At 40.0% G+C, this 57,671-nt stretch carries 58 protein-coding genes and 1 riboswitch (2 of these 59 cut by a window edge); of the genes, 16 read left to right on the top strand and 42 right to left on the bottom strand.

Annotated elements, in window-relative coordinates:
- A protein-coding gene (locus tag ACQKKO_RS02510; protein WP_498644003.1) for a GNAT family N-acetyltransferase crosses the window boundary here: on the bottom strand, positions 1–349 show its 5' portion. Its footprint begins 188 nt before the window's first position; the window shows 349 of its 537 coding nt (coding positions 1–349); its start codon is at positions 347–349; its stop codon lies off the left edge, out of view.
- Entirely contained in the window at positions 346–1,161 is an 816-nt protein-coding gene (locus ACQKKO_RS02505) for an ABC transporter ATP-binding protein (RefSeq protein WP_498644001.1), read from the bottom strand. Before ACQKKO_RS02505 ends, ACQKKO_RS02510 begins: the two co-directional genes overlap by 4 nt.
- Before the next feature lie 119 nt (positions 1,162–1,280).
- Between ACQKKO_RS02505 and ACQKKO_RS02500 the strand changes: the two genes are divergently transcribed.
- Both ACQKKO_RS02500 and ACQKKO_RS02495 read left to right on the top strand, forming a co-directional pair.
- The gene (locus tag ACQKKO_RS02500) at positions 1,281–1,556 is read left to right on the top strand and encodes a hypothetical protein (protein ID WP_498643999.1); all 276 of its coding nucleotides are present in this window, start codon (positions 1,281–1,283) and stop codon (positions 1,554–1,556) included.
- A gap of 116 nt (positions 1,557–1,672) precedes the next feature.
- Positions 1,673–3,007 (top strand): alkaline phosphatase, encoded by a 1,335-nt coding sequence (locus ACQKKO_RS02495; RefSeq protein ID WP_498643998.1) that lies wholly within the window; start codon positions 1,673–1,675, stop codon positions 3,005–3,007.
- A 123-nt stretch (positions 3,008–3,130) separates the two neighbouring features.
- Here ACQKKO_RS02495 and ACQKKO_RS02490 read toward each other — a convergent pair whose 3' ends face one another.
- From ACQKKO_RS02490 to ACQKKO_RS02475, 4 genes are all read right to left on the bottom strand, one after another.
- Entirely contained in the window at positions 3,131–3,838 is a 708-nt protein-coding gene (locus ACQKKO_RS02490) for a molybdopterin-binding domain-containing protein (RefSeq protein ID WP_498643996.1), read from the bottom strand.
- A 219-nt stretch (positions 3,839–4,057) separates the two neighbouring features.
- The gene (locus tag ACQKKO_RS02485; protein WP_498643994.1) at positions 4,058–4,675 is read right to left on the bottom strand and encodes an alpha/beta hydrolase; all 618 of its coding nucleotides are present in this window, start codon (positions 4,673–4,675) and stop codon (positions 4,058–4,060) included.
- A 20-nt stretch (positions 4,676–4,695) separates the two neighbouring features.
- Positions 4,696–5,673 (bottom strand): ring-cleaving dioxygenase, encoded by a 978-nt coding sequence (locus ACQKKO_RS02480; RefSeq protein ID WP_498643993.1) that lies wholly within the window; start codon positions 5,671–5,673, stop codon positions 4,696–4,698.
- Between the two features lie 11 nt (positions 5,674–5,684).
- A complete protein-coding gene (locus ACQKKO_RS02475) occupies positions 5,685–6,125 on the bottom strand; it encodes a MarR family winged helix-turn-helix transcriptional regulator (protein ID WP_498643991.1) in 441 nt (146 codons plus the stop codon).
- A 107-nt stretch (positions 6,126–6,232) separates the two neighbouring features.
- On the opposite strand from ACQKKO_RS02475, the gene ACQKKO_RS02470 reads away from it, so the two are divergent.
- Positions 6,233–6,427, top strand: a complete 195-nt coding sequence (locus tag ACQKKO_RS02470) for a hypothetical protein (protein WP_498643990.1) — start codon at positions 6,233–6,235, stop codon at positions 6,425–6,427.
- Positions 6,428–6,614: 187 nt separating this feature from the next.
- A complete protein-coding gene (locus ACQKKO_RS02465) occupies positions 6,615–6,815 on the top strand; it encodes a cold-shock protein (RefSeq protein ID WP_203086826.1) in 201 nt (66 codons plus the stop codon).
- A gap of 97 nt (positions 6,816–6,912) precedes the next feature.
- On the opposite strand, the gene xylB is transcribed toward ACQKKO_RS02465, so the two are convergent.
- A complete protein-coding gene (gene xylB / locus ACQKKO_RS02460) occupies positions 6,913–8,409 on the bottom strand; it encodes a xylulokinase (protein ID WP_498643988.1) in 1,497 nt (498 codons plus the stop codon).
- Positions 8,410–8,439: 30 nt separating this feature from the next.
- A complete protein-coding gene (gene xylA, locus ACQKKO_RS02455) occupies positions 8,440–9,774 on the bottom strand; it encodes a xylose isomerase (RefSeq protein WP_498643986.1) in 1,335 nt (444 codons plus the stop codon).
- Between the two features lie 126 nt (positions 9,775–9,900).
- Between xylA and ACQKKO_RS02450 the strand changes: the two genes are divergently transcribed.
- The gene (locus tag ACQKKO_RS02450; protein WP_498643984.1) at positions 9,901–11,064 is read left to right on the top strand and encodes an ROK family protein; all 1,164 of its coding nucleotides are present in this window, start codon (positions 9,901–9,903) and stop codon (positions 11,062–11,064) included.
- Positions 11,065–11,087: 23 nt separating this feature from the next.
- Here ACQKKO_RS02450 and ACQKKO_RS02445 read toward each other — a convergent pair whose 3' ends face one another.
- The 5 genes from ACQKKO_RS02445 to ACQKKO_RS02425 all read right to left on the bottom strand — a co-directional run bounded on the left by ACQKKO_RS02445 (position 11,088) and on the right by ACQKKO_RS02425 (position 15,767).
- Positions 11,088–12,059: an aldose 1-epimerase gene (locus ACQKKO_RS02445; protein WP_498643982.1), complete on the bottom strand. Its 972-nt coding sequence runs from the start codon at positions 12,057–12,059 to the stop codon at positions 11,088–11,090.
- Between the two features lie 29 nt (positions 12,060–12,088).
- Positions 12,089–13,243, bottom strand: coding sequence for a Gfo/Idh/MocA family protein (locus tag ACQKKO_RS02440; protein ID WP_498643980.1), 1,155 nt, complete (start codon positions 13,241–13,243; stop codon positions 12,089–12,091).
- 39 nt (positions 13,244–13,282) lie between these two features.
- Positions 13,283–13,936, bottom strand: a complete 654-nt coding sequence (locus tag ACQKKO_RS02435) for a ThuA domain-containing protein (RefSeq protein ID WP_498643978.1) — start codon at positions 13,934–13,936, stop codon at positions 13,283–13,285.
- Between the two features lie 176 nt (positions 13,937–14,112).
- Positions 14,113–14,265 carry a hypothetical protein gene (locus ACQKKO_RS02430; RefSeq protein WP_498643976.1) on the bottom strand — a complete coding sequence of 51 codons (153 nt, stop codon included), beginning with the start codon at positions 14,263–14,265 and terminating at the stop codon, positions 14,113–14,115.
- A 629-nt stretch (positions 14,266–14,894) separates the two neighbouring features.
- Positions 14,895–15,767, bottom strand: coding sequence for an HAD family hydrolase (locus ACQKKO_RS02425; RefSeq protein ID WP_498643974.1), 873 nt, complete (start codon positions 15,765–15,767; stop codon positions 14,895–14,897).
- A gap of 213 nt (positions 15,768–15,980) precedes the next feature.
- On the opposite strand from ACQKKO_RS02425, the gene ACQKKO_RS02420 reads away from it, so the two are divergent.
- Both ACQKKO_RS02420 and dapA read left to right on the top strand, forming a co-directional pair.
- On the top strand, positions 15,981–16,145 hold the full coding sequence (locus ACQKKO_RS02420; RefSeq protein WP_498643972.1) for an aspartyl-phosphate phosphatase Spo0E family protein: 165 nt from the start codon (positions 15,981–15,983) through the stop codon (positions 16,143–16,145).
- A 70-nt stretch (positions 16,146–16,215) separates the two neighbouring features.
- A riboswitch (Lysine riboswitch) is annotated at positions 16,216–16,397 on the top strand.
- A 119-nt stretch (positions 16,398–16,516) separates the two neighbouring features.
- Positions 16,517–17,407, top strand: coding sequence for a 4-hydroxy-tetrahydrodipicolinate synthase (gene dapA, locus ACQKKO_RS02415; protein ID WP_498643970.1), 891 nt, complete (start codon positions 16,517–16,519; stop codon positions 17,405–17,407).
- A gap of 71 nt (positions 17,408–17,478) precedes the next feature.
- Here the strand turns inward: dapA and ACQKKO_RS02410 are convergent, their stop codons facing one another.
- The 6 genes from ACQKKO_RS02410 to gltB form a co-directional block, all read right to left on the bottom strand.
- Positions 17,479–18,408 (bottom strand): DMT family transporter, encoded by a 930-nt coding sequence (locus ACQKKO_RS02410; protein ID WP_498643968.1) that lies wholly within the window; start codon positions 18,406–18,408, stop codon positions 17,479–17,481.
- Positions 18,409–18,440: 32 nt separating this feature from the next.
- On the bottom strand, positions 18,441–18,812 hold the full coding sequence (gene kapB, locus ACQKKO_RS02405) for a sporulation phosphorelay system protein KapB (RefSeq protein WP_498643966.1): 372 nt from the start codon (positions 18,810–18,812) through the stop codon (positions 18,441–18,443).
- Positions 18,813–18,843: 31 nt separating this feature from the next.
- Positions 18,844–19,113, bottom strand: a complete 270-nt coding sequence (locus ACQKKO_RS02400) for a hypothetical protein (RefSeq protein WP_343130420.1) — start codon at positions 19,111–19,113, stop codon at positions 18,844–18,846.
- Positions 19,114–19,251: 138 nt separating this feature from the next.
- Positions 19,252–19,890, bottom strand: a complete 639-nt coding sequence (locus ACQKKO_RS02395) for a YpjP family protein (RefSeq protein WP_498643964.1) — start codon at positions 19,888–19,890, stop codon at positions 19,252–19,254.
- A gap of 42 nt (positions 19,891–19,932) precedes the next feature.
- On the bottom strand, positions 19,933–21,420 hold the full coding sequence (locus ACQKKO_RS02390) for a glutamate synthase subunit beta (protein ID WP_498643963.1): 1,488 nt from the start codon (positions 21,418–21,420) through the stop codon (positions 19,933–19,935).
- Between the two features lie 69 nt (positions 21,421–21,489).
- A complete protein-coding gene (gene gltB / locus ACQKKO_RS02385) occupies positions 21,490–26,085 on the bottom strand; it encodes a glutamate synthase large subunit (protein WP_498643962.1) in 4,596 nt (1,531 codons plus the stop codon).
- Positions 26,086–26,657: 572 nt separating this feature from the next.
- Here gltB and ACQKKO_RS02380 point away from each other — a divergent pair.
- From ACQKKO_RS02380 to ACQKKO_RS02370, 3 genes are all read left to right on the top strand, one after another.
- Entirely contained in the window at positions 26,658–27,671 is a 1,014-nt protein-coding gene (locus ACQKKO_RS02380) for a toxic anion resistance protein (protein WP_498643961.1), read from the top strand.
- 41 nt (positions 27,672–27,712) lie between these two features.
- Positions 27,713–28,627, top strand: a complete 915-nt coding sequence (locus tag ACQKKO_RS02375; protein ID WP_498643960.1) for a hypothetical protein — start codon at positions 27,713–27,715, stop codon at positions 28,625–28,627.
- A 144-nt stretch (positions 28,628–28,771) separates the two neighbouring features.
- Positions 28,772–29,770 carry a DUF2777 family protein gene (locus ACQKKO_RS02370; RefSeq protein ID WP_498643959.1) on the top strand — a complete coding sequence of 333 codons (999 nt, stop codon included), beginning with the start codon at positions 28,772–28,774 and terminating at the stop codon, positions 29,768–29,770.
- Positions 29,771–29,794: 24 nt separating this feature from the next.
- Here ACQKKO_RS02370 and ACQKKO_RS02365 read toward each other — a convergent pair whose 3' ends face one another.
- Genes ACQKKO_RS02365 through ACQKKO_RS02350 form a run of 4 tightly spaced genes read right to left on the bottom strand, consistent with a single transcriptional unit; the run spans position 29,795 to position 33,096 of the window.
- The gene (locus tag ACQKKO_RS02365; protein ID WP_498643958.1) at positions 29,795–31,270 is read right to left on the bottom strand and encodes a PH domain-containing protein; all 1,476 of its coding nucleotides are present in this window, start codon (positions 31,268–31,270) and stop codon (positions 29,795–29,797) included.
- On the bottom strand, positions 31,263–31,739 hold the full coding sequence (locus ACQKKO_RS02360) for a PH domain-containing protein (RefSeq protein WP_498643957.1): 477 nt from the start codon (positions 31,737–31,739) through the stop codon (positions 31,263–31,265). The genes ACQKKO_RS02365 and ACQKKO_RS02360 overlap by 8 nt, the downstream gene beginning before the upstream one ends.
- The gene (locus ACQKKO_RS02355) at positions 31,739–31,963 is read right to left on the bottom strand and encodes a hypothetical protein (protein WP_498643956.1); all 225 of its coding nucleotides are present in this window, start codon (positions 31,961–31,963) and stop codon (positions 31,739–31,741) included. Before ACQKKO_RS02355 ends, ACQKKO_RS02360 begins: the two co-directional genes overlap by 1 nt.
- A gap of 11 nt (positions 31,964–31,974) precedes the next feature.
- Positions 31,975–33,096, bottom strand: coding sequence for a conserved virulence factor C family protein (locus ACQKKO_RS02350; RefSeq protein ID WP_498643954.1), 1,122 nt, complete (start codon positions 33,094–33,096; stop codon positions 31,975–31,977).
- Between the two features lie 143 nt (positions 33,097–33,239).
- Between ACQKKO_RS02350 and ACQKKO_RS02345 the strand changes: the two genes are divergently transcribed.
- Positions 33,240–33,962 carry a metallophosphoesterase family protein gene (locus ACQKKO_RS02345; RefSeq protein WP_498643952.1) on the top strand — a complete coding sequence of 241 codons (723 nt, stop codon included), beginning with the start codon at positions 33,240–33,242 and terminating at the stop codon, positions 33,960–33,962.
- A 149-nt stretch (positions 33,963–34,111) separates the two neighbouring features.
- On the opposite strand, the gene ACQKKO_RS02340 is transcribed toward ACQKKO_RS02345, so the two are convergent.
- From ACQKKO_RS02340 to ilvA, 6 genes are all read right to left on the bottom strand, one after another.
- On the bottom strand, positions 34,112–34,531 hold the full coding sequence (locus ACQKKO_RS02340; RefSeq protein ID WP_498643950.1) for a TlpA family protein disulfide reductase: 420 nt from the start codon (positions 34,529–34,531) through the stop codon (positions 34,112–34,114).
- Positions 34,532–34,533: 2 nt separating this feature from the next.
- Positions 34,534–34,974 carry a BrxA/BrxB family bacilliredoxin gene (locus ACQKKO_RS02335; RefSeq protein ID WP_498643948.1) on the bottom strand — a complete coding sequence of 147 codons (441 nt, stop codon included), beginning with the start codon at positions 34,972–34,974 and terminating at the stop codon, positions 34,534–34,536.
- Positions 34,975–34,978: 4 nt separating this feature from the next.
- Positions 34,979–35,320: a thioredoxin family protein gene (locus ACQKKO_RS02330; RefSeq protein ID WP_498643946.1), complete on the bottom strand. Its 342-nt coding sequence runs from the start codon at positions 35,318–35,320 to the stop codon at positions 34,979–34,981.
- A gap of 28 nt (positions 35,321–35,348) precedes the next feature.
- On the bottom strand, positions 35,349–36,275 hold the full coding sequence (gene rnz / locus ACQKKO_RS02325) for a ribonuclease Z (protein WP_498643944.1): 927 nt from the start codon (positions 36,273–36,275) through the stop codon (positions 35,349–35,351).
- A gap of 25 nt (positions 36,276–36,300) precedes the next feature.
- A complete protein-coding gene (locus ACQKKO_RS02320; protein ID WP_498643942.1) occupies positions 36,301–36,825 on the bottom strand; it encodes a type 1 glutamine amidotransferase domain-containing protein in 525 nt (174 codons plus the stop codon).
- A gap of 127 nt (positions 36,826–36,952) precedes the next feature.
- Positions 36,953–38,200: a threonine ammonia-lyase IlvA gene (gene ilvA / locus ACQKKO_RS02315; RefSeq protein WP_498643940.1), complete on the bottom strand. Its 1,248-nt coding sequence runs from the start codon at positions 38,198–38,200 to the stop codon at positions 36,953–36,955.
- 221 nt (positions 38,201–38,421) lie between these two features.
- Between ilvA and ACQKKO_RS02310 the strand changes: the two genes are divergently transcribed.
- Positions 38,422–38,613 (top strand): hypothetical protein, encoded by a 192-nt coding sequence (locus ACQKKO_RS02310; protein WP_498643938.1) that lies wholly within the window; start codon positions 38,422–38,424, stop codon positions 38,611–38,613.
- Between the two features lie 50 nt (positions 38,614–38,663).
- Here ACQKKO_RS02310 and ACQKKO_RS02305 read toward each other — a convergent pair whose 3' ends face one another.
- On the bottom strand, positions 38,664–39,035 hold the full coding sequence (locus tag ACQKKO_RS02305) for a YppE family protein (RefSeq protein ID WP_498643936.1): 372 nt from the start codon (positions 39,033–39,035) through the stop codon (positions 38,664–38,666).
- A 36-nt stretch (positions 39,036–39,071) separates the two neighbouring features.
- Positions 39,072–39,608 carry a chromosome-anchoring protein RacA gene (gene racA / locus ACQKKO_RS02300; protein WP_498643934.1) on the bottom strand — a complete coding sequence of 179 codons (537 nt, stop codon included), beginning with the start codon at positions 39,606–39,608 and terminating at the stop codon, positions 39,072–39,074.
- Positions 39,609–39,817: 209 nt separating this feature from the next.
- On the opposite strand from racA, the gene ACQKKO_RS02295 reads away from it, so the two are divergent.
- Positions 39,818–39,931, top strand: a complete 114-nt coding sequence (locus ACQKKO_RS02295) for a hypothetical protein (RefSeq protein ID WP_498643933.1) — start codon at positions 39,818–39,820, stop codon at positions 39,929–39,931.
- 48 nt (positions 39,932–39,979) lie between these two features.
- Here ACQKKO_RS02295 and ACQKKO_RS02290 read toward each other — a convergent pair whose 3' ends face one another.
- A complete protein-coding gene (locus tag ACQKKO_RS02290) occupies positions 39,980–40,939 on the bottom strand; it encodes a DUF2515 family protein (protein ID WP_498643931.1) in 960 nt (319 codons plus the stop codon).
- Between the two features lie 160 nt (positions 40,940–41,099).
- Between ACQKKO_RS02290 and recU the strand changes: the two genes are divergently transcribed.
- A complete protein-coding gene (gene recU / locus ACQKKO_RS02285; protein ID WP_498643929.1) occupies positions 41,100–41,702 on the top strand; it encodes a Holliday junction resolvase RecU in 603 nt (200 codons plus the stop codon).
- Positions 41,703–41,732: 30 nt separating this feature from the next.
- Complete coding sequence (locus ACQKKO_RS02280; protein WP_498643927.1) at positions 41,733–44,516, top strand: PBP1A family penicillin-binding protein; 2,784 nt, start codon at positions 41,733–41,735, stop codon at positions 44,514–44,516.
- A 67-nt stretch (positions 44,517–44,583) separates the two neighbouring features.
- Here the strand turns inward: ACQKKO_RS02280 and ACQKKO_RS02275 are convergent, their stop codons facing one another.
- The 8 genes from ACQKKO_RS02275 to ACQKKO_RS02240 all read right to left on the bottom strand — a co-directional run bounded on the left by ACQKKO_RS02275 (position 44,584) and on the right by ACQKKO_RS02240 (position 53,424).
- Positions 44,584–48,147, bottom strand: coding sequence for a dynamin family protein (locus tag ACQKKO_RS02275; protein ID WP_498643925.1), 3,564 nt, complete (start codon positions 48,145–48,147; stop codon positions 44,584–44,586).
- Between the two features lie 17 nt (positions 48,148–48,164).
- Positions 48,165–48,668 carry a YpoC family protein gene (locus tag ACQKKO_RS02270; protein ID WP_498643924.1) on the bottom strand — a complete coding sequence of 168 codons (504 nt, stop codon included), beginning with the start codon at positions 48,666–48,668 and terminating at the stop codon, positions 48,165–48,167.
- Positions 48,665–49,324, bottom strand: a complete 660-nt coding sequence (gene nth, locus ACQKKO_RS02265; RefSeq protein ID WP_498643922.1) for an endonuclease III — start codon at positions 49,322–49,324, stop codon at positions 48,665–48,667. The genes ACQKKO_RS02270 and nth overlap by 4 nt, the downstream gene beginning before the upstream one ends.
- A 19-nt stretch (positions 49,325–49,343) precedes the next feature.
- Positions 49,344–50,048, bottom strand: coding sequence for a DnaD domain-containing protein (locus ACQKKO_RS02260; protein WP_498643920.1), 705 nt, complete (start codon positions 50,046–50,048; stop codon positions 49,344–49,346).
- Between the two features lie 110 nt (positions 50,049–50,158).
- Complete coding sequence (gene asnS, locus ACQKKO_RS02255) at positions 50,159–51,451, bottom strand: asparagine--tRNA ligase (RefSeq protein ID WP_498643919.1); 1,293 nt, start codon at positions 51,449–51,451, stop codon at positions 50,159–50,161.
- A gap of 51 nt (positions 51,452–51,502) precedes the next feature.
- Positions 51,503–52,690, bottom strand: coding sequence for a pyridoxal phosphate-dependent aminotransferase (locus ACQKKO_RS02250; protein ID WP_498643917.1), 1,188 nt, complete (start codon positions 52,688–52,690; stop codon positions 51,503–51,505).
- Positions 52,691–52,751: 61 nt separating this feature from the next.
- The gene (locus ACQKKO_RS02245; protein WP_498643915.1) at positions 52,752–53,240 is read right to left on the bottom strand and encodes a cell wall elongation regulator TseB-like domain-containing protein; all 489 of its coding nucleotides are present in this window, start codon (positions 53,238–53,240) and stop codon (positions 52,752–52,754) included.
- 13 nt (positions 53,241–53,253) lie between these two features.
- Positions 53,254–53,424 (bottom strand): YpmA family protein, encoded by a 171-nt coding sequence (locus ACQKKO_RS02240; protein ID WP_203086785.1) that lies wholly within the window; start codon positions 53,422–53,424, stop codon positions 53,254–53,256.
- A 112-nt stretch (positions 53,425–53,536) separates the two neighbouring features.
- Between ACQKKO_RS02240 and ACQKKO_RS02235 the strand changes: the two genes are divergently transcribed.
- Positions 53,537–53,713: a hypothetical protein gene (locus tag ACQKKO_RS02235; protein ID WP_498643913.1), complete on the top strand. Its 177-nt coding sequence runs from the start codon at positions 53,537–53,539 to the stop codon at positions 53,711–53,713.
- A 73-nt stretch (positions 53,714–53,786) separates the two neighbouring features.
- Here the strand turns inward: ACQKKO_RS02235 and ACQKKO_RS02230 are convergent, their stop codons facing one another.
- Positions 53,787–55,100: an amidohydrolase gene (locus ACQKKO_RS02230; protein WP_498643911.1), complete on the bottom strand. Its 1,314-nt coding sequence runs from the start codon at positions 55,098–55,100 to the stop codon at positions 53,787–53,789.
- 24 nt (positions 55,101–55,124) lie between these two features.
- Positions 55,125–57,671 carry the 3' portion of an ATP-dependent DNA helicase DinG gene (dinG, locus tag ACQKKO_RS02225; protein ID WP_498643909.1) on the bottom strand. Its footprint extends 267 nt past the window's final position, so 2,547 of the gene's 2,814 nt are visible here — the last part of the coding sequence; its start codon lies off the right edge, out of view; its stop codon occupies positions 55,125–55,127.

The following is a 57,671-nucleotide window of genomic DNA, read 5'->3' as shown; positions in this document are numbered from 1 at the left end:
TAAGTAAGGTGCAAGCTTCTGTTGCATAACCTTTTCCATTTTCAGCTTGACTGACAGAATAACCGATCATCCCTCGCTGCAATGGGCCTCTATATAATTGAAAAAGGTCCACTACCCCTACAAGTTGATTGGTTTGCTTTGTACAAATCGCAAAGTGGTATTCAATTCCTTGCTTGGCAAGCTCATTAAATTGCGAAATCACATGCTCTTGAAAAGCTAACGTATAATAGTTCTGTGGTCGCTCCATCGAAAACCGTTCAAAAAAATGTTTATTCTGAATATGTAAAGCAAGCAAGTCTTCTGCATCGCTTTGTGTAAGCGGGCGTAGGCTTACGCGAGTTCCGCTCATTGTGTTTGTTCCTGTTTGGCGACTGTGCCAATTTGAATCCAAGGGCGTTCATCTCTCCAATTAACATATATCGGCATAGAGAAAGCATCCGATAATCGCTCATCCGTAAGCACGTTTTCTTTTTTGTCAGCTGCTACAATCTTCCCATCCTTTAAAAGCAGCACATGAGTAACGGATGGAATAATCTCTTCTGGATAATGAGTGACATATAATAGAGATGGACTATCTAGTTTGGTGTGAGTAGATTCGAGTTTTGAAAGAAAGTGTTCTCTAGCAGCCAAATCTAATCCACTTGTTGGCTCATCAACAATAACAATTTCAGGAGCTGACATTAGTGCCCGAGCAAAAAACGTCTTTTTTCGTTCTCCTTGCGAAAGGGTTCTAAGGGGTGAGCGAGTCACTTCTTTAAGCCCCATTTCATCAGCTAGCTTAAACGCTTGTTCAATCACTTCATCACCGACTGTTTCATGTAAGCCAACAGATGCGTATTTTCCACTAATTATGACATCCACACATGAAAGACCTTCGTAGTTACGATACTTCTCATCAAGCGATGCGCTCAGCCAGCCAATCCGTTTCCGAAGTTCATGTATAGCCGTGTGGCCAAATTGCTCACCTAACACCTCAATTGATCCTGTAGTAGCCCATTCATACCCAGTAATTAATTTAAGGAGGGAAGTCTTACCTGATCCGTTCGCCCCCAAAATCGCCCAATGCTCACCTTTATCTACGCGCCAATTAATCTGCTGGAGAATTGATTTTGATTGACGACGTAGGCTTACGGCATTTAATTCAATAACAACACTAGACATTGCTCTCCCTCCAATCATTTTCTTTTTTTTGTAGTATATCATAGGTATTTTTACTTTTTCCGGATAAGTCATTTCATTTTGAGCATACTACAAAAAAACACAAAAAAGGAGCGAGCAGGGTGATCACTACGTTCGTTCAAACTGCCGTTATTGACATTGAATTTTTTGCCCCTCTTCTTTGTTTACTTGGTCAATTATTAAATCGAATGGCTTATGTAAAGCTTCCGTTTCTTCCATCGTGGTGGCTTGAAGCAGGATTATTTTTATCAAAATGTATGACCTATCGTCAAAGCTCTGTATTAGGTATCTTAATGGGTGTTTGCTACGGGTTTGCAGTCATTGGAACGGTTTCTTCAGTGAAGCAAAGCTGGTTAAGCTTTCGACTTTTTTTGTAAACAAGAGCATCTGACCTTTACATTGGTTCAAAAGATGTTAACACCAATCAAATATGCTCTACATAACCTCCTGTTAGAATGAACTTGTACCCCATTCAAAAAGGAGGATTCTTTCATTGAAAAAGAAAATGAGTATGACACTTGCTGCTGCAACACTTATAACGGCTTCGATCTTTCCTTTGTACCATGCATATGCGTCAGATGCGGGTGAAGCTGACAACCCAAAGAACGATCATGTGAAAAATGCGATTTTTTTAATTCCTGATGGATTTTCTACAGCTTATGCAGATAGCTATCGTCTGTATAAAGAAGACGGGTTACCAGTTTGGGAGGAGCATCACATGCTTACCGGCATGATCTCTACTCACTCTGCTGATTCAATGATTACCGATTCCGCTGCCGCTGGAACAGCCTTTGCTACTGGAGTAAAAACAAATAATGGTGTTATTGGCTTTTCACCAGATGGAGAAAAACTTCAAACCATTGTTGATTTAGCCGGACAAGCAGGGAAGAAAAATGGATTGGTTGCAACATCAACGATTACTCATGCGACCCCTGCTGCCTTTGCAACAAGTGTAGATGGTCGTAACGATTATGAAGGAATCGCAAAGCAACTTGTTTCTCACGAGCATCTTGATGTCCTACTAGGTGGTGGACGAGAGCAATTTTTGGCTCCTGAACAAGGTGGCATTCGAGAAGATGGTGTAGATTTAATTCAGGAAGCTGAGCAGAATGGATTTACATACATGGAAACAAAACGGAACCTGCTTTCAATCGAACCAGATCCCTCCAAGAAATATATCGGACTTTTCGCTGATGAGGCTCTTGAGCCTGATTTTGGTCCGCTTCCCACTGAACCATCTCTCGCGCAGATGACATCGTTTGCGATTGAACATTTGTCCCAATCAGAAGATGGATTTTTCTTAATGGTTGAAGGAAGTCAGATTGACTGGGCTGGTCATGATAATGATGCTGCTTATGCAATGAAAGACTCCCAAGCATTTGAAGAAGCTGTAAAAATTGCGCTTGAGTTTGCAGAAAAGGATCAAGAAACGTTAATTGTGATGGCTGGTGACCACGATACTGGTGGTTTATCCATTCAGCCTAACGACGAATTCAACCCGTCAAATCTACAAAAAGTAAAGATGACTGGCGAAGACATGCTTTCATTAGTCGATCGGAGCTACTCTAATCTAGAAGATATCTTAACGGAACAAACCTCTATGAGCTTTACAACAGAGGAATTAGATCAAATTAAAAATTCTAAAGAGCCAAAGCTTGAAATTAACACATTAGTAAGTGAAAAGGCAGGAATGGCATGGACCAGTAACGACCATACGGCGATCGATGTCCCAATCTATGCATATGGACCAAAGGCCTCTCTCTTTAATGGACCTCTTGACAATACGGATGTGTTTCATGGCATTCGTCAGGCTTTACTAGGAGAATGAACACGAGAATCGAGTGGTATGTTTTCATTTTTCTGATAGACTGTGTTGATTCAAGAATTGATTTTCCCTTCTATGATCAATAATAAAAAAGCGAGCTTCCCAACGTGGAATGCTCGCCTTTTCTTATGATTTGATTTGTTCAGCAGCCTGCACTAATTCTTTGTAGCCAGATCGAGTTAATTTATAGGATTCGTCCATATAACTAGATTTCTCAAGAGATTGTAAACTCTCTCTAGAAAGCCTTGGGATCATACGTTGAATTTCATCATTTAACTCAGACAGTGTCCCGTTTTCAATGACTTCCGAGTCAAGTGAGGCAGCTATTTCTTTCATTGGGTTGTCTTTAACAAAGTACTTTTTAGTTCCTTCATACACCAATTGTAGTTTACTAGGAGCATGACCTAACTCTTCTCTTATTCGCGACGTCTCAGACGTTTTATAGGCCATTTTTTCCCGATACTCTGTTTTTTCATACTCTTCGATTGCTGATCGACTTAATAGCTCTTCAAACATTTGTGTCCGGTCTAGATCTAACTGCTGTAATTCTGTTTCTTTCTCTAGCAGTTCAGGCTGTGATAGCGGCGTTTCTTCTGCAGTAACTGATGTTTGGATGACTGTTCCCTTTTGCTGCAGGAGCACTTGAATTGCTGCAAGCTGTCGATAAATCAGGATACCACCAGTTATTAATGCAGTTAGCACAACGACTCTGTACCATACATCTTGAAAAATAGCTAAATAAATAACAGCTAATGTTATAATTCCAATGACACTAAACAAGATCCAATTTTTCCGCTTGGACAATTGCTCTTCGTTTTCGTTTGTTTCTCGCATAATAGACCCTCTTTTCTAGCACAAAATAAGTCTTTGAAGCCCCTTAATACTATAAATCCTTTTAAAGAAAGTCAACTATTTTCAGGAATTTCGCACGTTCTTACACAGATATAAAGAGGAATATACAAACCAGTCAAAAAACTACGATCAGGCAAACAACGTTTGTTTTATAAAATAAAAAGAGCAAATGACTCAGTCGAGAATCATTTACTCCTCTTTTTATGATTTACTAAAGGAATCAAACCATTTTTTAGCTTCTTCAATCTCTTCTCGTCTTAACTCATGTCCACCTTCAGTCCAAAACTCTGTAACATTGGCTCCGGCTTCTTGTAATGTAGAAATGAGCTTCTCAGATTCTATCGCAGGGATCATTTGATCTTTCTTCCCCGAGCTTATGAACACTGATGCATCAATCTCTGAACTAAGTTGAACAGCTTCCTGAGGTTGCATAGCATGAAGCAAAATCGCACCTGAAAGCGCGTTTGGGATCGTATATAATACATTTGCTGCAATGTTTGCACCGTTTGAGTAGCCTATTGCAACTGTGCGTTCAGCATCAAATTGATAGATCTTGGCAGCATCTTTGATAAATGAATGCAGGTCTTCTGTTCTTATTGCTAAATCTTCTTTATCAAATACACCCATAGCAAGTCGTTTGAAGAATCGATTCATTCCATTTTCAGAGACGTTTCCACGGACACTTAAAACGGACGCATCTGGTGCAATCATCTCTGCAATTGGAAGTAAGTCCTTTTCATCTCCACCCGTACCATGTAGGAGGATGAGCGTTGGTAGGCTTGGATTGTTTCCTTTATTAAAAACATGTTCATGATGCATAAGATCAAACTCCTCTCTAATTAGGCTTTTGTATTAAGCGGTTTAATGGTTGCTTCGATTTTTTCACGTTGGTTTTCAAGGTAAGGAGGCAAAGCAAGATTCTCGCCTAATGTTTCAAATGGTTCATCCCCTTCAAATCCTGGACCATCCGTTGCAAGCTCAAATAAGATACCATTTGGTTCACGGAAGTATAAGCTACGGAAATAATATCTTTCGACAAAGCCTGAGTTCGGTAAACCGGATGCACTAATGTGCTCAACCCATTTATTTAACTCATCTTGGTTTTCCACACGGAAAGCTACATGGTGAACACTTCCTCTTCCAGGTCGTTCACGTTGAAGGTCATTTCGTTCTAACAAATGGATCTCTGCTCCTGTTCCGCCTTCTCCCGTTTCAAATACTCGAATAGCAGGATTGGTTCCTTTTTCTTCATACGTACGAACTTCGCGGAATCCCATAACGTCAACTAAAATTCTTGCAGTTACATCTGGACGACTGACCGTTAATCGGACTGGTCCAAGTCCAACGACTCCTTGTTGAACTGGAACTGGACTCTTATCCCAAGGTTTTCCTCCTGCTACTCCTTCATTATGCTCATCCGAAACAAATTGCAGGCGCTGGCCTTCAAAGTCACGGAAAGCTAATGTTTTGCGACCAGATTCCTCATTAATGCCTTCGTGTTCTACATCAAACTGTTCAAGGCGACCTACCCAATATTCAAGCGCTTGGTCTGTCGCAACTCGCAAAGAGGTCATACTAATACTGTTTGTACCTTCATACGTTGTCCCTGCATGTGGAATCTCAAAAAAGGTTAAGTCTGTACCTGGATTTCCGCGTTCATCTGCATAAAACAGATGATAAACAGATGTATCATCTTGGTTGACTGTTTTCTTAACTAATCTCATCCCTAAAATGTCTGTATAAAAGTGAAGATTTTCTTTTGCGTTTGCAGTAATGGCTGATACATGGTGAATTCCTTTTAGTGGCAAGATGTTCATGTGTATTCCTCCTAGTTTTTGTGGGATTCAATCCCTTTTTGAAGTTTCTTAAGTAATGTATTAAGTTGTTTCTGTTCATCTGAGGTTAATGGATTAAATAATGACGACTGAAAGGCTGATTGATCAGGACGTGCTTCATTCATTAAAGCTTCTCCCGCATCAGTTAAAGAGATTCGCTTAATCCGCCATTCTTGTTCTCGTTTAATTAAATTCCGTTGTTCAAGCTTAGCAAGCATTTGCGTAATACTACCTTTTGTGACAAGAAGCTTTCCCGCCAGGTCCATTTGTGATATTGGTTGATTAGCTTGCGTTTGCACAAGGAGATCAAACTGACTAATCGTAAGATCGAACTGGCCAACGTTCGTATTAGATAACCGGTTACTCTGATGATAAAACCGTGCTAGTCGAAACCATAAAAGTAAGCTAAGACGCTCTCCACTTGATTGATCCATTGGAACGTCCCCCTTTCTTAGTATCAGTTTAGCACTAAACTGATAAAAGTCAACAACATGTTTTGATTATTATATTTAGGTTATTGAATATGTAGGGAGGGATAATAATGGCTAATAAAAAGAATCAAGAGCATATGAAAGAAAAGATCGATCAAGATAAATTTAAGAATGATAAAGACGAACAGAGTCACCATGACCAGTCTTCTATGCCCGTTGATGAATTGCCCTTAGAAGAAATTTCTCATGAAGAAAAGGAACAGCGTAAGCCTGAAAAAACGAAAGATGATTCATCTAGTGAATAAATTGGTCACACTAAATTTTAGTCATGTTTTATAGATAATAACTTGCGTTCTTCTGTAGCATATGCTATTCTTTATCTATGCTACTTATTGTTTTATTAACGTGGATAGACGGAATACCTTATGTTGTTTCCTCTTGAAGCTTGATGGTTAACGTAAATAGTAATTCATTTACAAGGAGGAAACACACATGTTAGAAGGTACAGTAAAATGGTTTAATGCAGAAAAAGGTTTTGGTTTCATCGAGCGCGAAGATGGTGACGATGTATTCGTACATTTCTCAGCTATCCAAAGCGAAGGCTTCAAGACTCTTGAAGAAGGTCAAGCAGTTCGTTTTGATATCGTAGAAGGTAACCGTGGCGAGCAAGCAGCTAACGTTGAAAAAGCATAATTAACCAACCCCCTCTCTGAGGGGGTTTTTATTTTTTCTCAAAAAAGAAGAAGCCGTCCTACTAAATGTTTGGATAGCTTCTTCTTTTTAATACATATTATCTGTAAGCAGCAAGTGATTCGTTCAAATGTTTCGTTTGATCGTATACTTGTCGATAAAGACGATATAATTTATCGTATTGTTGCACCTGAGTCTGATTAGGCTCATACACAGTCTCTTCTTTAATAAACAAAGCCGCACACTCATCTAAGCTCTTAAACCAACCTACTCCATAAGCCGCAAGCATGGCTGCTCCCATCCCTGGACCTTGGTCGTTCGCCTGCTTTACAACGGGCACATTAAAGACATCTGCCTGCATTTGTAACCAAACCTTACTTTTAGCTCCTCCACCGATTGAAACGATCCGACGAACAGGCGTACCCTGCTCTCTAAACAATTCTAAAGAATCCCTTAAAGAGAACGTGATCCCTTCAAGAACCGCTCGCACAAAATCTGCACGAGTATGAGTTGAGCTAACACCGATAAAGCTTGCACGTATTGCTGAATCCGCATGGGGTGTGCGCTCTCCTGTTAAATACGGCGTAAAGAGTAACCCATTCGCACCAGGCTTTCGTGCTCCCGCTTCATTTATAATTTGATCAAAAGGAAGATCAGGTGCAAATGTCTGCTTAAACCAGCTTAAGCTATAACCAGCAGACAACGTCACACCCATTTTATAAAAGGCATCTGGTTTGGCATGGTGGAAAAAATGAGCCCCTCCATCTACCTGCACATCCTTCGTATCCTCAAATGCCAGAACCACACCTGATGTTCCAATACTCACTAACGTGTCTTTTTCAGATAGAATACCTGCTCCAACGGCACCGCATGCGTTATCTGCGCCGCCAGCAAATACATTTGTTTTTAAAGATAAGCCTGTTTGCTTGGCAATCTCATTTGTAAGCTGACCAACTGACGCGTGAGAATCAACGAGAGGGGGACAGATATCCATGTCGATCCCAACCTTATCGCAAATTTCTTTGCTCCAACATTGGTTTTTGATATCAAGTAATAAAGTACCTCCTGCATCTGAATATTCACTATGCAGCTTTCCAGTTAAAGCAAATCTGAGATAATCCTTTGGTAATAAAAACTTCGCTGTTTTTGAGAAAATCTCTGGTTCATTCTTTTTAACCCAGAGAATCTTAGGTAGAGTAAATCCTTCAAGAGTTGGATTTCTAGTAATCTCTAATAACGCACCCTCACCAACAAGCTTCTCGATCTCCCTACATTCACTGGTTGTTCGTGTGTCATTCCACAAAATAGCTGGTCTTAGTACCTTATTAGATGTATCAAGTAGAACCAATCCATGCATTTGACCCGAGAAACTGATTCCTTCAATTTGTTCAGAGTCACCATTAAATTGTTTCACCAATTCTGTTAAGCCTTCAATGGTTTGAATAATCCACTGCGCTGGATCCTGCTCACTATAGCCTGATTTCTCTTGGATCAAAGGATAAGGTTTACTAACTTCTATCTCTACTTCCCCTGTTTTAGAAACAAGTAGAAGTTTAACAGCACTTGTTCCTGAGTCAATCCCAATCACATGTGACATGTTATACTTCCACCTCCATTTTTTCTATCATTACTTCTGAGCCATTGAATGCATCGTCTCAAGTAAATATTGATTAATAATGCCTTTTAGCTTTTCTTGCTTACCAGAACGAGGTCTAATTTCTGTTAAGCCAAGCGCATGCTCCTCTAACTGTCGCAAGCTACTTCTACCTTCTACAATGTCTAGACCAATTCCTTCCTTAAAGCTTGAATAACGGTTTTCAACAAAGTCATCAAGCACTCGGTCTTCAATTAGCTTTGCTGCAACCTTTAACCCAACGGCAAAGCTGTCCATTCCAGCGACATGTGCTTCAAATAAATCAATAGGTTCGAATGAAGTTCGACGTACCTTGGCGTCAAAGTTTAATCCCCCAGTTCCTAACCCACCATTCTTTAAAATTTCATACATGGCAAGTGTGCTTGAATAAAGGTCTGTAGGAAACTCATCAGTATCCCAACCTAGTAAAGGATCACCTTGGTTCGCATCAACTGATCCAAGCATCCCATGGATTCGAGCTGTTCGTAGCTCGTGCTCAAATGTATGACCGGCAAGAGTGGCATGATTTGCTTCAATATTAAATTTAAAGTGATCATTTAATCCATACGTCTGCAAGAATGCGAGACTTGTTGCGACATCAAAATCATATTGGTGTTTAGTAGGTTCTTTTGGCTTAGGTTCAATTAAGAATTGACCTGTATATCCAATTTCCTTTGCATAATCAATCGCCATGTGGAAAAAGCGAGCCATGTTATCCTGTTCTAATTTTAAATCAGTATTCAGGAGTGACTCATAACCTTCACGCCCTCCCCAGAATACGTAATTTTCAGATCCAAGCTCCTTACCCATTTCCAGCCCCTTTTTCACTTGAGCGGCTGCATACGCAAATGAATCGGCAAGATTTGATGTGGCTGCTCCGTGTACATATCTAGGGTGGTTAAACAAATTAGCTGTATTCCATAATAATTTGGTTTTACTCGTTTTTGAATAGTCTTTAATCATTGCGGTGATGACATCAAGATTTTGGTTTGATTCTCTTAATGATGAACCCGGCGGTGCAATATCAATATCATGGAAACAAAAGTAAGGAACATTTAGCTTCTCAAATAACTCAAATGCAGCTTCTACGCGAGCCTTTGCTAGATCCATTCCTCTAAAATGGAGCCACGGTCTTTCCATTACTGCTGCACCAAATGGATCTTCACCACCTGCTGTAAATGTATGCCAATAAGCAACAGAGAACCGAAGAATCTCTTCCATTGTCTGACCATTTACTTGTTCGCTTGGATTGTAGTACTTAAACGCAAGTGAATTCTTTGAACTTGGGCCTTCATATTGGATAGACTGTACATCTTTGAATACTGTCATCAATCAACACACCCTTATCTTCATTTTTTGTTAGCGTTTTCATTATAAGGTGAGTATAACAGCTTGCTTTCACTTTGTCTATTGAATAAACTAAGTGAATACAGTCTATATTCAAAGGAGATCCAAATGGTCGCACCTTTTAATCAAACAACCATCAAAAAGGAAAATAAACAGTTAGTTCTTCAATTCATAAGACAACATGAACCCGTTTCCAGAGCAAGGATTGCTCAAGTTACGGGACTAAATAAAGGAACCATCTCATCTCTAGTGGCGGAATTAATGAGTGAAAACCTTCTTCTTGAAGTTGGTCCAGGAGAATCAAGTGGCGGAAGAAAGCCTGTTTTACTTCAAGTTAACAAACATGCTGGCTACTCTATCGGGATTGATTTAGGTGTACAACATATACTCGGAACGTTAACAAACTTAAATGGAGAACAAATTGTATTAGACAGGCAACCGCTTGCGCAAACTTCTCACCCTTATGTAATTGGTGTGATCCGATCAATGATTCGCTCCTTGATTTGCAAAATCCCCGAATCAACATATGGTTTGATTGGAATGGCCATCGGTGTCCCGGCAATCGTTTCAATAAAAGGCGAACTCATTCATGCGCCAAACTTAAACTGGAAACAGATTGACTTAAAAAAAGACCTGAGTGAATTTAACGTACCCATCTGGATAGATAACGAAGCGAATTTTGGAGCGCTTGGCCAACAATCAGTTGAGCTAGTTGGAACATCTCATTCATCTCTTTATATAAGTGCAGGCATCGGTATAGGAGCCGGATTAATCTTAAACGGTCAATTGTACAAAGGCACACATGGGTTTGCTGGAGAGGTTGGTCATATGTCTGTTGATTTGAATGGTCCATTGTGTAGATGCGGCAATTACGGCTGTTGGGAGATGTTTGCCTCAGAACAAGCATTGCTATCTTTTACAGGTTCTAAACAAACTCTTGAAGAGCTCATCTCTTTAGCAAGAACTGGAGATCCAAAAACAATGGCAGCATTTAAAAATGTGGCCACTTATTTAGGTATTGGAATTGTTTCACTCATCCATATCTTCAGTCCGGATCAAATTATTATCGGTAACCGATTAGCAATGGCCTCAGACTTTCTACTAAAAGATGTACAAAAAACAATTTCTAACCGATTAGCTACGGATCAGCAAAGAATCCCTATACTATTTTCTACGTCACATGCAAGTGCAACTGCTCTTGGAGCTACTTCATTTGCAATTGAGCAGTTTTTCCAAAACGACTCTACACATAAAAGTACCGACTTAACGTAAATGTTAAGTCGGTACTTTTCTATTCACAAACTCGACACGTCAATCTCTGTTTTTACAACGATCGTTTGATTTGAAGCGAGCGTTTGAACGCCGGTCAGTTCTTTATCTAATGAGAGTTTTGGAGCATTTGTGATCCATGTGTACGGCTCAGGACAAACAAATCCTTTTGTTCCATCCGCATTATAGACCACCCAATGCTTAAATGACTCATCTGCTTTATAGCGAATCCTAATTTGTTCGTGTTCTAATGTCATAACCGCTTGGTTGGATTCCAGCGCTGTTTCTTTTGCTAAAAAGGCATCATCTAATTCAACATGATGTAAAGACATACCCTCTTTAATAGTCGTATGCCCTGTTTGAATCAATTTTTCTGTTGGTAGCAAACGTTCATTAAGCTCCCATTGTTTCTCTGCAGCTAATGAAAAATGACTTGTTTCTTCCGGAAACAGAAAAGTTGTATGATAGCCAATCCCCCACGGGAACTCTTTATCACTTAAATTTGTAATGACCGCATGTTTTTTAAGCGATGCCCCTTCTAACAAATACACCATTTCAATTCGAAACGAATGAGGAAACTGGGCTACTATATCTGGATGGTCTTTGGACTCTATGGATGTAACGAGCTTGGCATAATCTTCTTTTACTTCTGTGTGCGTAACTTTCCAAGGCTTTTGATAGACAAAACCATGAATATGATTGTTCTTATCTGGCTCAGATAAATCAAATGAGTACGTCTGACCATTAAAAGTAAACTCTCCATCGCTTATCCGATTAGGCGGAAACAAAATGGGTACACCAAACTGAACAGGTGCTTGTTCATATTCATGGATTGAGCTTGGCCCCCTTAATAATTCCACCAAGTCGTTATCTTTTTTCCATTTCATTGAGATTGCATTTGATCCCCATTCTGGCACAACCGTAAGTTCTAATTGACTTGTTTGTAATGTCATCGCTTGAACGCCTAGATACGTAGTTTCTATAATTGATGCGGTCAAAAAGGTCACCTCTATCTATTTAAATAAAATTATGCTCTTGGAATCTCTATCCACTGTTTCGTATCCGCCGATTGCTCAATCGCTTGCAGAATAAGTTGATTTTGATACCCATCATGAAAATCTGGTTTGGCCTGCCTCTTATTTAAGATCGCTTCACAAAACTCATAAAGCAAATGAATAAATGTATGCTCATAGCCAATAATATGACCCGCCGGCCAATAAGCTCCAGCATAAGGATGTACTTCCTCTGTACAACTTACAGTTCTGAATCCTTGCATTCCCTCTTGATCATCTGTTAAATAGATTTCTAGATTATTCATCTGTTCCATATCCCACCGAATAGATCCTTTTTCTCCATTAATCTCAATTGTGTTTCGATTACGATTACCTGTAGCAAAACGACTCGCTTCAAACGTTCCAAATGTTCCCGAGTGAAACCGAACCATAAAGGCTACCGCATCATCAACAGTCACTTCTCCCATTTCCTTGCTACTGGCCGAAGCACTTAAACCCCCTGACATCTCACCTAGTGGTCGTTCTTTTATAAACGTTTGCGACATCGCTACGACCTCATCCATTTCACCAACTAAATATCTACCTAGATCAATGCTGTGTGCCGCAATGTCTCCTAAAGCACCAGAGCCTGATACCTCTTTTTTCAAACGCCAGATGAGCGGAAAACCAGGGTCTATAATAAAGTCTTGTAAATAGCGAGCACGGAAGTGAAAAATCTTACCGAGCTTCCCATCTTCAATGAGCTTTTTAGTATATTGTATAGCAGGAACAAAACGATAGTTGTGACAAACCATATGAATGACATTATGTTTCTCCACGGCGTCCTTCATTTTTTTTGCCTCTTCTACAGTTAAAGCAAGCGGTTTCTCCGTGATAATGTGTTTACCCGCTTCTGCCGCTGCAATCGCAATCTCTGCATGGGTATGGTTTGGAGTCACGATATCAATGACATCAATATCATCTCTTTTAATTAACTCACGCCAGTCCGATTCAACAGATTCCCATCCCATTCGATCAGCTGCTTCTTTGACTGCTTTTCTATTTCGTCCGCACAGGGCCTTAAGTACAGGTTTTGCTTTAGACTGAAAGAAAAAAGGGATATCACGGTAGGCGTGACTATGCGCTTTCCCCATAAATTGATATCCAATCATTCCGATTCTAATATCCATTCATTGTTCTCCTCTCTCCATTTAGTTCTTCAGGAATACTTAGGATCTTGCTGCCCATTTCATTCCTTTGCGCATTAAACTTATAATCTCAGGTTGTCTTACAACCTCAGCAACGTGCCCTAAGGAACAATAATAAACGTTCCCTTTTCCCCACTTTTTCGACCAAACAACAGGCATTGACACTGGACCATTTACGGCATAAGGCCCGTCTGCTATTGGAAATTGAGTTGAGGCATGGACCTTCACAGCAGGATCAACGTGCATATAATATTGTTCACTTATCACTTCAAAATCGTCTATTCCTTCCGTTAACTCATGGTTGGAATCATGAATATGAACCGTGTATGTCACGCCATCATTACCTGGATGCGCAACCCATTGTCCCCCGACCATAAATTGATAATCCGTTTCTTTTCTAAATGAATCTCCCATCCCACCATGTAAACCAGCAAGTCCTGTTCCAGCTTCTACTGCTTCCATTAATAGTTTAAGCTGCTCTTTACTAATTTCTCCTTGAGTCCAATTCGGAACAATTAAATCAAATTGGTTAAGATCTTCTTTCTCCAGAACAGTTAGTGTTTCACTAACCGTTACCAAAAAACCTTCTTCCTCGAGAATGCCTTTTAGAATGGTTGCAACCTCTGCTGGCTCATGACCTTCCCAGCCTCCTTGAAAAATGCATGCTTTCTTCATTCAACTCACCTCATTTATCATTTATCTTATACAATATGTTAGCGTTTTCAATTCTATCCTACGTGAAACGAATCTATATAGCAATAAAAGACCTCTCCAAACTTAAAAATAGCGAACATCCTAAATGATAAGGAGTTCGCTATTTAGATGAAGATTGTCATTGATTTAATACTGTGTCATGTCTGATGAATCCCGATCTCTTTCTCCAGTTTCTCAATATATTCTTCGTAAATCTCAATAAAGGCTTCCGCTTTATATTCGCGTTGATCTCGCTTCATTAATGCAATTTTCTTTTGATACTCTTCAATACTCGGTACGTGTTCAGCCATAATCTTTTTCTCCTTTACACATGTTTGTCTATATGTAACCGTTTTAGCTATTTATTAAACCTAAATTCTATACAATATGGTATGTGAAATTAATATAGAAGACATAAAGAGGCCCGGCTCACAATGGCCGGGCAGATTTGAATTCTTCATTTAATCAGTGCGTTGAAGAATAGAATGTTCGTGTTTCTCTTCAATCAAAACCGAATCTACTATACATATATTTCGATATTGGATCAAGTCACACTCTTGATCCCTTTTCATCTTTAAAAGTTGGGTTATGCTTTTTAAGCTATACTTGACTGTGCATTCTACATGAGTTTAGAAACACCGTCACTATTTAAGATCCAGTTTTCCTTCCAAACAATGAAAGCCCTGCCTCTCTTTCATCCTTGCGGCTCCGAAGACCGCGCCAGCTGAATGTAAGACGCCTAATGTTCTGGAAGATTTCAAACCGTTACTCTTTATACTACCATAAGACTTCGCCAGATACAAGATGTATCTATGTATAATCATGCTTACATTCATTAGATACCCCTATCATTCCTCATGTAAACAATTGAATCATATACATGATCGTAGCTAGAAAAAAACAGACACTCCTTATTGGGAAATGCCTGCTTCATTCATCATTATGCTTTTTTAATATCTGCGTACGTATAAATAGCGCTAGCCACGCCGTGTTCATCATTTGTTTCCGTTTGATACGTACATAATTGCTTTACTTCATAAGCTGCATTACCCATGGCTACTGGGTATCCAGCCACTTTCATCATTGAAAGATCATTTAAATTATCGCCTAACGCCATAACTGACTCCATCGGAATTCCCGCTTGCTTTGCATACGCTTGTAAGGCAATTCCTTTCTGTGCATCAATCGCATTGATTTCAAGGTTTCCTCTTGCGGATGCAGTAACCGCTAAGTACGGATTCTCTTTTAACTGTTCTTCCACTTGGTCTAAAATAACTAGGTTTGTTGAAAAAGCTAATAATTTTAAAATGGCGTCAGAAGAATTGGTCAGAACGCTCTCAAATTGATCAACAAACGATATTGAACCATTCTGAATCCGTTTGTTTGCCATTCGTTGCATTTCAATTTGAGTGCCTACAGCTCCCTTAATTGTTTCCATCAGCTGCACAATGACATCTAGCGCTTGTTCTTTACTTTCGCTATAAGTGCCTGACTGTAAATATAATTCAAAGTAGATGGCATGTTCACGAAGAAGCTTCATTGCACTAACGGCTTCTTCAAATGGTAGCGGCTTTACATCAGCTACATTCCCTGATGCATCCCACGTTTCTGCGCCATTAATACTAATAATTGGACATGTTAAACCTGCCTCATCCAACGGCTCTTGTGCTTCCTCCTTACTTCTACCGGTAGCCACAATGACTTCAATTCCTTTTTCTTGTGCCGCTTTAATCGCTTTAATATTTTCTGGTGATACCTTTTTTTGGTCATTTAATAATGTTCCATCCATATCAGTTGCTATTAATTGAATCATGTCATCCTCCTTGTCTCACTTTCCCTATCTTATCTCTCTTGGAAGGTAAGTTCAAATATCAGACAAATGACCATGTCGAAACATAACTTTTTCTAGGGACTTCTGACATTCTTCGTAGAATCCCTTCCACTGTTGGGAAAATTGGGTATACTAGTTTTGAGGTAATAACAATTCAATTTTGCTCCTATTCTTTACGTTAGTTGAGGTGAATATATGAAGTATCAAGAAATTGAATGGAAACGTCGACAAATGTTTTTATTAGCTGAAAAGTATGGTATGACATCAGAACGAACGATACGATGTAGCCAGGAGTTAGATCTACTCTTAAATGATATTCAGCATCGACTTTCACCAAATGGTCCCCCTTCTGTCCGCTGAAAATGTTTGCATTCAGGGCTTCTATTTGGTATGGTGAACTTAATAAAATAAATCTTTACTTCAATCTTGAAGTGAGGGTAGAGGTGCAAAAACCATTAGTAATTTTGTGGAGGAGAATGGGCTCTGTGGAAACAAAATGAAAGGGGAATTTGCCGAAGCGTCAGGTCACTCATGACCTCTTCGCTGGGTCTGTATTTAATAGATACAGAACTGTCATATGGTTATTAGACTATATGGGGGGCTATCGTTAAATTGGTATGGGTTTACGTATCACCATGCAGCAATGAGTCCCTGTCATTGTTGTTTTTTTGTGATTTTTAGATTCTGCCCACTAGTATAGTCAACACAACACAGAATCGAGGGTGATTAGGATGAATTTTGGAAGAGTAATAACAGCTATGATTACACCGTTCAACGAGTTTGGACAAGTTGACGTTGAAGCAACCGAACGTTTAATAGAGCATTTGATCGAGAATGGTTCAGATGCACTTGTTGTTGGTGGTACTACTGGAGAATCTCCAACTTTAACAACCGAAGAAAAGAAACTTGTTTTCAAAACAGCTGTCCAAGCTGTGAACGGACGAGTTCCAGTTATAGCAGGCACTGGGTCAAATAACACACAAGCCTCAATTGATTTAACTAGCGAAGCAGCTGCAATTGGTTTAGATGCCGTGATGCTTGTAGCACCTTATTATAATCGACCAAGTCAAGAAGGACTGTATCAGCACTTCAAAGCTATCGCTGAGTCAACCAGCCTTCCAGTCATGCTTTATAATGTACCTGGACGTTCAGCCATCACGATTGATGTAGATACAACACTTAGACTTGTACAAGTTCCTAATATTGTTTCAATGAAGGAAGCAAGCGAAGACTTAGATGCTATGGCTTTATTAATTGATCAAGCGCCAGTTGGATTTACTGTCTATAGCGGAGATGATAGTTTAACACTTCCTGTTCTTGCAATTGGTGGTGCAGGAGTTGTTTCAGTCGCTTCACATATTTTTGGAAAAGAAATGCAACAAATGGCTACTTTATTCGAGAACGGCAAAGTACAAGCTGCTGCAAGAATGCATCGTCAGCTTCTTCCTGGAATGAAAGCTTTATTTGCAGCTCCAAACCCAGTACCAGTTAAAGCAGCGCTTGAGATGTATCATATTAAAACGGGCTCTGTACGCCTCCCTCTACTGCCTCTTACAGCAGAACAAGAGCAGTCGCTGCGTGACACTCTTGAACCTATCTGGAGTGCAACGATCGTAAGCTAAAGACCATCTAACGATAACTAAAAAGGGACGAAGAACTGTAATCAGTTCTTCGTCCCTTTTTTATATGAAACCTAAAGACTTTTTGTTTGCCTCTTCTCTTTTGCCGAATACTTTAATTGTTCTACGTATCCTGTACCAAATAACACACCTGCTACGATTAACACAAACCCCCACCACTGATACCATACGATGGTTTCATTTAAGATAATCGCTGAACAAACTACACCGAAAAACGGAACAAAGTTTAAAAAGATTGCGCTTTTACTAGCTCCAATTCGACTAATAGATACGTTGAATAGCAATTGACCTGCTGCCGTTGAGCAAATGGCTGAGAAGAAAAAGATAGCATATAAAGTTGGGGTACCCATAGTCATACGTTCAAAACCACTCGGTTCAGTTGTAAAGCTACATATAACTAGAATAAAGGCTCCGATTAACAGTGTAAACGTAGTGACTTGCAGGGCATTTAACGTTTCTGAAGCCTTTCGAATAAAGAGAAAACTTACGGCTTGTACAAGAACAGCAATCAATATATACACAGATCCAGTCCCAAACTGCCCAATTCCACCTTGAACAAACAACACTCCTAAAAAGGCTAGACCAATTCCAAGAAACGTTCCTTTTGTAAATGATTCTTTTAAAAAAAGAATACTACAAATAGCTGTAGCGACGGGTACAAGTCCTAGAAGTAAAACAGCGGTAGAAGCTTGAACACTTTGAAGCCCATATGCTAAAAATAAATGGTGTGCAAAAACACCTAATCCGCCACCAGCTAGCACATAGCACCACTCGATCCGACTTAGCCTCTTTGCCTTCTTCATCAGAATAAGCGCCAATAACAGAACTAAACCGGCTGTACCTATTCGGAATGCTGTCATGGTCACAGGCGTAAATGATGTGACGAGAATTTTCAAACAAACAATGTTCACGCCCCATAATAGAGTGGCGACCATGACCAGCACATAATGTAATAAGAGTCCTTGCTTTACTGTTTCTTTCATCCATTTTCCTCACTTAAAAAAACGAGTCGCTTTTAAGAAAAGCGGTACTCGTTTCGTAATTCGATTAAATTTTGTTGACTCATTTTTGCCCAATCCGAACCGTCTTCTTCTAACTGCTCGTATTGTGTTTTCCACGCCTGTTCTAATGAATCAAGATATGCAGGACATTCTTCTTCATAAGGACGTAAAGTAGAAAGTGAAACCCATGTTTTTTCGAACTCCGCTAGTGCTTTTCGTTCATGAAACAAAGGGACATCAACTTGTTTTGGGTTGTGCAAGTCCCCTTGTGTAGGGTGCTTTAAAACGGCTCGTACTTTAATTAATGCTCTTCGATTAGACTCGTCCGTTTCTAATCGTTCACACACATATTTTCCTGTTTTGTAAACCGCACGCTCAAATGACATCGATCTCTCTCCTCTCCATTAATCTATAACATTAAAGTCCTGGAATAAGCCAAGTAAAGAGATTCCAAAGAGCATTTGTCAGAGGAACCAAATTCGATTCCGTAAATTCACTTAAATTAGATGTACTTGAAAACGTATCAATAATGACAAGAATAAACGTTCCTAGTAATACAATAATCGTAATTGATAAGATTGTAGCAAGCAGCAGTACATAACCTAATACGATACGGATTAACCACTTTAACCATATTGGTTTTGGACGCTTGGCATGCTTTTCTTCTTTTGTTGCTTTCGCTTCCACATAAACCCCTCCATCACACGTCTCTTTCTATCGTACCAAAACGGATAGGGAAAAAACATTGTTTTTTTTGTCTAATCCATGAACAGAATAAACCGTTTCCCGTGATCAACAATTAATCACAGGAAACGGTTTTTGTTATTATGCTTTCCATAACGGAGGGACATCTTTTCCCCAATAGATCGAAGCAAGTGGATAATGATGCTCATAATTATCCGCTGCTACATGATAATGAAAATTAAACCAATGTCCCTGTTTAGGTGGCTGATCTCGTCTGACATGAAAGCGAATAAGGTCTTCGCCCGTCTTTAACGAGAAAACATGAACAATCTTCTCCCCGCGGCCCGAGGAAGGATGATTTGTCACTTGAAGCTGCTCTTGCTCTTCAACTGATAAAGATGCCATACGTTGCGACAAGGCTTCTTCAAATGAATGTAAGACAGTCCCTTCGAATAGCGGACTGATTCGACCTTCTATGGTTGAACCAAACTTAAGATAACTCTGCTGTTTAGCTTGTTCAGTAAATTGTTTAGCCAGGTACTTAGCATGTTCCTCATCCCGATGGATATAATCGTGCACATCAGACGGGAAGACTGAATGAAACAGACTATAGTCTTGCTCGCTAATTTTGTAGACAAATGATTTTGCAGCCTGTGGATCGGAATCACTTTTCTCAGATGAAAAAAGAGGAAGTGTGTGAGACGTTTGTTCATAATCTGAGAGTCCAAAAGTCATTAATGCAGACGCTACGAGAAAAAATTGCTTCATCCATCCCAGCACAACTGTTCCTCCTTCCGATTCATTCGAGTGATGGTATGACGTTTATGGAAGGTTAGAAGAACCCATTAGGTACCGATCACATTCCCTAGCCGCTTCTCTTCCTTCATGTATTGCCCATACAACAAGACTCTGCCCACGACGGTTGTCCCCAGCTGCAAAGACTCCTTTTTTACTTGTTTCATAATTGCCGTATGCTGCATCAATATTAGATTGTTTTGTTGTTTTTAGTTTCATAGATTGAATAATTTCTTCTTCTGGTCCAGTAAAACCAACAGCTAATAAGATCAAATCAGCTTTCCATACTTTTTCAGTGCCTTCGATTGGATGACGCGTTTTCACACCATTTTCGTCAATCGTTGTCGTAACTGAAATCGTGTGTAATGCTGTCACATGACCGTTCTCGTCACCTTCAAATTTCGTTGTATTAACTTGGTACGCACGTGGATCCTCACCATAAACGGCTTTTGCTTCTTTATGTGCATCTTCACTCTGATGGACGATTGGAAACATCGGCCACTGATTGTCGTCTGCTCGTACGTCAGACTTCATCTTATTAATATCAAATTGTGTAATCGACTTAGCGCCATGTCGAACAGACGTTGTAATACAGTCTGCTCCTGTATCGCCACCACCAATTACAATGACATGCTTGTCTTTAGCTGAAATATAATTGCCATCTTCAAGATTTGAGTTTAATAGACTTTTAGTATTACTTGTTAAAAAGTCCATCGCATATTCAATTCCTTTGAATTGACGACCTTCAATCCCTACATTTCTTGGTTTTGTCGCACCTGTACAAAGAATCGTGGCATCAAACTGCTGTTCCATTTCCTTTGTTGTAACGTCTTTTCCAATTTCAATATTTGTTTTAAATTCAATACCTTCTTTACGAAGAATATCTACGCGGCGCTCTACAATATGGTTTGCTAGTTTAACATCCGGAATCCCGTACGTTAATAAGCCCCCAATTCTGTCCTCGCGCTCAAAAACAGTCACCAGGTGGCCCGCTTTATTTAATTGTGCCGCAGCCGCAAGTCCTGCAGGACCTGAACCAACAACAGCTACTCGTTTACCTGTTCGTTTTGCAGGTGGTTCTGGAATAATCCATCCTTCGTTAAACCCTTTTTCAACAATACTAAACTCAATATTTTTAATTGTAACAGCTTCATCGCTAATTGCAACCGTACAGGAACCTTCGCACGGAGCTGGACAAACTCTTCCCGTGAACTCAGGAAAATTATTTGTTTTATGCAGGCGTGTGAGCGCCTCTTTCCATTTCCCACGATAAACAAGATCATTCCATTCTGGAATTAAGTTGTACACCGGACAGCCGATTTCACCAGAGCCCACCATAGAGGTACCCGCTTGGCAAAATGGAATTCCACAATCCATACATCTCGACGCTTGTTCTTGAAGAACGGGATCAGGCGTTAAAATGGTGAACTCTCTCCAATTTTTAGTGCGTTGAAAAGGATCTTTTTTTGTCGGATTCTCTCTTTTATATTCTATAAAACCTGTTGGCTTCCCCATCGCTCTCAACTCCAAATCCCAATAAGTATCACGTATTTAACAAAATGGGACGCATACGCGCCCCTTTGCTTATTTTCCACCTACTCTAGACTTATCACTTTTATTTTCTTCAAAGGCTACCATAATTGCTTCGTTTTCAGGCACACCGTCTTGTTTTACACGGTCAATCGCTGCAAGCATACGTTTATAATCTTTTGGAATGACTTTAACAAACTTCGTTATAAACTCTTCCCAATCATCTAACACGCGCTTCGCTTGATAACTTCCTGTCAAGCGCACATGCTCTTCAAGCAGCTGCTTAAGCTCATGTTGATCTTCTTTTTGATCAACATCTTCAAGTAGGACCATTTCTTGATTACAACGACTATGGAACGTGCCATTTTCATTTAAAACATAAGCGACTCCACCTGACATACCAGCCGCAAAGTTTCGTCCAAATGAACCAATGTTCACAACGACTCCACCAGTCATGTATTCAAGTCCATGATCTCCTACACCTTCAACGACAATTTTCGCACCAGAATTACGCACGGCAAACCGTTCTCCAGCGATTCCTCTAACATAAGCCTCTCCTGAAGTCGCACCATAAAAGGATGTATTTCCGACAATGATGCTGTTCTCAGCAACGTACGTACTTTCCTTAGGTGGGAAAATGGCTAACTTACCGCCGGAAAGACCTTTACCCGTATAATCATTGGCATCTCCCTCAAGTGAAATGGTTACGCCAGAAGGAAGAAATGCACCAAGACTCTGTCCGGCAGAACCCTTCAGATCAATCTGTATCGTATCAGTTGGAAGTCCTGCTTTACCATATTTCTCAGTAATCTTAGATCCAAGAATTGTACCAACCACTCGATCTACATTTCGTACATTTGCAGATAAGCGAACGGATTTCCCTTCGTTTATAGCTGGCAAACTTGGCTCAAGAAGCTCACGCATATCAAGAGATAGTTCTAGCTGATGATCTTGTTCTTTTGTTTTAAAGTTTTTCTTATGGTTAGCTGGATCTGGCTGATACAATAGCGTGGAAAGATCAAGGTTACGAACCTTTTTGTTTTGAACGTTCTCTCTCACTTTCAATAAATCAGCACGTCCAATTAAATCATCTAATTTAGTGATTCCTAGTTCAGCCATAATTTCGCGCATTTCTTCAGCAATGTAACGCATAAACGTTTCTACATGCTCAGGTTGCCCCATATATTTTTTGCGTAACTCAGGGTTTTGCGTAGCAATTCCCACAGGACAGGTATCTAAGTGACAAACACGCATCACAATACAGCCAAGAACAACTAGAGGTGCTGTTGAAAATGCATATTCCTCCGCACCAAGTAACGCGGCAACAACGACATCTTTTCCAGTCATTAACTTACCATCTGTTTCAATCGTCACCCGATCGCGTAAGTTGTTTAATACAAGAGTTTGATGGGTTTCGGCAAGACCCATTTCCCAAGGCAAACCAGTATGCTTTAAGCTTGTTCTAGCTGCAGCACCGGTTCCTCCGTCGTAACCACTGATAATGATTCCATCTGCCCGGCCTTTTGCAACACCGGCTGCGATGGTACCAACTCCTGTACCTGCAACAAGTTTGACACTTACCTTCGCATTTGGATTCGCATTTTTAAGGTCATGAATCAACTCTGCTAAATCCTCAATCGAATAAATATCATGATGTGGTGGTGGTGAAATTAATCCCACACCTGGCGTTGATCCACGAACTTCAGCAACCCATGGGTAAACTTTGTTACCAGGTAACTGGCCGCCTTCGCCTGGCTTCGCTCCTTGAGCCACTTTGATTTGAATCTCATCTGCATTTACAAGATAGTGACTTGTTACGCCAAAGCGTCCAGATGCTACTTGTTTAATCGAGCTTCTTCTCAAATCTCCGTTCTCATCAGGCGTAAAACGGCTCGGGTCTTCCCCGCCTTCTCCCGTATTACTTTTACCACCCAAGTGGTTCATCGCAATAGCAAGTGTCTCATGCGCTTCAGCTGAGATAGATCCAAATGACATCGCACCGGTTCTAAATCGTTTAACAATGTCTTCCACCGGTTCAACTGCATGAACAGGAATTGGCTGATCGGATTTCTTAAATGTAAAGAGTCCTCTTAACGTTGTTTGCTGTTCTGTTTGCTCATTTATAGATGCAGAATACTTTTTAAAGAGATCATATTTCTCATTTCGACAAGCGTTTTGAAGCATATGGATGGAATGTGGATTGTATTGATGTGGTTCTCCATTTCGTCTCCATTGCAGATCGTCACCAGGCTCAAGTGTGTCTTCTTTACCAGCGGATGTTGCAAATGCCAAGTTGTGACGAACTAATACTTCCTCTGCGATCAAATCAAGTGTTACTCCACCAATTCTTGATGTTGTCCAAGTAAAATACTTGTCAATTACTTCATTTGAAATACCAACTGCTTCGAAAATTTGTGCGCCTCTATAACTTTGGATGGTAGAGATCCCCATTTTCGAAAGCACTTTCATCACCGCTTTTGAAGCCGTTTTGATGTATCGATTAACAGCTTCCACGTAGGAGACAGAATCCATTAATTGATCATGAATCATTTCATCTATTGAATCAAAAACCAAATACGGGTTAATTGCTTCTGCACCATAACCGAGTAGTACAGCGTGATGATGAACTTCACGAGGCTCTCCAGATTCAAGCAGAATGCTTACTTCTGTACGTGTTCCTTTTCGAATGAGTTCATGATGTAAGCCTGCAACAGCTAATAAAGCTGGAATCGCTGCTTTAGATTCATCTAATCCTCGGTCACTAAGAATCAGTAACGTATGACCTTCTTGAATGGCTTCAGCTGCTTGATCAAACAAGCCTTGCATCGCTCTATCTAATGTGCCAGGCGTTTGACTAGCTTCAAATAAAATAGGTAGAACCTTAGACTTAAAGCCTTCTAACTTATTGTCTCTTAGCTTTGCTAATTCTTCATTATTTATAATTGGCATCGGTAGATGAATGTGACGAGCGCTTTGTGCGTTCGGTTCAATTAAGTTACCTTCTGCTCCAATTGTTGTTCCAAGTGCAGTAACAATTTCTTCACGAATGGCATCAATTGGTGGATTTGTTACTTGTGCAAACAATTGTTTAAAGTAGCTATATAACAATTGAGGTTTTTGTGATAATACCGCCAGCGGAGAATCATATCCCATTGAACTGACTGGATCGACTGCATCTCTTGCCATTGGCAGAATAACCTTCGAAAGTTCTTCATACGTATAACCAAAAGCTTGTTGTCTTACTCTAGCTTTTGCAAAGTCAGTTTGATGAACCTCAGAAGACTCAAGCATGTCTTCAAGCTGAATATAGTTATCTCTAATCCACTCTTCATAAGGATGTTCATTGATCATCTGCTCTTTGATTTCTTCGTCTGGAATGATTTTTCCAAGCTCTGTATCTACAAGAAGCATTTGACCTGGGTGAAGACGTTCCTTATATAAAACATTCTCTGGAGCAATATCCACAACGCCGACTTCGGATGAAAGAATAATCATGTCATCTTTTGTTACATAATAACGCGACGGACGAAGACCATTACGGTCTAAGCTGGCCCCAATTTGACGACCGTCAGTAAATACGATCGAAGTAGGTCCATCCCAAGGCTCCATAAGCGTACTATGATACTGGTAAAACGCTTTTTTCTTTTCACTCATCTCAGAATTGTTCTGCCAAGGCTCTGGAATCATCATCATGGCGGAATGAGCAAGCGTTCGCCCAGATAACGACAAAAATTCAAGTGCATTATCAAACATTGATGAATCACTACCGTTTTTGTCAATAATCGGTTTTAATTTATCAAATGAATCACCGAATAGATTAGATGCGAACTTCGCTTCACGAGCATGCATCCAATTTACATTTCCACGAACGGTGTTAATTTCACCATTGTGAATCATATAACGATTTGGATGGGCTCGTTCCCAGCTAGGAAATGTATTTGTACTAAAACGTGAATGCACAAGAGCAATCGCTGATTCAAATAAAGGATCGTTAATATCCAGATAGAATTGACCGACTTGCTCCGTTGTCAGCATTCCCTTGTAAACAATGGTTCTACTAGAAAGACTAGCAAAATAGAACGATTCGTCACTCGTTACGAGTGTTATCAGTTCATTTTCAGCTCGTTTTCTTAGCGTATATAACTTGCGCTCAAACTCAAGTTCAGTTTGTATATGTTGAGGCTTTTTAATAAATACTTGTTGAATGGAGGGCATTGATAATCTGGCTGCATTCCCAAGCATTTTATAATTAGTTGGTACGTTTCTCCAACCAATGATCTCAAGAGATTCTTCAATAGCAATCTCATTCACACGTGATACACAGATGCCTCTTTTCTTTTTATCTTGAGGCAGAAATAGCATACCTACGCCATACTCGCCAGCTTCAGGAAGTTGCATGTCCATCGTTTCGCTAATACTTTCAAAAAAACGATGTGGGATTTGAAGTAAGATACCTGCTCCATCTCCTGTATTAACCTCATCACCCTGACCACCGCGATGTTCAAGATTTCGGAGCACATGTAGTGCATCCATAATGATCTGATGAGACTTTTTCCCTTTCATGTGCGCCAAAAAGCCAATGCCACAATTATCATGTTCAAATTGTGGATCATAAAGCCCTTGTTTCTTCGGATATCCTGCATTCCGCATAGGCACCCACCTCTCTCCAAAAAGTAATGTCATCAACTCTCCCCGTTTAACTTCGAGTTAATATACAAGTATCCTATCATTTTTCTGACATTTCGGCAAACTCACAATTTAATTATAGCACTTATCATTCGTGCTACAATTATAGGTTTCTTTCAATTGTTTCTTTTCTGATAAACAAAAAACCAATTATGAAACTGCATATTTATATACAAAAACGGATTTTCATTCATTGGTATTCATTGTTCTTTTACAGTAGACAGATGTCTTAATACGAACAATTATCGATATTATATAAAAATCATTCATATTCTACAAGATTTTTATTTTTCAATTAGCCCATCTACTCTTCTCTATTAAGTTAGAGAATATTTTATCAAATATATTCTCGTTCGTGTAGTGATATCCCTTAATAAATATGAAGAAAGCATTCTCCGTCTGCAGAATGATTGTAAAGCAAGAACGATTGCTTCATAATAAAAGCAAAGAGATGGCGGTATTTGAAACATTTTGCGTTTCCATTCGTATCACTAATAAACCATTAGAACTGTATCTTAAATTAGGGGGATTTATAAATGAGTGACAACGGGTCTAACTCCGTTCCAAGCGAAGTTATAAAAAAATATAAACAAGATGAAGATCTTGATAGCTTACTTCAATCCTTACAATCATTAGGTGAAGAGGAACAACGTGAAGCAGGAGAATCATTAGAAGCTTTAAAGCGACCTGTTCGTGAAATGATGGGAGATCATTCAAATGCTCTCCCAAATCAACTACATGAGCTTAGAGAAATGGTCTCAATGCTTGAGCCTGATCATTTAAAAGATGGGCAATTAAAAAAATGGATGGATAAAGTACTAAGAAGAAATCCAGTTGAGCAGTATGCAAAAAAGTATCAAACCGTTGAATCCCAGGTTGATCATATTATTGAGGGACTTCTGACTGGAAAAGATAAGCTTGAAGAAGATAATGTCATGCTTGTTCAATTAAAGGGAATTGCCAAAGAGCGAATTGAGAAACTTAACATTCAAATTCAGCATGGTAAAGAACTACATGAACTCTTAGAAGGAGAAATGGTTTCTGAAGAGTGGAAGGACAATCCAAATGAACTTAAAAAAGGCCAGGTGAAAATCACTACGCGAGTCAAGAACATGTCTCAGGCTGTCATGGTCCTTCAACAATCGCTCGCATCCGTTGATTTAATTATTGAAAACAACGAAAAGCTAGAAGAAGCCATCTTTAATGCAATCACGATGACAAAAAATATTATTACCGTGACAGCTTCCATTCAGCTAGCATTAAACAATCAGCAAAAAGTAATTAAGGCCGTTCGAAATGTAAATGAAGCAACGGAATCCATGCTTTTATCCAATGCTGCTTTATTAAAGCAAAATACTGAACAAACGCTTAAAACACTTGAAGAACCAGCTATAGCCCTGGAAGCCTTTCGTAAAGCCTATCAAGATGTGTTTGATGCCATTGAACTAACAGAGCAATCAAATGAACGAATCGTCACATCCGGAAAGCAGTTTATTGAGGAAATGGAAGAACTTAATACAGAAATGAAAACAAAACTGATTGGCAAGTAATGACACTATCGCACTTAGCCATGGCTTAAGGAGGAATAACCGTGCTTAAATCGATTCAAGACTCTGCGTTTATGCGTTTTTTCACGCCCTCGCACAAAAAAACAATAGACGCTCACCTGCTAAGTGATGATACGACATCTCGAGTCATTGCCGATACGGAACGTTTTCTTTCAAAATTGGTTGATAAAGCAGATGGCCGAAATCAAAAACGAAACTTACGTCGCAAACAGAAAGAATGGACGATCAAGCTTCGTATCCAATATAAGTTCATTAAGCTACAGATTAATGACTCAAAGTATTCAAGCTCACCTGTTCATAAGCGGGTAACGATCACCGTTCACAGGAAGTATATTAAAGCAGAAAATGGTGTGGCAGCCATAAAAGAAGCCAAAATTTATTTTTTGAAAGACGGTAGGTCCCATGTTCGTAGTTTAAAAGATTCCCCTCAATTTAGAGGTGTCTTTTATCAATTATTCCGATTGGATCATGCTTATGTCCACGGTGGCAAACAAGTGAAAACATCTCTTGAATTGCTATCTAATCAAGAAAAACAATTAAGCGCATCCTATACAGATGATATCCGATTACTTGTTGAAGAAGGAAAACGGTATGTTGAGACAGTTAAACAATTTTCCATTGATGGTCTGATTGAAAATCGGTTAATTCGAATTATCCAGCATACCCAAAAGCTTCAAGATGATTTTCACTTCTTAGATTTTGAAGAACGACATACTGTAAGAAGAATGCTGCGCGAGGACATTCCGAAATTACTCAATATGTATTTAAGTCTTTCACTAAAGCACCAGCTAGAACAAAAAGAAAATGTGTTTGTTTCTCTGTCTAAAATGGAATTGACTTTAATTACGTATACACAGTCTCTTGAGAAAGTTCGTCTTGAGCATATGAATCATTTAATTCGGCTTCAATCAAAACGATATGGAACGCCAAAAAATTAATGAAAAAACACGATTGATCCATTATGGCTTTATCGTGTTTTTTCTGTTCTCCCTTGCGAATTTGGCCTGCAGTTGTCATAATAGATTATACTTAGAAACGGAAAAAAACGTACGTATTAACGTGTTGAAAAGGTGAGGGTGGCCATGGATCGAATACAGGCACACAAAGCAGTAGGAAAAACAGTTATCGTGGACGAAGGGTCAGATGGAAGATATATTGGTGAATTACTTGATGTCATTACCGAACCGAAACGACCTTGGAGGGGCGAAGTTCGAATTGATTCAGTTTTGTCACTACCAGAAAGCATGTTTAGTGAAGGTCAAATTAATGTTAATAAAATGAAATACAAAGAGTCTCAAGTGACCGTTATACCAGGTTCTAAAATTGAGCTAGCTCCTTCAAGTTTAGAACAAGAAACGTTTTCGCAATCCATCGCTTCAGGACTGCGTTCATTGTATCAACAGCTTAAACAGAATCTGAACGGCAAAGAACAATTGCTACTTACTCTTGAGCAATATATGAATAAACTAAAACCTATGAAGCAACGGGCTGATCGAAGTCAGAAGCCTGCAGAAGCTCCGTCTGAATCATTAGCAAAATACACACTTCAGTCAAACGAATCGTCCTTTTATTTTGTGAATGATCATGGGGAAATTTTGCCCCTATCAGGATCAACGTTTGAATTCACTTGGAATCACCACTCCTCTTGGTATAAAGGAACCTATGAGTCTAACGGAATCTTTGTGAGTCATGAGGGTCAGCGTTTCACAGCTAAAGAAGGCGACATTTTTTATATGGATGAACAACAATTTAATCCATTTTACATCTGGAAGCACGAGCTAGAACCAGCGGCTTTGCAAGCATTTAAACATAGTTTATCTTCATTCAACATGTCTGAGGATGAGTTAGTTCATTGTCACAATGCCCTTCTCCATCAATTACTTGGTAGCCAAGATACCACTTCATTTAAAGGGGTTAGTTTTCTAACATTCACTGCTCCTGAGCAATATGTTCTTGTTCAGCACCATTTTGAACGGACTTTGTTCAAAGACAAAGAAGATGAAATCTATGATCGCTTTGAATTTACTACAGACGCTGGTAAACGCTCCGTTGTGTTTTACTCTAATGCATTCTCTAAATAAATGACTACACAAAAAAGGATGAGCCTAGTGCTCATCCTTTTTCATTGACTGCGAATACCATGCAAGAAGCTGATTGGCTTGTTTATCGGTCATATTTCCTAAATGAAAGGATTTTCCCGACAAACTGGATTGGACCGTCATCTTAAATGTAGAAAGCCCTTGAAGCTTTTGTATCACAGACACTCGCTTCTCAGCTGATTGCACTTTCCACCTAGGTGCAATGACTTCGATTAAACTGATTTCTCGATACCGTAACCACATATAATTAGCACGAGCACCTGATCCACCTGCCTTATATTCGAGCCAAGCAAATGGTATGGTTACGCCTAATAAAAGAAGTCCGAACAATCCGTACGGAAAGAAAAAATATGAAACGATTCCAGTGACTACAACCGGTATGATGATCGCTTGAATCATCAACTTCCAAAGTGCGCGAATAGGAAGAGGATGATATTCTCGTTCAAATGAATACTCTGGTAAAATATCGGCCAAAACATCTTTAAGATCAGTTACTTTGAGCAAAGGGATCAGAAGTGTAGATGCCTGTTCATCTTTTGATCCCCCACCTGCGCTTTCAACATAGACAGAAACAAATCCAAGCGGCTGACGCAGGAGGTTTCGAACAAGTCGAACACTTGTAATCCGGTTGACTTGTAACGTTAATTGACGCCTCTCAAGCAATCCTCTTGTGATAACAAGCTCCGTTCCATAGTGTTCGATTTGAAACCCACCGTACTTTAAAATCGTAATCACACTGGATATTGCCCATGAAACAAGTAACCCTAAAAAAACAATACCTGTAATCGCTAAAATCGATGAAAGCCCTACACTTGTCACAAATCCAAATGATTGATCTAACCATACATCAGGAATGAATTGATAAAATTGGGTAAACAAGGCACCAACTGCTGAAAATATTAACCCGACCCCACTGGATGTCAAGGCTGCTGCAATAAGCCGTTCTGTCCCCAACTTCCAAGTAAGCGTTGGACCTTCATCTACACTCGCATCCTCTTCCAATACGTCAGAATCTTCAAGCTCATCGTTCGTCTTAGAGCGGCTAGTCTCTTTTCCTAACAATTCTTTGCGGATTGCTTCTGCTTCTTCTTTTGTAATGGCACTTAAGTGTGCCTCAGCTACAGATGATCCCCCAGCCGTTTCAATATCTACACCAACCATTCCAAATAGTCGTTGTAGAACTCCTGCCTTCACATCGATACTTTGAACGCGTTGCCGTTGGATATAACGCTTCTTTTTTACAAAAATCCCTTTTTGAACATAAAGTTCTCCGTTTTCTAATTTGTAATAGAACGTGATCCAACTTAAAAGAGAGCTAACTACTGCAAATGCTAAAATAGCAATCCAGACATATTTTAAGAATGGGTTCGAATTTGCAAACCCGATAACAACTGTTCCGATGATCGGTAAGATGGAGCTTTTAACTGCAGCTAGTAATGAAATAAGCATGGCAGAAGGATGAAGTCTCTTTAAGTTATTCATCAATTGCCACCGCCGCTAACCGCGCAATTTGATCACGCAATTGATCGGCTTCTTCAATTGGTAGTACCGGGATGCGATGCGTTGTAGCTGCGGTTTGGATTTCAACGGAAGCCATTTTGTATCGTCTTAATATCGGTCCCTGTTCTGTTTCGACATGCTGAATTCGGGTCATTGGCACGAGTGTACGCCTGACGATGAGCACTCCTTGGACAATGTCTATTTCTTGTTCAAGCACTTGATAACGAAATCGTCTCCATTGAATAGGGGGCCAAATAAAGATAAAGGCAATACAGTAAAGTACTAATACGACAATAAGGACAGTTAGTATCCAAACTGGCCAATCCATATATTGCAGGACCACCCCATAAATGATTGGCAAAAGAACGAAAATGAACCCTTCCAAGCTACGTTGAATTCGCCATATGGTGATAGACTGTTTTGAAAGTCGCTGTGTGGGTTCATCCCGCATTATTCTTCTTCCTCTTCATCATCTGTTACGTAAATTAATTCAACTCCTTGTTCCTTTAACCAAGTAAGAAGCAACTGATTTAATTCCTGATCATATAACAGTCCAATGGATTCTACTAATTCAACTTCTTTTAAATGACCAGATTTAGCATCTTCCATCATTTCAATTAAATCTTTCATTTGTTTTTCTTCAAATTCCTTTAATAGCTGCTCTTCTGTAGACATATCTATTCCTCCTATTGATTACGCGCTTCCGTCATTTGCTTCCATACAGATCCTTTAGCTTCTTCTCCGCCTTCAATACGCTCTAATGCCATTTTAGCTTGAAGGGCGACCTCAAATTCGGGATCAGATTCTGCTTCTTTTAGAGCAACAATGGCTGTTTCATTCCCTTCTTCATATAAAAACATCGCGGCTCTCCAACGAACAAGCTTACTTTTATCTTTAAGAGACTCAATCATTGCCGGAGTAGCTGCCGGATCACCCAAATCAGATACACAGTCTCCTGCTGTTCGTCTCACTGTAATGGATGGATCGTTTAATGCTTCAACTAAATAAGGCAGGATTTCTTCCTCTTCTAGCATGCCAATGTAAACGACTGCTAATCTGCGTATTGAAGCTTTTTCATCTCGCAACGCTTTTTCAAGAACCGGCAGATCAGATGGCTTCGGGTCCATTTGGTCGAGTGCAGCATAGCGTTCACGCCAGTCTTCTGCATCCAGCATTTCAAGAGTCACCTTGTAACGGTCTATAAATGCTGCTGACTCAGATTCATTAGTTGTTGTCGCTTGTTTAACAAGTGCCTCAAGACGTTTTTCTGTATAGGCCGCAGACACCTCATCTGCTACGTCTGTCGCAATCGTTTGTAATTCACCGTAACGAACACCATGATCCTGCCATTTTCGTTCCATAACGACATTATCCTCAGGTTTTTGAGCTGCAGCTATAGCCTGTGCAAACCGATCAGGTAAGCCTTGTCTTATTTCTTGTTCTCCATCCGTTAATTTTATTTGCATTGGAATCCCTTTAAATAATTGAAGCTGAACGGTTACCTCGCCAAACCCATCAAGTGAAGCTTGTTGTTCTGAGTCAGGTTGTCCCTCTTCTCCAAATAAACCACGTACTTTAGGTAAAATTGTTTTCCAATCTACCTTTGGATGACGATCAATGGCTAAGAAATCTGCAACATGATAAACAGACTTCACACCCTCTAATTCAAACATCGCTTTAATGACCTCAGGCGCATCCTCGTAATTCGACTTGTTGTATGTATTCTTTGACCCACCTTTTAAATGCTCACTAACAATAAGCTTCATTGTATTTGGACTAGGTGTTGGTTCGATTGAAATAATTTTCATGATTGCTTCCTCCTTCTACACGCTTTACAGCCTGATTTTAACATATTTTTATGTGATGGAACAATGAAGCCCCTCAGGCGACAGGTTTGTACACGCTTTTTTTTGGAAACTCTGTTACACTATAAAAAAAAGGAGGTAATATGATGAGACTTGCTTTTTTATCAGATATTCATGGAAACGCGACCGCACTCGAGGCCGTTTTAAATGAATTAAATCAACAGGAAATTGACAAAATTTACATACTGGGTGATCTTTGCTTTAGAGGTCCAGAGCCCAAACGCGTACTTGAATTAATCCAGGGGTTAAGCAATGCAGAAGTCATTAAAGGCAATGCTGATGAATGGTTAACAGATGGATTCCGTGATGGTGACTTCCCCGAAGAAGCCAAAGAACTTTTAAACGAAGAACGGAATTGGACGTTACAACGACTGTCTGAAGAAGATCTTACGTATCTAAAGGATCTTCCTACAGAGCTTGTTTTGGATGAACTGGATTCTATCATTCATGCATTTCATGCTACGCCTACTAGTTTATATGATGTTGTTAACGTTGATGACACGGAAGCGATCGAAAATAAGATCATGCAAAAAGACGAAGCGGATATTTATATCTATGGACACACTCATATCCCATATGTACGTTCATTACACGGGAAGAGTGTCGTAAACACAGGTAGTGTAGGTCTACCATTTGATGGTCATCCACTTGCCTCCTACCTTGTTGTAGATGTTGAGGAAGGCAGACACCGTTTTCACTTAAATCGAGTTCCTTATAACCGAGAGCATGTAGTTGAACTGTATCGCCAGAGTGCGTACCCTAACTTAAAACAGCTTGGAACGGTTATCTTTTACGGCGTGCGTCCATAATCTAGCTAGCTAGATAAACCTAAAAGGCTGAGTTGTAAGAAAGAGATTGGCCTTATATGAAACCGGATAAGAATATAAAAACGGCAAATGATTCTGTTATAGAATCATTTGCCGTTTTAAATGCATTCTCCGTTTTACGAAATTCATCCCTATGCAAGCAAGGAAGCAAGTGCATTTGTTACATCCTGGAACGTAGCTTGTTCGCCTAAACTAGCGACAATTTGACCGCTGGCATCAATAAATACTGTAGTTGGTACTCCCGCGCATTCGAATTGATCATACACCTTCCGACCATCATCAAGCAAAACTGGGAACGAGTATCCCTGCTCTTTCACAAAGTCTCCTACGTTCTCAATTCGTTCTCTCTGAGTCACATTTATCATAAGCATTTCAAGTGTAGAATGATCCATTGCTTGATAAAGTCTTTGCTTAAGGGCAAGGTCGACTCTAGAATCCGGACACCAGCTTGTCCAGAACGTCAGCATAACGGCTTTTCCCAAGTAAGTAGATAGTGAATACTCTTCATTTGTTAACGCATGCTCAAGTGAAAAGGTTGGAGCTTGCTTCATGATTAAGCCTCTTGACAATGCTCATTGTAAGCAAGTGCTAAATTACGAATAATCGATTCAGGCTCCTGACCTTCGATTTGTTCTCTAGGAATGAAGTGAACAAGTTCTTTTCCTTTTAGCAAAGCCATAGACGGAGAAGAAGGTGGAACGTCTGTTAGATACGAGCGCATTTTTGCAGTCGCTTCTCGGTCCTGACCAGCAAACACTGTAACTAAGTGATCAGGTGTGTGATCGTGTAAAAGCGATGTGACAGCAGATGGACGCGCTAGTCCTGCCGCACAACCACAAACAGAGTTAATGACAACAAGTGTCGTTCCTTCAGCTTGCTCCATATATGATTCAACATCCTCATCTGATAAAAGCTCCTTGAATCCATTCTCTGTTAGTTCTTTTCTCATTGGTATAACGACTTGTCTCATATATTCATCATAATGCATGGACATGCTGTCACTCTCCTTTAATCTTAATCTGTTTAGTTGTTGAAATATAAGGCTGAAGCATTTTATAGACATCCGCAATGGATGGGAATGAATATTGCCTCTTAACCCCAAGTCCCTTTTGAAAAACAAGCAAACATGGAACGCTTTTAATTTGCCATGTTTGCGCAAATGTTGGATATTGGTTGATATTAAGTTGGTCAATCGTAAGCGTTCCATATGATTCTTCAAGAATTTGAAGCATATTTGAAACGTACTTACATGTTCCGCATAAAGGAGTATGAATGAACACAATAACGTCTTCCTTGTTCTCTATGCGGCTAGTCATTTCATCTAAACTACGTTCAATCATTCTTACTCCTCCTACAAGCTTGCAATCCTCACCTGTGGAATCTTTCTAAGTGAAAAATGGCCAAATCGGTCGCAATCCATGTTTGCTTAAAACTTGCCACCGCTTCTTCTGTAAATGCATCTTCCTCATTTAAATAACGAGAACTAATATGCGTTAGGATCAGTTGCTTTACTTTTGCTTCAGTCGCCACTTTCGCTGCATCTTGTATTGTTGAATGACCAAATTCATGAGCATTCTCCTCTAACCCACTTCTAAACGTAGCTTCGTGGATTAACACATCTGCATTGGCTGCAAACTTTACCATCCCATCTGTTGGTTGGGTATCACCTGCAATGACAACAACCCTGCCTCTACGTGTAGGTCCAATAAATTCTGCGCCATTAATTGTGCGACCATCATCTAGAATGACCGTTTGTCCAAGCTTAATTTTCTGATAGATCGGACCTGGGGGAATGTGTAGCGCTTGTAATTTCCCTGCGTCCAATTCCCCTGCCTTGTCTTTCTCCTCAATCCGATAACCAAAGCTCTCAATCGTATGCTTTAATTCACAAACAGTAACCGTTGCAAAACCTGCATCAATGGTTTGACCATCATAGATTTCAATAATTTCTAGATCATACCTGAGATACGTACCTGAAATCGTTAAAGCCGCCTTGATAAATGATTCAAGACCAGCAGGACCATAAACAGTTAAAGGACTTGTCGCCCCTTGAAAAGATCTAGTACCAAGAAAACCTGGTAAGCCGTATATATGATCTCCATGTAAATGAGTGATAAAAACGCGATCAATTTTCGAGGGGGAGATCGCTGACTTCATCATTTGATGCTGTGTCGCCTCTCCACAATCAATTAACCATTGAACGCCTCTTTCCTGCAAAAAACGAATCGCCAAACTGCTAACATTTCGTTGAAGTGAGGGAACCCCTGCTCCGGTGCCAAGAAAATGAAACTCCATGATTCGTATTCTCCACTTTCATTCATTAATTTTGTGCAACATAATCGGCAAATGCTTTACCATAAGCCGGTAAATCTGGTGGACGACGACTTGAAATCAGATGGCCATCAACAACCACAGCCTCGTCTATCCAGGTTGCACCTGCATTTTCCATATCATCTTTAATACCAGGTGTACTTGTTACCTTTTTATTCTTTAATATACCGGCAGAAATAAGAACCCAACCTGCATGACAGATTTGACCAATAGCTTTTTGATCCTGATCCATTTCGCGAACGATCTGAAGTAATTTAGGGAATCGTCTTAGCTTATCTGGCGCCCATCCTCCTGGAACAAGTATAGCATCGTAATCGGCTGCCTCCACTTGGTCGTACGAGAACTTAGTTGTTGCTGGAACACCGTATTTTCCTGTATACGTATGATTTGCTTTTTCTCCAACTAAATCAACAGTAGCTCCCTCTTCTTGCATACGCAAAATGGGATACCATAGTTCCAAGTCTTCAAATTCTTCATCTACAACTGCTACTATCTTTTTCGTTTCTAAACGCATCCTACCAAACTCCTTTGTTGCTGTTTCCTATCAGTATAGCATGTGTCAAGTTTAACCCCAAATGAAGGCTCTTACTAACAAAAAAAACAGCACGGCATCAGTCACCGCACTGCTCTCCTCTACCAGATTAAATTAATAGGTGAAATAAATGTTCGTCTTTATTTATTTCTTGGTAGTCAAAATTCTTTTCTTTTAAACGATCAATTAAACGACCATAATCCTTGTTGTAAGCCAGTTCTATCCCAATTAATACAGGTCCATTTGAACGGTTATTCTTCTTTGTGTATTCAAAGCGAGTAATATCATCCTCCGGCCCGAGTACTTCTTGTATAAATTCGCGCAAAGCACCCGCTCTTTGCGGGAATTGAATCATAAAGTAGTGCTGTAGCCCTTCGTATATAAGTGAACGTTCTCGCATTTCTTCCATTCTGCCAATATCATTGTTCCCGCCACTCACAATACAAACAACGGTTTTGCCCTTAATCTGTTCACGATAAAAATCAAGTGCAGCAATCGGCATCGCACCGGCAGGCTCCGCCACAATCGCATTTTGATTGTAAAGCTCAAGTATCGTAGTACAAATTTTTCCTTCGGGCACCAAAATAATGTCATCAAGTGTTTCTTTACAAATGTCAAAGGCCAAGTCGCCAACCCGTTTTACCGCGGCGCCATCTACAAATTTATCGATGTGCTCAAGCTCAACAACATGTCCTTGTTTTAAGGATTCTTTCATGGATGCCGCGCCAAGTGGTTCACATCCAATCATACGAGTGCTTGGACTTACACTTTTTATATATGTACTTACGCCACTGATCAGTCCTCCACCACCAATTGAGGAGAAAATGTAATCGATTGGACATTCAGTATCATTTAAAATTTCCATGCCAACTGTCCCTTGGCCTGCTATTATTTTCTCTTGGTTAAATGGATGGATAAATGACATCCCCTGTTCATCACAGTAAACCATCGCTTCATTGTAAGAGTCATCAAATGTATCTCCTACTAGGACAACTTCAACATATTCCTTGCCAAAAAAGTTTACTTGATCGACTTTTTGTCTAGGTGTAGTCGTTGGCATAAAGATGGTCCCTTTAATCTTTAAAGCCTGGCAGGAATAAGCTACACCCTGCGCATGGTTTCCAGCACTTGCACAAACAACACCCTTGCTTAATTCGTCATGTGGTAAGCTGGAAATCTGATAAAAAGCGCCTCTAATTTTAAAGGATCGCACCACTTGTAAGTCTTCTCGCTTAAGATACACATTACAGTTATAGCGTTCTGATAAAACCTGATCTAACTGCAGAGGTGTATGCGTCACAACATCTTTAATGCGTTGATGCGCAATCATTATATCTTCTAGATGAACGGAACTCATGTAATAAATCCTTTCTTCGCTTGCCCGTAAAGTTACTGACAGTGACTGGTCTAATTTTTCACGCGATTCATTTAAATATGACTATTTTAACACACTGAGCATGGTTTGGTAAGTAAAGTCTAATCGTTTGTACAACTTATTCATATTGGTTGAATTCTCGTTGCTTTCCTAATCATTCTTTTTATATACTAAAAAGAGACAAAGAAATGGAGGGATAAACTGTGCGAATGAAATCCATCTGGATGGCATGTGTGGCAATTCTACTTACACTCGTACCATTGAAAGCGGTTAACGCTGCATCAGAAGCAGCTGCTGAAGCTGAGACTATGGGCACATTTGTTACTGTACTCGCAATTTTCTCTTTTGCTACACTTGCACTTATGATGTTTTACTGTGTTCGAGATAATGGATAATAACCGAAAAAACACGTACACTCCATCACCTGGAATGTGCGTGTTTTTTTTTATAATAACTCGTCGACTTGCTTAAGCACGTATTCTACTGCTTTAAATGTCTCTATTTGTTTTTTGCGGCTGGTTTCCGGATAAAACGACTTAATAGCTACCACTTCAAAGTTATCAACCGTTTGCGTAAGCTGATTTTCATGAAGATCTTTTGGCTGTTTTTCCCGAACCCTTTGGATAGCAAGAGGTAACCACTGCTCTGTTTTTTCTTTCACCTCATCGGCAAATGGTTTAACCATACCAAAAAAGTCAACCGAGTAAGACTCTGTTCGCACTTCATTAAGGTAGGTGGCTTCTGCAAATTGGTTCATTTCAAGCAAACGCTTGTTAAGTTTCATTAAGTGATCTAATGTATGCGTGTCCAATATCATCCCTCCAGCTACAAGTGTAGCAAAGGAATTTGTTTTCTAAAAGGAAAAGAAATGAAGCAACGTTTTCCATCCCTTTCTGCTTGTCCCCCCTGAAGCCATTGGAAGTTCTTCTTCCTCGTTCGACTGTTTCGCTTCCATACGAATCAATCGGTTTTCAAGTCGTTTCAGCATGGCAGACATGTCATCTAATTCTGAACGATGCTTTAATAATTGATAACTAACCACTTCATCTGCTTTTTGTGTTAGTTTTTGCTCGATTTCTTGAATATGTGTCATCATTTCCTGCAATTTTCTTTCGTATTCAGCAGATGGAACGGCCGGTTTGACCAAGCGCTGAAGCTCCGAGTCATTTTTTACTTGTCTAACATCAATCTGAATGTCTTTCATTTTTTTCCCTGCTTTTAATTCCTGATTAATTTGTCCAAGCATTACGATTTGTTCTTCAGTATAAAAGTAGTGCCCGAGTTCATTCTGTTCACATGGAATGTTAAAAAACTTTGTCCATCGTTGAACAGTTGTAGGGTTCACACCTAATCTCTCTGAAATATCCTTTGTTTTGATGTATCCGTCCATCTGCCTTCCTCCTTTTAAATTCACGAACTAACCGATCCATCGGCACTTGACTACCCATTCTACTTCTCACTTACTCAAACCTTCTTGACTGACAAAACTAGTTTTCATTCGGCAAACATAGTAGCTCTCGTGTTTCATTCGACTTTTTCTACATGTTTTACATGTCGCTTGCCATACTAACGATATGTTAGTGAAAGGAGAGATGTATGATGAAATCAAAGCAAAGCACGACCAGACAAACGGAGAAGCAAGAGAAGAATACGGCGAATCGTGCTTCCATCACAGACAAAAAGCTTGGCGGACCAAATAAACCCGCTGAGTGAAACAAAAACAAGCCACTTCATAAAAGGAATGTGGCTTGTTTCTTATTCTTATCTTATCCACTTTTTTACTGTTTTTGCTAGATAGATCATCATCCACTTTCTTTGAACCCATTCGTCTCGGGATACAGGCTTCCAAGGCTTCACAGGGGTAAAATAATGAGCAATCTTTGTATGCTTATAGGACCAGTCGCCTCTTTGAACGGATTGATGCTCAATCACCGGATAAACAAAACGTAATGGATAGCTTTCTACTCGAGGAGACCAGCTCATACGTTGATCATAATCATGCCTTGAGCCTGTATGAGGATGATGGTTCATAAAGGAACAGATTGAAGGATACGTATCTGGATGAAATAATAGAAAGGCTAATTGCTTCCCTAATTTGATTCGATTTGAAACCCTCTGGAAAGGACGCACGTATAATGTATAAAGACATCCTTCTACACTAGGTAGTAACACATAACTAAGATGAGTATGCTGTTCCAAATGAAAGAAGATTTTTCTGGACACAATGTCTTTGAACAAAGGCTTTTGCAATACAGCTTCTTCAAGAACAAACTGCTCGTTAATAATTAATGCTGTACACAATCTCTCTTCACTGTGCTTTTCCCAAAACATATGCCATTCATTAATGATAAAGCTCGACACTCCAAATTCTTTAAGTAAGAAAAAAAGTGGTCTACCCAAGTATTTTGATTGTTCGTAGATCATTAGCTGTGGACAAGCATCTTGGAAAATGGTCCAATTGCTTGCTTCATAAATCGCAAACAATCGGTTTCGATCTTCAACGGGTAAAAGTGTACGAAACCATTCATTTGCTAAATCCGTCATATTCCATCCTGCATTTCGGGATACAAGACCTGCAAGGAGCGCCCACCTAATTTCAGGGTGTCTGTGGTAAAAACGTTCATAATAACTTGTCCGCGTGAGATTATCCATATTAAACATTTTTAATTGCTTTTTAATCATTTCCAGAATTGAAGAATATTGTTGTATCTGGTGATTCACGGTATACCCTCTCCATTTCTTAATTTTTCACGAACTTATGTTTTCATTACACACACTTCAGTTGTGAATGTGGTATGATACGGTTTGAGCCTTTTTGGCATAGGTTCTACGCTTTTAGGTGAAAACATACTATAGATGCTTGGGAAGGGTGATTCACGGTATGGCAATCCGGTACCCAAATGGAAAGAAATTTATAACAAATCAAACACAATCAACAAAACCTAAGAACTCTAAACGAGTTAGTACATACAGTAACCGCGGCATGACACTCGAGGATGATATTAACCAATCAAATGCCTTTTATGTAGAATCCGGAATCGCTGTTATTCATAAGAAACCTACCCCCGTTCAAATCGTTGATGTACATTATCCTAAACGAAGTGCGGCTGTCATTAAGGAGGCTTATTTTAAACAAGCGTCTACAACCGATTACAACGGCGTGTACAACGGGCATTATATTGATTTTGAAGCAAAGGAAACAAAAAATAAAACGTCCTTCCCACTTCAAAACTTTCACCTACATCAAATTACACATATGAAGCAGGTCGTCGCACAAAAAGGCATTTGTTTTGTTTTATTACGTTTTTCACACACTGATGAAGTGTATTTAGTAGATGCTACCCATTTAATTACTCGATATGAAGATCAATCAAAGCGCAAATCTATTCCTAAGCAGGACATTGATTCGTTTGGAATGAAGGTCCCTCTTGGAATCGCTCCCCGCCTTGATTATCTGCGTATTGTACGTGAGGTTTACTTTTAACCAATTAACAAATGAAAGGAAGAACCATTTATGTCTGATCAAAACACAAGACAAGGTCGTAGGCAGGCTCGAATGCAAGAGTCTACTAAAAATAAAAAGAAGTCTAATGGAAAACCAAAACGAGGTTTAGTTAAAAAAATCTTTATGACCCTTGTTGTCTTACTAGCTGTTGCTATTATCGCAGGAGGAGTTACGGCTGGTGTGATCATCGCTGGTGCACCTGACCTTGATGAAGATAAATTAATGCTTGCCCAACCAATTCAAATCTATGACCAAGAGGACGAACTCGTCTCTCTTCTTGATACCGGAGAACGTCGAATTAATGCGTCTTACGATGAATTACCTGATTCACTTAAGGATGCTATTATTTCGGTAGAAGATATGCGTTTCTACGATCACTTTGGGATTGATTTACGTCGTCTGGCTGGTGCTGTCCGTGCGAATATTACAGAAGGCTTTGGTGCTGAGGGTGCGAGTACAATTACGCAACAGTTAGTTAAGAACTTATTTCTAAATCAAGAAAAAGCGCTAACTCGTAAAGTGCAAGAACAGTATTTAGCGATTAAACTTGAACAGCAATATTCAAAAGAACAAATTCTAACGATGTATTTAAATCAGATCTATCTAGGAAGTGCGGGTTACGGTGTGAAGATTGCCGCAGAATCTTATTTCGATAAACCTCTTGAAGAGTTAACGATTGCTGACTCTGCCCTCCTTGCTGGAATACCGCGTCGTCCAAATTATTACGATCCAATTAAAAATCCAGACAATGCAGAATCACGTCGGAATTTAATTATTGGATTAATGGAAGAACAAGGAAAGATTACGGCGGATGAAGCAGAAGAAGCTAGAAATACGCCCATTGCCGATCAAATTAACTATCAAGAAGCTGAAATTACGTCACCATATGCAGCTTATTACAGTGAAATTTTAAAAGAGCTTGAAGAAAATGATGAGTTCACCGTTAACGATATTTACAATTCAGGGTTAAAAGTATATACAAGCCTGGATCAATCGGCACAAGAGCATGTTGAAAATGTGCTTGAAAGTGATGAATACATCACAAACTACCCAGACAATCCTGAATTTCAAGCAGGAGTTACACTGATCGATACAAAAACCGGTCAAATTAAAGCCATTGGTAGTGGCAGACAACAATCAGATAACCGAAATGATTTTAACTACGCAACAGATATTACGCGTCAGCCTGGATCAACAATTAAGCCTATTTTAGATTATGCTCCGGCAATTGAACATTTACAGTGGTCTACCGCTCATGTTTTGGTAGATGAACCACATTCATATTCGAACGGAGATCCGTTCAGCAATTTTGGTGGAACGTATCGTGGAGCTATGTCCATGCGTCAGGCACTTTCAAGCTCACAAAATGTTCCAGCCGTAAAAGCTTTACAAGAAGTTGGACTCGAACGAGCAGAACCATTTGCTAAGCAACTATTGACACTAGATAAAGATGAGCCGTTTCACGAATCCTATGCATTAGGTGGCTTTAACACTGGAGTCTCAACAAAAGATATGGCTGGAGCTTATGCTGCTTTTGGTAATGGTGGTACATTCACTGAACCACATACGATTCGAAAGATTGTTTTTGCTGATGACCGGGAGATTAATCTTGAGCCAGACTCGGTAAAAGCAATGGAAGATTACACTGCTTATATGATTACTGATATGTTAAAAACGGTTGTTTCATCTGGAACTGGTCAGATTGCAAACGTACCTGGTGTGCCGATTGCTGGTAAAACAGGAACAACGAATTTCACAAAAGATCAAAGGGATAAACATAATATCCCAAGTAGCGGGTCTCCCGATTCTTGGTTCGCAGGATATTCAACAAATTATACTGCGGCAGTTTGGACTGGTTTCGAAAACAATACAAAAGGGTATTACATTAACCGCGACAGAAACGAGAACCAAATAGCTCAAAACATTTTTAAAGCAGTCATGCAAAATGTTTCAACAGGAATTGAAAACCCTGATTTTGTTAAGCCAGATTCGGTCATTGAACGTCGAGTAGAGCGAGGAACGGAAAAGCTACCGAGCTCCGGCACACCACAAAGTGAAATTGTTACCGAACTCTTTGTACGTGGCGCTGAGCCGACGCAAGAATCAGAAACGTATGAAGAAGAAGAAGAAGAAGAAGAAGAAATTGAAGAGCTTCCAAGCCCAACTGGTTTACAAGCCTCTTACGAAGAAGCGGCTGATCAGATCATTGCGACTTGGAACTATCCAGATTCTTCCGATGTTGATGTTACGTTTGATGTACAAGTAACTGCCGATGGTGGAAGTGGCCAATCGATTGAAGTTGGTTCAAATCAACAAGCGATCTTCTCAGCTGTAGAACCTGGTACGACGTATCAGATTTCAGTTACAGCTGTATCAACTGAGGACTCAAGCTTACGCAGTAGCCCAGCAACAACAAGTGTGACCGTGGCTGGAACTGAAGAAGATGAGGAAGAGGAAGAAGAGCCAGTGGAAGAAGAACCACCTGAGGAAGAAAATCAACCTGAGGATACACCAGACGAAAACAATGAAGATGCTCCAGATGAGAACAACGGTGACACAGGCGAAGATACACCTGAAAACACTCCTGGAGATAATGAAGATGGCTCCAATGGTAATGGTAATGGCAACAACGGTGGCGGCGATTCCGGTAACGGTAATGGCAACGACAACGGCAATCAGAACGGTGGCGGAAATGATGACACCGGTGATGATGATAACAATGATGGCGGTGGAAATGACACCCCATCTGAACCTGAACCTGATCCCCCAGCGGATGATGAAACAGATGAATAAATAACGAAAAAATGAAAAACGGTGGATTTCCTTTGAAGGAGATCCACCATTTTTATGTTCTAACACCTTAATGAACGGGTTGTTTTGATTGAACCTCTTGATACTCTACAACAAGTGCCTCAATCTCTTTTTCATTTGTTAATGCATCCAGCTGACTTAATTCTCGGTCCAATGCTCCTTTTAATAAATTCTTTATGTTTTGCTCCTCGTTAGAAAGACTCGTAACAAGTTCGTTCGTTGTCACTTCCTCTTCAGTAAGTAGCAAAGTTGAGGCAGAACTAGATGCTTCTTTTATTAGCTGTTCCTTAAGAGTACGTATTTGCTGACCTTCAAAAAATGCCTTGTCTGTCGTATAGATTGATACGTATTGATCTGGTTGAACGTGTAAAGTGAACTCAGGTTTTTTAAAGGTTGAATCAAATTCTTCAAGCGACTCCCCTACATAAAAGCTTGGACGTTTTTGTTGCAATTGTTCTTCCCATTCCTTTAGCCACATAGAGCCGGCTTTTGTCATGGCCACAGTTAGGCGCATATGAGTCGCACTTGTTTCTTGTTCTAGAAAATACGTTGCTTCTTGGCACCATTCTGTGATCATTTGTTTAAGGACCTGTCTCTTTTCCTTACGATTTCGTCCTCGAATAGTTGCTACATTGATATACTCTGAGAATTCATCTCGTAACCTGTATCCAACTCGATCTCGTAAATATAAAAATAATTGCATGGCTTCCTGCTTTATTTTGTTTTGGATTGATTGAACGGATGAATCATCGATCTCCTGTTTCCAGTGTGCAATATCAGCAGCCAACTTTTGTTTCATTTGGACTTGTTGTGATTTTTCAGAACGAGCAAAGTGAATGCTCTCTTCTACTTTCTTAAGATAGCGATCTAGTTCCTCTTCAAGTAAACGATAACTTAATGATTGTAATTCTTGAACGATTTGCTTATAAAAGTACGACTCAAACTGAGCAAAGTCCGTCTCTTCGTCTATTTGTTCAAGCTTTGCTTTTAAGCCTTGTTTACTTGAAACAGCATAAAGTCTTGGTTTTTGGATTCCAAGTGTTTGTAATTGTGCAGTAACGTGCTGCTTCACACCGTTTAGTTCACCTTCACTAGTCGCTAAATCGGCAGCATTCACAACGAAGAATAGCTTATCTGTTTGAAAAGATTCGTTGATTTTACCCATCTGTTCTAGAAAAAGCTGATCCGATTTTGAAAAAGCATGATTGTAATATGTCACGTAAAAAATAGCATCTGATTGTCTTAATTGATTAAACGCTACATTGGTATGTCGCCCATGTATCGAATTAACACCCGGTGTATCAACTAAAACAAGTCCCTTTTTCGTAAATTCACAGTCATGAAAAACAGTGACAGAATGTAGTAAGCAGGCATAGCGTTCATCAGCCACTAACTCACCTAATTCACCGTGACTAACGGAAAATGCTTCTCCTAAAATCCAATCCGTGTGAGCTAAGCTTTTCTTCAGTACAGTTAAATATTCTGCATACGTCTTTTGCCAACTCGTTAATTGCTTCATATCTGTATGAACCCAACTTGATAACGTTTCAACAGTTAGAACCAGGTCAAGTTTTGAAGCAACCATTCGTATTTCTTCGGCCAACTCCTCCTTCGATTTCACCTGAACGGCTGCAGTCCCATTTGCATGCTCTGCGTCCGATTGCTTAACTGTGCTAACTGTAGCCGTCGTAGGATGAGGTGATACAGGTAACACAGCGTCCCCTAAAATAGCATTCGCAAAACTAGATTTACCCGCACTAAACGCACCAAAAAGAGAGATAACAAATGACTGCTTCTGTGCACGTTCAATACGTGTGAGTAATTGATTTCTCTCATACTGTAGTGCCTTTGTCTGTTGATACGGTTCTATGGCCGTTTTAACTTGTTCCATCCAGCTAGAATCATAGGTAGTAGACGAAATTGTTAATTCAAATGCATTCTCTTCAGTTGACTCCAGCCATTGTGCCCCTTCGTTCACTTCAGTCCATACAATCTGATCTTCCGTTTGATCAGGAATTCCATTCTTTTTTGCTTCTTCAATCTTTTGTTCAAGTAGGCCTGCATCATCATACTGTACAGCTTCTTGTTCACACTTTTCGATGCGGAGAGCTGTTTCGGCTTTAATTGATTGTACCTTTTGTGCATATGCCTCCACTTGTTTTAATCGGTTTAATTCCTTGTCTACCTCTTTAAGCTCTTGCTGCCAATACGCTTGTTGTTCATCTGCCATTAGTTCAATTAATTGTCTAGCAGCCTCTCGTACGTCTCGTACAATGGCAGCTGTCCTTTCCTTTGTAAACGTATACACATATTCTCTATTTTTTGGACCTGCTTTTACATTGGATAAAAAGAACTCAGGAGTCACCTCATAAGAGAAGGACTGGATGGCTTCGTCGATTCTTTCCTTGTTACGCAGGTTTGAACGATTTACTTCTTCAAATAATTGCTGTACATGAAACGTAAGCTGACTGTTCACTTTATCCTGTGTTTCTTTGATTAACGCTTCAAGTCGGTGCTCACGCTCTTGCTCTGTTTTTTTCTTTGCGAATAATAGACCCATTTTGAATGAAGGCTCCATTGCTACTAACCATTCTCTGACTAGATCTGTAGTCGTAGCGGGGAAGATCGTTACTTGTTTAAATAAAGGCTCCCACTTTGTTTCATACTCATCTATGAATTGTTTTTTTGGTGATTGAAGCCATGCTTTTTTGCGCGTTAACTCTTCTTGGCGTTCAAGATCAGACTCTTGAAATCCCTTCTCTTGCATATCGGAGATCACTTCTTCAGTCTCAGCTTCTCCCTCTTCGTGAGCCCTCGCAGCCTGACTCAAGTAAAACCCTTGCTTAAGACGAGTGACAGAGTGTTCAGCTAATTGTCTCCCTTGATATAATATCGATTTAAGCTCACGTTCTAGCTCCGTAAATTGGTTAAGTGGGTGATTCCTTTTTTTCATTGTTGTATAAAAAATACGTGACGTTTGAATCTTCCATTGATCAAAAACCGTTTTAACACTTGTTTGGAACGTTTCAAATGAAAGCTCCGAATCATCATGCTTGTCAACTTGATTGATCACAATGTACAGTGGTTTTTTTTCTTGACTTAATTGCTTTAAGAAATATAAGTTTGTTTCAGATTGTACATGATTATAATCCATTACATAGACGATCATATCCATTGAGTATAGCGCTTCCATTGTAATTGATTGATGTGTAGGATCTGTAGAATCTACTCCGGGAGTGTCAAAAACAGCTGCATCATTCTGAAGAAATGAAAGAGGCGCATGGATCGCTACCTCTTCTATAGAAATACCATCTCTACCCCATTCAGCTACTTTCTCCCATGGAATATGACCTTCCCACGTTTGTTCCTGGTTCTCTCTCGATTTCACAACCACTCCCAGATCGCCGTACTGAATTGATATGATGTTTGCACTCGTTGGGATAGGGCTTGTCGGTAGAACGTTTGAACCGATAAATTCATTGAGTAACGTTGATTTCCCTGCTGAAAAATGGCCACAGAAAGCCATCTGAAATCGTTTGTTTGTTTGTTTTTGTGTAATAACGTTAAATCGTTTCTGTTCACTGTCCGTCCACTGAATCTCAGATGTCTGCATTTAAAAGGTAGCCCCTTTCAATTTGTGCTTTTCGCTTCAAGCATTTTTACTCGAGCATACAACTTCTCAAGCTCTTCCATAAACGATTTCATTTGAACAAAGCTACGGTAGCGATGAGGAGCAATTAAAACAAATGCAATCCGCTCCCGACTGTTCGGAGGCTTATAGGCTAACTCTTCTATTTTATCTTCAATATGTATAAGTGTTGGCACGAGTCGATGATTAATCCAGAACAGCGCTTCTAGCAGCAGGGCTGTATACTCTGCCGTTACGCTTGCCACTTTAGATTTATCTTCTTGTTCATGGTAGATAGATATGATTTGATCAAGCTCATGCCAACGCGTAAATAATAGCGGGAGGTACCTGTCTCTAGTCCACGAGTCAGCTTGATCACAGATATTCATATCAAAATAGAAAAGTGGCCATTGATTGGCTTGTTCTTCTTTAAAAGACTCACAGTTTATCTTTGAATGTGGCTCATAAAAAGGAGAACGGCAAAATGCTTCAGGAACCTGTGTCATACTTCAAGAAGCCTCTCTTTCATTCTCTTTTTTCCCTCACGGCACTCATTGAGTAATGGACATGTAGAGCATTTGGGTGATTGAGCTTTACAGTGGTAACGTCCAAAAAAGATCATTCGATGATGAGCGTCTGACCACACCTCTTCCGGAAGCTTTTTCATTAACGTTTCTTCTACTACTTTTACGTTATCCTTCCAACGACAGATTCCCAGTCGTTTACTTACACGTTCAACATGTGTATCGACAGCAATGGCCGGGACACCAAATGCAACAGATGTCACTACATTCGCCGTTTTGCGTCCGACACCAGCAAGTTCAACTAGCTCATCTCTTGTTTTAGGGACCTCTCCACCATACTGGTCTATTAATGATTGTGAAAGCTTTTGGATATTTTTAGCTTTGCTTCGAAATAAACCAATGGATCGGATATCATTTTCAAGTTCTTCAACAGGAACATTTACGTAGTCAGCTGGTGATTTGTATTTTTCAAACAAAGCAGGTGTTACCCGGTTTACAAGTGCATCTGTGCATTGGGCGGATAGCACAACCGCAATTAATAATTCAAAAGGATTCTTGTGAACTAATTCGCATTCTGCTTCTGGAAAAAGTTCACCCATCACATCGATGGCATGAATGGTTGCTTTTTTACTTAACATGCGAGTGTTGCTCCTTTTATTAAGGTTGCTCCAGCCAGTTGAATCCTGGAACTGAATTAGTTTGCGCTACTTCCTTCGGTTGTTTTCTTGTCTGAGTATGATTTCTGAATTTTTCACTATGTGTTCGTGCTTGCTCTGGCGTTCTTATGCCGTTTTTTTTCCATTCAAATAAGATTCGATCAATGTATCTGAAATTTAACTTACCTGAAATAACGGCCTCTTTTAATGCAGCAAAAATTAATTCAGGCTGATGCTTGTCCTGATCAATCCACATTGATAACGTTTCACCTTCAATTGGTGATAATGGTCGTCCAAATTCTTGTTCTACTTGCTTATAAAGCTTTCCTTCAAGTTCTATGGATTGATTCTCAGTTGAACGCTGAGTTTCAGCTTCAATACATTCGATTAAACGAAACCATAAAGGTTCTAAAGAATACGTTTCATAAAACATACCCGTATCGTCAGAACTCTTCTCAAGCGAAAGCAATTGAGAGCGGATTAATTTACTTAATAGCTTTGTACAGTCCTCGTGAGTCAGCGTCATTCGTTCACTTAACTGCATTGGGGTAACAAACTTTTCCCCGTTGTCTAAATAAGATTGTATATGAAGAAGAGCGATTAGCTCCTGTTCGTTTAAACCGAGTACGGTATACTTTTCAAGTAATAATGCCGGGATGGTTACTTGCTTTTGAGCCATCCATTTAGCAAACTGATTCTTGTTCATCTTTCAACACCTCACTAGCTATTATAACATGGAGTGGAACGGGCTTGACCATAAAGAAAATGAAAAAAAGAGATCGGTAAGAGTTACCACCGACCTCCAAGCTTTTCACATTAAGGGTATAAACGATTTAATAAACGTGGGAATGGAATGGTCTCACGGACATGCTCAACGCCAGATAACCAGGCAACAGTACGCTCTAGGCCAAGACCAAAACCAGAATGCGGCACAGATCCGTATTTACGAAGATCTAGATACCATTCATATGTTTCCTCAGATAGGTTATGCTCTGCAATTCGCTGCTTAAGCAGATCATAATCATGGATACGTTCAGAACCACCAATGACTTCTCCATACCCTTCAGGTGCAATTAAATCCGCACATAGTACAACATCATCACGGTTTGGATCAGGCTGCATATAGAATGGTTTTAACGACGTTGGATAATGTGTTATGAATACCGGCTTGTCGTAATGCTCAGCAATGGCTGTTTCATGAGGTGAACCAAAATCGTCGCCCCAGCTAATATCATCAAAGCCTTTTTCGTGTAACAGCTTAAGAGCTTCATCATACGTAATTCGTGGGAATGGGGCTTGAATTGCTTCAAGCTTCGCCAAATCTCTTCCTAGCGTTTTCAGTTCAATTTGATTGTGCTTTAACACAGAAGCAGCTAAGTGGGACACATATCTTTCCTGCCATTCTAAGTTCTCATCAAATTCAACAAAAGCCATCTCCGGTTCAATCATCCAAAATTCAATTAAGTGACGACGAGTTTTAGATTTCTCTGCACGGAAGGTAGGACCAAATGTAAATACTCGTCCAAGAGCCATTGCTCCAGCTTCTGCATACAATTGCCCACTTTGAGACAGATAAGCATCCTCATCAAAATACTTTGTTGCAAATAGTTCAGATGTTCCTTCAGGAGAGCTTCCAGTTAAGATTGGTGAATCCAGCTTTGAGAAGCCATGCTCATGGAAGAATTCATACGTTGCGTGAATGATTTGATTACGAATCTTCATCACTGCCTGTTGACGTTTTGAACGCAGCCATAAGTGGCGGTGATCCATTAAAAAGTCCGTTCCATGCTCTTTAGGTGTAATCGGATAATCTTTTGATTCACTAATGACAGTAAAACCTGTTACCGTCAATTCATATCCTGATGGTGATCGTTCCTCAGCACGTACTGTACCAGTCACATACAAAGCACTTTCTTGCGTCATATTTTTAGCTTGTGCAAATAAGTCTTCTCCAACATCAGCTTTTACGACAACACCTTGAATGAAGCCAGTTCCATCACGAAGCTGAAGAAAGGCAATTTTTCCACTTGAACGTTTATTTGCTAACCACGCACCAATTGTTACTTCTTGGTCTGCGTGTGCTCCAATTTTTGAAATGGTTGTTTTCATTTTAAATCCTCCGATATCTAGTTACTTTCTATGTAGGAAAACAAATGGTTTTTATCCCTTTGTTTTCGTTTGAACAAATCGCTCAATCCGTTCAAGTGCAGCTAAAAATTGATCAAGGGAAGTTGCGTAGGACAAACGAACATTATCCGGTGCACCAAAGCCCGATCCTGGAACAAGAGCCACTTTTTCCTCTTCAAGTAAAGCTTCAACCCACGAATCAACATCTGTGTATCCACAAGCTTCAACAGCTTCACGAACATTTGGGAAAAGGTAAAAAGCTCCCTTAGGTTTTACGCAAGACACACCTGGAATCTGAATAAGCTTTTCATACGCTATATCCAAACGCTCTTCAAATGCTTGTCGCATCGTTTCAACAGAACCATCGTCCTCTGTGTAGGCCGCAATGGCACCATATTGAGCACTTGTTGTTGGGTTTGATGTACTATGACTTGCCAAATTCGTCATCGCTTTAATGAGCGTTGCATCGCCGGCAGCATAACCAATTCTCCAACCAGTCATTGAATGCGACTTAGATACTCCATTAATGATGATCGTTTGCGCTGCAAGCTCCGGGCTTACTTCAGCAATAGACGTATGTGTAGCACCATCATAAATCAATTTTTCATAAATTTCGTCTGATATGATTAGAAGATCATGTTTTAAGGCAACTTCTCCAAGAGCCTGTAATTCTTCTTTAGAATACATCGCTCCAGTTGGATTACTTGGTGAATTTAAAATCAAAGCACGTGTTTTAGATGTAACAGCTGCGTCCAGCTGCTCAGGCGTTAGCTTAAACCCAGACTCCTCATGACCTGTTACATAAACAGGCTCCCCAAAGGCCAGTTTTACTTGCTCCGGATAGCTTACCCAATAAGGGGTTGGGATGATCACTTCGTCTCCCTCATCCAATAAAGCTTGGAACAATGTATACAAAACATGTTTGGCACCTGTTCCTACAAAAATTTGATTTTGAGTGTACTCAAGCTTCTGATCTTGTTTCAGTTTGTCGATTACCGCGTTTTTTAAAGAAGGAAGACCTGCAGCAGGGGTATACTTTGTATGACCCTCCTCCATTGATTTTATAGCAGCATCTATGATGTACTGTGGTGTATTAAAATCTGGCTCTCCTGCGCCAAGACCAATCACGTCATGCCCTTGTGCTTTTAACTCTTTAGCTTTGGCTGTGATGGCTAAAGTGCTTGATGGTGTAAGTGCGTCTACTCGTTTTGCTAATTTCATGATACCATCTCCTCTCATTGTCCTCTTTTACTATAAGTTGACTACGTTCGACATTCAAGTGTTAGTCATTATTTAAACTAAACCGTTTGATAAATGAGCCATCTTGAAAGGCTACATAATAATACCCTTGTTGATTCGATTCTGTGCGATATTTCACTTCATACAAAGGAGTATTGCCTTCTTTACCTAATTTAATGGACTGAATAGATGAAGGATTGACTGCAGATTCAGCAAGGCTTGAAGCGTCTTCTGCTGAGATACCATCTGATTCTTTAAAAACAGTGACTGTGTCATTTTCTTCATCTTGTGATACCCAAGCGATCGCTTGATCTCCATCCTGATCCATTCCATATACTACATAAAAGGCATCTTCCCCGTGATAATAGGATACGTCACGGACCGATTCGAGTACATCTTCATTGAGTATCTTATCACGAGCCATGTCATATCCATCTGCAAGCGGTGCACGAACGGTCGTATACGCGTATATAAAAAGTGCTAAGACAACAACAACCAGTCCGACACAACTCGTGATGATCCATTTTTTCATGTTGTTGCCTCCATTACGTTTTATAAATCGTAAACACCATTTTCTCTTCGTTCTCTTCGTCCAATGCAAGACCAAATAGAAGATCGCGATCCTTTAACGTTCGATTTAATGAATCGACCATTTTATAAACGTCTGGAGCTTTTTGAATCTTAACTGTGGAGAGCACTTCTTTCTTTGAACCCATACTTTTTCCTCCTAAATGTGGACATTTCATTTTATACAATGCAGGTATTGCCTGTAATATCTCTAGTGTGATAAACCATACTAAGAGTACGCCAGTGAAGGGGGGCGCGAGTATGGATCAAGGCAAAGGCGGCCTGCAAACAGCCGATTGGTATCAGCTAAACAAACATTCAATGTCACTCTTAAGCCGACAAGGTCAAACGCTCGACACGTTATGGCCGGTGACGATTCGTCAAACGGAGTTTCCGTACTCTTATTTTCAAACTGATCAACAAACAGTTAAACCATAATGGCTGATCCAATCTAAAAACCTTCACCCATACCTCAGGCGGGTGCGCGTTACATGAGTAATGCGTGCCCTTTTTATAGAGAACGAACCGTTGAATGGTACTGATTATTTACTTCAAAACGAATTTTTTCTTCATCAAGCGTAAGTAATTCACGGTTTCTCATTAAGCACTTTCCTTGTACATATACATCGCTCACATCCGTTCCAACCGCAGCGTACACGAGATGAGAATGTAATTGAGTTTCAGGCTGAAGATGTGGTGCGGTATGATCAACAACAATAAAGTCTGCCTCTTCCCCTTCTCTAATCATTCCTTTTTGCCCCGTATGAAGAGCGCTAGCGCCTTCTCCCATTACCATTCGAATTGCCTGCTGTGTTGATATAGCATCTGCTTTTTGCACAAATCCTTTTTGCATGAGGACAGCTGTACGTAGTTCTTGCCACATGTCCAATGTATTATTAGCAGATACCCCATCAGTCCCAATTGAAACGGGAATACCCGCTTCTAAAAAGTCCATGATTGGAGCAATTCCTGATCCTAACTTTAAATTACTCATCGGGTTATGGCTTATTCTCGCTTTTGAATTAGCTAGTAATGCAATTTGCGGGGAATCTACATGAACAGCGTGCGCAAAGAGCCACTCTGTTTCATCAAGTAACTTATACTCTTCCAAGTGATCCAATGGATGCTTACCAAATGAAGAGTAATAATCATCTACTTCTTTTTTTGTTTCAGCTAAATGCATATGTACTGGTAGAAAGAGTTCACGTGCCTTGTCCACGATTCGCTCAATATAATTAATAGGGCACGTATACGGTGCATGCGGAGCAAGCATCGTGTGGATTCGATTCTGTGCCGCGCCGTTCCACCTGGTCGCAAAATCAGCTGACTCATTTAACTTCGCATCCTGCTCTTCTCTTGAGCACAATCCTATCACAGAGCGTGTTAACACGGCTCTCATACCAACTTGTTCAATTTTAGCCGCAAAGTCATCCATATTTAAATGATACATTTCAAGGAAGCCGATGGTCCCAGTCTTAATCATTTCAACCATAGCTAGGTCTCGTCCAGCAGCAACGGATTCTTTGGTTAGTTTTCCTTCAAATGGCCAAATTCGTTCCTTTAACCAACGATCCAGGGGAAGATCGTCCTCGTATCCACGCATTAATGTCATTGCTGCGTGACCATGTGTATTATAAAGTCCAGGTACGATCCATTTCCCCTGCAGATTGGTTGTAACGTCTGCTTGTTGTGTCACGTCTTCAGGTGGATTTCCAGTACCAATCTGTTTAAATGTAGTACCGGAAATCAATACATAACCCGATTCAATGATTGAAAAAGAGTCATCCATCGTTGCAATCCGTGCATTTGTTAATAGGGTATTCATTGCCATGCCACCTTTATTTTTTGCTTAAAGATACGATTGATGTTCTTCGAGTAAATCCTCTAACTTACCTTCATGTACAGGAATATTCGGTAACGATTTAATAAACAAAGAGCCATACCTCGTCGTCGTAATTCGTCGATCAAATATAAACACACAGCCCTTATCGTGTTGCGTTCGGATAAGACGACCAAACCCTTGCTTAAAGCGAATGATAGCTTGTGGCAATGAAACATCCATAAACGGATTTTTTCCAAGCTCTTTAGCCTGTTCAAGTTGCGCCTTTAATAGTGGCTCATCTGGCGGTGAAAAAGGCAAGCGAACAATAATGACGTGTTTTAGCTCATCCCCTGGCAAATCAATGCCCTCCCAGAAGCTACTTGTGCCAAATAGGATACCTACATCCGATTGTTTAAACAGCTTCATTAGCTTAGAGCGGCTGCCACTTGTGATTCCTTGGCCAACGAGTTGGAAGCTTTCATGCTCATTAAAGTCTTTTACATACTGATAGACCGTACGAAGCATCTCATATGAGGTAAATAAAACCATCAGCTTGCTTTTACTCGCTTCAGCAATTCTCCATATTTTGATTGCCACTTCCACTGCAAACTCTTCATCAGTTACATCCTTAATCGCTGGCAGGTCAGAAGGAATCAGAACCTTTGCTTGATTCACATATGAAAAGGGAGAATCAATTAGCGAGCTTACAATGCCAAAATCCTGCAAGCCTAGTCGGTTTTTTTGATAGTTAAATGATCCGTTTACCGTTAACGTAGCAGATGTTAGTATGACACTCTTTTTCCGCCCAAATAAATCATCTGCTAAGCGTTCAGATACATCAATTGGCTTACTGTACAGAAATGTCGCATTTCTAGCACCCTTTGGCTCCGCTTCAATCCAATACACCTGGTTTGGATCATACTCAAGCAGCAGCTCGTAAAGCTGTTCATCTTCTTCTAAGAGTGAAGAAATCAAACGCATACCATCTGCCCATTGCGCACGCTCCCTGTAGGAGAATGTTTCATCGTTTGCATCAATCGTTCTTGAAATGGATTCAAGTTGCAGACACACATGGGATAAGGACGAATGTACCCGCATTGTGATCTCTAAAATGGCTGACCAGAGATCTCCAGCCTCATTAAATGATTTATACGTATAACGAGTCCGTCCTGTATCCGATGACGCTTTTTTCTTTGCTTTTAGCGCATACGCATGAATCATTCGAAACAAATCATCCAGCTCTTCTTTTGTTTCACCTAATTCAACCGCTGATTCCAGCCAAATGTCTGACTGTACTCCTGCTTTCTTTGCAAGGTCCGCCATTTTAACAAGCATTCCATCCTCACTTGTATCACCTAATCGTTGCAATAGAAATGCAAAAGAAAGGTAATGTGTTCTGAGTCCTAAACGCTCACTTGCCGTGTCTTCCAAATGATGTGCTTCATCTAACACAACATGGCTATACGAGGGTAGCAAGGATTGTTTATGAACAATATCAGTAAGTAGCAACGAATGATTTGTAATAATGACATGAGCATCATGAGCTCGTCTTCTAGCTTGATGATAAAAACATCTTGAAAACCATGGACTGAACCTTCCTAAATCGGAAGCCGCATCACTTTGAATTTCAAACCAGAAGCTTTTACCACCTGATGGAATGTTTAATTCTTCAACATCACCAGATTCTGTTTCTGTTAACCATATTAAAATTTGTGATTTCATTAAGATGACATCATATGAACACTCTTGAGTAGATTCTAAGCTTAACTCGAATTTACGCAAATCTAAATAATGACTTCGCCCCTTTAGCAAGGCTACACGAATTGAAAAAGGCAGCAGTTGCTTTAAAAGCGGAACATCTCTAGATAGTAGTTGATCCTGAAGAGGTATGGTTTGAGTACTAATAATTACAGGTTTTCGATCCTCTAATGAATGAATAGCCGCAGGAATAAGATAGCCTAAACTTTTTCCCGTTCCCGTTCCCGCCTCGATCATCGCATGTGTATGATCTTTAAATGCTTGATAAACGGTTTGAATCATTTCCTTTTGTCCCGGTCGTTGCTCATATTGCTCAAACACATGCTGAAGTGACTCTTCTTTTGTAAAAAAGGACTCTCGAAACTGCTGAATGTCCTCCTCATTTTTTGCCTCTTCAAGCATCTGCTCTGGTTGTTTTTTTAAGGCAAGCCCACGAAAACAATCGTACTCCTTTTCGCCAGTGTCTCCAGTCTTTAACTTCTCAGTAATCACCTCTTGAATGGTTGATTCAATATGACTTTTATATCGCTTGCTTAAAGGTACTAATTGCTGAAGTGTTAGCAAAGGTAACCGGCGTAACTTATGAAGGATATGAAGAAAGATCATAGCCGTTGCCTCTGCATCACTATCCGCTTGATGGGGGCGATCATGTGTGAATCCCATGCCATCTGCAAGCATGCCAAGCTTGTAACTCTCTTCATTTGGCAAGAGGATACGAGCAAGTTCAACCGTATCGTAGATCGGAACATTTGGAACCACATACCCCTCCAATTTTAACTGGGTAGAGAGAAATCCCCAATCAAATTGAACATTATG

The sequence above is a fragment of the Alkalihalobacillus sp. NPDC127517 genome, from assembly GCF_050276055.1.
Lineage (GTDB): Bacteria > Bacillota > Bacilli > Bacillales > Bacillaceae_D > Alkalicoccobacillus.
The sequence above is the reverse complement of the archived record's forward strand: the minus strand, read 5'-3'. Positions and strand labels throughout refer to the sequence as shown.

Coding starts and splice junctions, on each gene's coding strand:
- racA (WP_498643934.1), bottom strand. CDS start 39,608: ATGGACGGATACATCAAAACAAAGGATATTTCAGAGAGATTAGGTGTG.
- ACQKKO_RS02240 (WP_203086785.1), bottom strand. CDS start 53,424: ATGGGTTCAAAGAAAGAAGTGCTCTCCACAGTTAAGATTCAAAAAGCT.
- ACQKKO_RS02350 (WP_498643954.1), bottom strand. CDS start 33,096: ATGAAAATTATTTCAATCGAACCAACACCTAGTCCAAATACAATGAAG.
- ACQKKO_RS02355 (WP_498643956.1), bottom strand. CDS start 31,963: ATGTCTACAGAAGAGCAGCTATTAAAGGAATTTGAAGAAAAACAAATG.
- ACQKKO_RS02245 (WP_498643915.1), bottom strand. CDS start 53,240: ATGAAAAAATGGATCATCACGAGTTGTGTCGGACTGGTTGTTGTTGTC.
- gltB (WP_498643962.1), bottom strand. CDS start 26,085: ATGCGGAATGCAGGATATCCGAAGAAACAAGGGCTTTATGATCCACAA.
- recU (WP_498643929.1), top strand. CDS start 41,100: ATGGCAATCCGGTACCCAAATGGAAAGAAATTTATAACAAATCAAACA.
- ACQKKO_RS02270 (WP_498643924.1), bottom strand. CDS start 48,668: ATGACACAGGTTCCTGAAGCATTTTGCCGTTCTCCTTTTTATGAGCCA.
- ACQKKO_RS02330 (WP_498643946.1), bottom strand. CDS start 35,320: ATGATTGAACGTAGTTTAGATGAAATGACTAGCCGCATAGAGAACAAG.
- ACQKKO_RS02435 (WP_498643978.1), bottom strand. CDS start 13,936: ATGAAGAAAGCATGCATTTTTCAAGGAGGCTGGGAAGGTCATGAGCCA.
- ACQKKO_RS02365 (WP_498643958.1), bottom strand. CDS start 31,270: ATGAATAACTTAAAGAGACTTCATCCTTCTGCCATGCTTATTTCATTA.
- nth (WP_498643922.1), bottom strand. CDS start 49,324: ATGTTAAGTAAAAAAGCAACCATTCATGCCATCGATGTGATGGGTGAA.
- ACQKKO_RS02335 (WP_498643948.1), bottom strand. CDS start 34,974: ATGTCCATGCATTATGATGAATATATGAGACAAGTCGTTATACCAATG.
- ACQKKO_RS02430 (WP_498643976.1), bottom strand. CDS start 14,265: ATGGCTGAACACGTACCGAGTATTGAAGAGTATCAAAAGAAAATTGCA.
- ACQKKO_RS02380 (WP_498643961.1), top strand. CDS start 26,658: ATGAGTGACAACGGGTCTAACTCCGTTCCAAGCGAAGTTATAAAAAAA.
- ACQKKO_RS02390 (WP_498643963.1), bottom strand. CDS start 21,420: ATGGGGAAGCCAACAGGTTTTATAGAATATAAAAGAGAGAATCCGACA.
- ACQKKO_RS02505 (WP_498644001.1), bottom strand. CDS start 1,161: ATGTCTAGTGTTGTTATTGAATTAAATGCCGTAAGCCTACGTCGTCAA.
- kapB (WP_498643966.1), bottom strand. CDS start 18,812: ATGTCATTTGAGCGTGCGGTTTACAAAACAGGAAAATATGTGTGTGAA.
- ACQKKO_RS02250 (WP_498643917.1), bottom strand. CDS start 52,690: ATGAAATTAGCAAAACGAGTAGACGCACTTACACCATCAAGCACTTTA.
- ACQKKO_RS02235 (WP_498643913.1), top strand. CDS start 53,537: ATGGATCAAGGCAAAGGCGGCCTGCAAACAGCCGATTGGTATCAGCTA.
- ilvA (WP_498643940.1), bottom strand. CDS start 38,200: ATGAGTTCCGTTCATCTAGAAGATATAATGATTGCGCATCAACGCATT.
- asnS (WP_498643919.1), bottom strand. CDS start 51,451: ATGAAAACAACCATTTCAAAAATTGGAGCACACGCAGACCAAGAAGTA.
- dapA (WP_498643970.1), top strand. CDS start 16,517: ATGAATTTTGGAAGAGTAATAACAGCTATGATTACACCGTTCAACGAG.
- ACQKKO_RS02305 (WP_498643936.1), bottom strand. CDS start 39,035: ATGATATTGGACACGCATACATTAGATCACTTAATGAAACTTAACAAG.
- ACQKKO_RS02420 (WP_498643972.1), top strand. CDS start 15,981: ATGAAGTATCAAGAAATTGAATGGAAACGTCGACAAATGTTTTTATTA.
- ACQKKO_RS02450 (WP_498643984.1), top strand. CDS start 9,901: ATGGTCGCACCTTTTAATCAAACAACCATCAAAAAGGAAAATAAACAG.
- ACQKKO_RS02320 (WP_498643942.1), bottom strand. CDS start 36,825: ATGCGTTTAGAAACGAAAAAGATAGTAGCAGTTGTAGATGAAGAATTT.
- ACQKKO_RS02275 (WP_498643925.1), bottom strand. CDS start 48,147: ATGCAGACATCTGAGATTCAGTGGACGGACAGTGAACAGAAACGATTT.
- ACQKKO_RS02230 (WP_498643911.1), bottom strand. CDS start 55,100: ATGAATACCCTATTAACAAATGCACGGATTGCAACGATGGATGACTCT.
- ACQKKO_RS02370 (WP_498643959.1), top strand. CDS start 28,772: ATGGATCGAATACAGGCACACAAAGCAGTAGGAAAAACAGTTATCGTG.
- ACQKKO_RS02280 (WP_498643927.1), top strand. CDS start 41,733: ATGTCTGATCAAAACACAAGACAAGGTCGTAGGCAGGCTCGAATGCAA.
- ACQKKO_RS02475 (WP_498643991.1), bottom strand. CDS start 6,125: ATGGATCAATCAAGTGGAGAGCGTCTTAGCTTACTTTTATGGTTTCGA.
- ACQKKO_RS02295 (WP_498643933.1), top strand. CDS start 39,818: ATGAAATCAAAGCAAAGCACGACCAGACAAACGGAGAAGCAAGAGAAG.
- ACQKKO_RS02410 (WP_498643968.1), bottom strand. CDS start 18,408: ATGAAAGAAACAGTAAAGCAAGGACTCTTATTACATTATGTGCTGGTC.
- ACQKKO_RS02480 (WP_498643993.1), bottom strand. CDS start 5,673: ATGAACATCTTGCCACTAAAAGGAATTCACCATGTATCAGCCATTACT.
- ACQKKO_RS02360 (WP_498643957.1), bottom strand. CDS start 31,739: ATGCGGGATGAACCCACACAGCGACTTTCAAAACAGTCTATCACCATA.
- xylA (WP_498643986.1), bottom strand. CDS start 9,774: ATGACAGTATTCAAAGATGTACAGTCTATCCAATATGAAGGCCCAAGT.
- ACQKKO_RS02440 (WP_498643980.1), bottom strand. CDS start 13,243: ATGGATATTAGAATCGGAATGATTGGATATCAATTTATGGGGAAAGCG.
- ACQKKO_RS02470 (WP_498643990.1), top strand. CDS start 6,233: ATGGCTAATAAAAAGAATCAAGAGCATATGAAAGAAAAGATCGATCAA.
- xylB (WP_498643988.1), bottom strand. CDS start 8,409: ATGTCACATGTGATTGGGATTGACTCAGGAACAAGTGCTGTTAAACTT.
- ACQKKO_RS02345 (WP_498643952.1), top strand. CDS start 33,240: ATGAGACTTGCTTTTTTATCAGATATTCATGGAAACGCGACCGCACTC.
- rnz (WP_498643944.1), bottom strand. CDS start 36,275: ATGGAGTTTCATTTTCTTGGCACCGGAGCAGGGGTTCCCTCACTTCAA.
- ACQKKO_RS02485 (WP_498643994.1), bottom strand. CDS start 4,675: ATGCATCATGAACATGTTTTTAATAAAGGAAACAATCCAAGCCTACCA.
- ACQKKO_RS02425 (WP_498643974.1), bottom strand. CDS start 15,767: ATGATTCAATTAATAGCAACTGATATGGATGGAACATTATTAAATGAC.
- ACQKKO_RS02340 (WP_498643950.1), bottom strand. CDS start 34,531: ATGAAGCAAGCTCCAACCTTTTCACTTGAGCATGCGTTAACAAATGAA.
- ACQKKO_RS02465 (WP_203086826.1), top strand. CDS start 6,615: ATGTTAGAAGGTACAGTAAAATGGTTTAATGCAGAAAAAGGTTTTGGT.
- ACQKKO_RS02260 (WP_498643920.1), bottom strand. CDS start 50,048: ATGAACAAGAATCAGTTTGCTAAATGGATGGCTCAAAAGCAAGTAACC.
- ACQKKO_RS02490 (WP_498643996.1), bottom strand. CDS start 3,838: ATGCGAGAAACAAACGAAAACGAAGAGCAATTGTCCAAGCGGAAAAAT.